The following is a 57060-nucleotide window of genomic DNA, read 5'->3' on the forward strand; positions in this document are numbered from 1 at the left end:
AAAAGCGGCCAAATTCGCCCTTTAGTCGATTTCCAGCTCGTCGAATAATTGTAAGTCCACGTCCAGCAACTCCACCGCATTGCTGCGTCGAATGCCAACGTTATTTTCAATCAACATTTCAAGCAGGCGATCGCCGTCAATCAGCGTGATAGGGGCGGCCCCCGGAAACAGCGCTGCTTCCGCGCATTTGGCTGCAAACTTGCCGGTGGTGATCAGCGTGCCGCGAATGGCTTTATGGTAGGGCAGTGCGCCGCGCAGCTGATCGATATACGGGCGGGTAATGGTGTTCTGCATCCGTTTTACCTGCACCACTTCGGTAATGGTGGTGATGCCCACCTGCACCTTACCAATCACGTCCACGCCTTTATCGCCAGAGGCTTTGGTGACCTCGACCTCTTCATAGCCCATCGCTTCAAGAAGCTGCGCCACAAGATGCTCGAACTTGTAGGGGTTCATGGTAGAAAGCTGTTCGCGTAGTACCTCTTTTTGCTGCTCGTTGTAGCGTTTTACCGCATCGAGCAGCGCCTTACGCGGATCCGCCTTTTTCGTTGGCAGCGCTTGTGTCAGCCACTGGCGACCTGTGTCAGTAATGCGGTAGCTCATCCCTTCTCTGGTCGCCAGCTGGCGGTCAATCAGGTTATACAGGCGCGAGTAGAGCGTGCTTTTTGCCGAGCGGTCGGAGGCAAATTTAGAATGCTGATGCAAAAACGCCAGCCATTCTGGTAGCAGATCCCCACGACGCGACATTTCACGACCGGCAAGCAGTTCCAGCAGTTGTATCAGCCCTTCCTGGTCGTCCAGCCAGCGCAGCGTTTCGTCGTCGTCTTGCAGAAAACGTTCGCCGCGAGCGGTCGGTGCCCAGATGTCATCGGCGGTGCTTGCCATCAGATCAAACAGCGGGTAGTTGAGGAACAGGTAGCAGCCGTAGCTGTGGCGTGGGTTCAGAATATGATTGTCGGTTTGCCAGATACGTAGCGCAATTTCGGCATCTTCGCCGCTTAAGCGCTCGTTGATCCATAAATCTGGTTCTGACCAGTCGACCGGGTTTTGCGGGGTACCGGTTTGTTCAAAGATGGCGGTAATCATGCTGCGTACCGATTTCAGGGAATAGCCTGAAATGGCTTTCATCATCGCTTTAACCTGGGCGTAGGTCGGAAAAAGCGGGGTAATCACTTTGTAATTTTTCACGTTGATCCCTTAACGAGTGCAATGACAATAGCTTGCCATACCAGGTGAAAAATTCCATGGGGTGAATCATTTATCGGAATGAAAACGGCCAGTGCCGGATGGCGGCTGCACCTTTATCCGGCCTACAAGGAGCGGGATTTTCAGGCCCGGTCACATCACGTCACCGGGCAATTCAGCAGGGGATTACTTCTTCAATCCCGCAAACGCGGCTCGGATCTCATCTTCCGGCAGATTAATACCAATAAACACCAGCAGGCTGTGCGGCGTTTCGTCGCCCCACGGGCGGTCCCAGTCGGCGCTGTACAGGCGCTGGACGCCCTGGAACAGCAGGCGGTTTGGCTCGCCTTCAATCCACAGCATGCCTTTATAGCGCAGCAGCTTCTCGGCGGATTCCAGCAGCAGGTTTTCCATTACGCGCGACACGTCGCTGATGTTCACCGGGTAATCCAGTTCAACGACGATCGAAGAAATATCGTTTTGCTTGTCGGCGATAAAGTGGAAGCGCGGTTTGGCGCTGACCACGTTCTCTTCCAGCATAAAACCGTTGGTGTCGAACAGCAGGGAGAGGTCGATATCGCCATGCGTCACGGTGTAAATCGGGGCACGGGCGTTGATGCGCGCCAGGCGCTCACGCAGTTTCTCGCTTTCACCTGCAACGTCGGTTTTGGTCAGCAGGATGCGGTCAGCATAGCCGACCTGCGACTGGGCGATGGTAAACTGGTTCATCTGCTCGTCGGCATGCACCGCGTCAACCAGCGCAATTACGCCGTCCAGCAGGTAGCGTTCGCAAATCACTTCATGGGAGAAAAAGGTCTGGATAATCGGGCCGGGGTCAGCCATGCCGGTACACTCGATCACCAGACGGTCAAAATTGATGGTGCCTTTGTCGAGGTTGTCGAGCAGGTCTAACAAGGCATCTTCCAGTTCATTAGAACGGGTACAGCAAATGCAGCCGTTGGTCAGGGTTTTGATCTGCGTGGCGCGGTCGCCAATCAGTTGATCGTCCACCGAAACTTCGCCGAATTCGTTTTCGATAACGGCAATCTTGTAACCGTGCTGCTCGTTGAGAATATGGCGTAGCAGGGTGGTTTTACCCGCGCCAAGAAAACCGGTGAGTAGGGTAACTGCAATCGGGGTCATTCACTTCTCCTTCTAACAGCAACTGCTTCCGCCGCTACCGTAGCGGGCTTCCTGGCGCTCGCGGAAGAATTCTTCGTAGGTCATGTACGGCTTATCGGGATGGTTGGTCTTCATGTGCTCGACGTAGTTGTCGTAGTCCGGAATGCCAATCAGCATCTTCGCCGCCTGACCGAGATACTTTTTTGCCTGACCTAAAGTACCAAACATAAAACGCCCCGGATATATGTTGAGCTCGTAGATGCAGGCTATTTCACTTGCCACTTTGACCGCGGGCAGTGCTCGCAATCCTCACGTACTGCGTGTACGCTCCGGTTGCTGCGCGCTGTCCGCAGTCAAACTGACTGCGCCAATTACGCCTGCGGCACTAAGTGATCCCGGCCGGGAGCGCAGTGCGCCACCCGGCTTCAGTTTAGTGGTGTGACGAGGTCTTCACGCCGCCTTCCGGCACCGGTACATACGGCGTCTCTTTATCGGAGCGACCGTTGATGGCGCGGGCTTTCTGCCAGGTACGGAACCCGTAGAAAATGATGCTGTACACCACCACCAGGAACAGAATACTCAGACCTGCGTTGGTGTAGTTGTTGACGACGATATGGTTCATATTGGCAATCTGCTGAGCGGTCAGTTCGCCGCCGTTAGCAATCTTCTCTTTGTACTGATTCGCCATAAAGAAGAAGCCTTCCATCTGCGGGTTGGTGCTGAACAGTTTCAGACCCAGCGCCCAGGTGGTGCAGATCAGCAGCCATACTGCCGGAACCACGGTAACCCAGATGTATTTGGTGCGCTGCATTTTAACCAGCACCACGGTGCCGAGAACCAGCGCCACGGCAGCCAGCATCTGGTTAGAGATACCGAACAGCGGCCACAGGCTCTTAACGCCGCCCAGCGGGTCAACAACGCCTTGATACAGCAGGTAACCCCACAGGCCTACGCAGCCTGCAGTACCGATGACACCCGCCACCAGAGAGTCGGTTTTCTTCAGGAACGGGACGAAGTTACCCAGTAAATCCTGCAGCATAAAGCGGCCAGAACGGGTACCGGCATCCAGTGCGGTCAGGATGAACAGTGCTTCAAACAGAATACCAAAGTGGTACCAGAAGCCCATATCAGCCATCGGCAGCACTTTGTGGAACACGTGAGCGATACCCACAGCCAGCGTCGGCGCGCCACCTGCGCGGTTCAGAACGGACGGTTCACCGATGTCTTTCGCGGTCTGCAGGATCTGCTCAGGCGAAATCACGAAGCCCCAGGAACTGACGGTCGCCGCCGCATGTGCGGTGACATCTTTCAACTGCGCCATAATCAGCGGCGCGTTCTCTCCGCTCATTTCATGCAGGTTCGGCATGGTGATGCCAAGGCCCGCAGGCGGGGTGTTCATCGCGAAGTACAGACCCGGTTCGATGATGGAGGCGGCAACCAGCGCCATAATCGCCACGAAGGATTCCATCAGCATTGCGCCATAGCCAATGAAACGCGCGTCGGTTTCACAAGCCAGCAGCTTCGGCGTGGTACCGGAAGCAATCAGCGCGTGGAATCCAGATACCGCACCACAGGCGATGGTGATGAACAGGAACGGGAACAGTGCGCCTTTCCACAGCGGGCCAGTACCATCAACGTACTGCGTCATCGCCGGCATTTTCAGTTCCGGGTTGAGGATAACAATCCCCACCGCCAGGCCGACGATAACGCCGATTTTCAGGAAGGTCGCCAGATAGTCGCGCGGGGCGAGGATCAGCCATACCGGCAGCAGCGCAGAGATAAACGCGTAACCGATCAGGGTAAAGGTGATGGTGGTGTCTTTAAAGGTCAGCGCCGGGCCCCAGAACGGATCGTGCGCAATCACGCCGCCGAAGTAGATTGAAGCTACCAGCAGCACAATACCAATTACCGACACTTCGCCCACACGGCCTGGGCGCAGGAATCGCATGTAGATCCCCATAAACAGCGCAATCGGTACGGTTGAGCAGACGGTGAAGACACCCCACGGGCTTTCCGCCAGCGCTTTCACCACGATCAGCGCCAGTACCGCCAGGATGATGATCATGATTAAGAAGCAGCCGAACAGAGCAATGGTTCCCGGGATCGGGCCCATCTCTTCTTTGATCATCTCGCCCAGAGATGCGCCGTTACGGCGGGAAGAGATAAACAGCACCATGAAGTCCTGTACCGCACCGGCCAGCACCACGCCTGCCAGCAGCCATAGCGTACCGGGCAGGTAGCCCATCTGCGCGGCCAGTACCGGTCCGACCAGCGGACCTGCACCGGCGATAGCGGCAAAGTGGTGCCCAAACAATACGTTACGGTTAGTAGGAACGTAGTTCAGACCATCATTGTTGATGACCGCTGGCGTAGCGCGCGTCGGGTCAAGTTTCATCACTTTCTGGGCGATGTACAGACTGTAGTAACGATAGGCCACCAGATAAACAGAAACTGAGGCCACCACGATCCACAGGGCACTAATGTGCTCACCCCGACGTAATGCCACTACCGAGAGGCAGAATGCACCGATGATTCCGAGAATCACCCAGGGTATGTGCTTGAATATCTTTTTCGTATCCATAGTAAAACCTGGTATCTAATTAATAATTGGCCGAAGCCGCGTGGGTTTGATCTTGTGTTTGAGGAGGTAAATTGACTGCTATGTTGGAGGGATCTTGCCAGAGAATTACGCGCGTAAAGTAAGGTAAATAAGTGAGCGGTTGTATGTCAGCTTAAGCGGTCTCAAATGCCAGTGAGCGGTTAGCAATGAGGGTGAATGGGGGAGTTTATGTGATTGAGATCACGGCACTATAGTGTTCGCTTGCCTAAATGCCGTGTTTCCCCACTGACACAGTATCTGACTGAGATACTTAGATGACGATATAACAGTAAGGCGTTTGTTCGATGTCTCTTAACAACACATGTTTCTTACGTGATTTAGTCAGGTAATATTTTTCATCCAGATAGTGGTCAATAAGTTCATCGAGGCGCTCTTTGTCTATGCGGGGTGTTACCCCGAGCGTCCAGAAGCTACGCAGCTCTAATTCTGAACGTTTGATTTTGGCGCTTTTAACCAAATCAGCAATCATATTTCTGACGCAACTTGTCGGATCCTGGTTCTGCTTGAGTTCAAGTGCAATGTAGCTGTCTTGAGTCCAGCCTTTTTTCCGCAACAAGAAATCTGCACGTACAGACAAACGCTGTGGATTTTTCCGCAGATCGCAGGCGAGAGTTTGTTCACGCCACCATTCATGACCCGTCGAAGCCAAAAGATTGGCAAATTCTATTTGCATCCAGACTTCCCAACCGGAGATGTTGTACTGATCGATGATATTAAGTTTTTGGCGAATATCTTCACGTTCAAAAAAGTGGTGCGCGAGGGTGGATAGGTGATCAAAATCGCGATTCAACATACAAGCATCCTTTCCTTAAAAACGGGAATCCTACACCTAAGACGCAATGGAACGAGTAATTTTTTGCGTAATTTGTCATAGGGAACGAAATTTAATGCGGAAACGATAATTATGTGGCAATTGCTGGCACCATAAAGTTTTCTCTTTCCAGGCCGAAAACCAGAGTATCTGTCTAGCGGAAAGAGAAAACATGTTAAAACGAATGAAGATTGTTACCAGCTTACTGCTGGTATTGGCGCTATTTGGCCTTTTACAGCTCGCCTCAGGCGGCTTGTTTTTTAACTCACTGAAGAATGACAAAGAGAACTTTACCGTTCTGCAAACCATTCGCCAGCAGCAGTCTGCGCTGAACGCTACCTGGGTTGAGCTACTGCAAACGCGTAATACCCTGAACCGGGCGGGAATTCGCTACATGATGGATCAGAGCAACATCGGCAGCGGCGCGACCGTTGCAGAACTGATGCAGGTGGCGAGCAATGCCCTGAAGCTGACCGAAAAAAACTGGGCGATTTACGAGTCGCTTCCGCGCGATCCGCGTCAAAGCGAAGCCGCGTTCCAGGAGATCAACCGCACCTATGACATCTATCACGGCGCGCTGGCGGAGCTGATCCAGTTACTGGGTGAAGGCAAGATCAACGCGTTTTTTGATCAACCGACTCAGAGCTATCAGGACGGTTTTGAGAAGCAGTACATGAGTTACATGCAGCAGAACGATCGCCTGTATGACATCGCGGTTGAGGACAATAACGCTTCCTATAGCCAGGCGATGTGGGTGCTGGTGTGTGTACTGATTACCGTGCTGGCCGCTATCGTTGCGGTGTGGTTTGGTATCAAACTGACGCTGATCTCTCCGATGAACCGCCTGATTGAAAGCATTCGTCATATCGCCAGCGGCGATTTGGTGAAGCGTATTGAGGTGGAAGGTTCCAACGAGATTGGACAACTGGCGGAAAGCCTGCGCCACATGCAGGGTGAACTGATGAACACCGTGGGTGACGTGCGTAACGGCGCTAACGCGATTTACAGCGGCGCCAGCGAGATTGCGATGGGCAACAACGATCTCTCCTCACGTACCGAGCAGCAGGCAGCTTCTCTGGAAGAAACGGCGGCCAGCATGGAACAGCTGACGGCGACCGTGAAGCAGAACGCCGAAAACGCGCGTCAGGCCAGCCATCTGGCGCTGAGCGCTTCGGAAACCGCGCAGAAAGGCGGTAAAGTGGTCGATAACGTGGTGCAAACTATGCGCGATATCGCTTCCAGTTCGCAGAAAATCGCCGATATTATCAGCGTTATTGATGGCATTGCCTTCCAGACCAATATTCTGGCGCTCAACGCCGCGGTAGAAGCCGCACGTGCGGGCGAGCAGGGGCGTGGTTTTGCGGTGGTTGCGGGTGAAGTGCGTAACCTGGCACAGCGTAGTGCGCAGGCCGCGCGCGAGATCAAGAGCCTGATTGAAGACTCGGTCAGCCGTGTGGATGTGGGGTCAACGCTGGTGGAAAGCGCCGGTGAAACCATGGATGAGATCGTCAATGCGGTAACCCGCGTGACCGATATCATGGGTGAAATTGCCTCCGCCTCTGATGAGCAGAGCCGCGGTATCGACCAGGTGGGTCTGGCCGTTGCAGAGATGGATCGCGTGACGCAGCAGAACGCCTCGCTGGTGGAAGAATCCGCCGCTGCCGCTGCGGCGCTGGAAGAGCAGGCCAGCCGTCTGACCCAGGCCGTAGCCGTGTTCCGTATTCAGCATGACCAGCAGCGCGCGCGCGACGTTGCCGCCGCTAAACCGGTTTCAACGGTCCAGCCGCGTAAAGCAGCGGTAACTGATGCCGGGGATAACTGGGAAACGTTCTAAGCCTGTGATGCCCGATAAGGCGTAGCCGCCATCGGGCAATCAGCGCAGCATCAGGCGCATGGCGCAGCGTCGTTCGTACGTCTGCCCGTGCGCCACCTCTTCAGCTCTTTTTTCGCGCAATTCCGGCGAAAGCGTCTCGTCAGCCAGCATTTCAAAACCCAGTCGCGCATACAATGGCGCATTCCACGGCACATCGCGGAAAGTGGTCAGCGTCAATGACGTATAACCTTTCTCGCGAGCCTGTTCGGCAACATAGCCAATCAACCTGCGGCCAATTCCTTTTCCCTGCCACTCCAGATGCAGCGACAGTTCAGCAATAAACAGCGATGACCCCAGCGTTTCGGCTACCAAAAAACCGACCGGACGCTCATCGACCTGCGCCAGCCAGCTCATGCCGGCGGCGGCAAATGCCCGATGCTGAGCAGCCGATATAATCTGGTCGTCAGCAATCCACGCCAGGTCGGGGATGAGTAAAAAACGTTGCCCCGCAGATCGTTCGATGGCGGGAAGAGCGGCAGTTTCTGCCAGAGTCGTGGCGCGCAAGATAATGTTCATACGTGGAGCATAACATGCCCGATAAGCGCGGTGTTATCGGGCATCTGGAGGATTAATCTTTACGCGGATCGCTAATGGGCTGGCGTACCAGGATGATGTAGGCGAGGGCGCCCACCATGGTGACGCAACCGCAGATAATCAGCGCCAGGCGGAAAGAGTTAGTGGTATCCACAATAAAGCCGGTAACGATCGGCGCGAAGGACGCGCAGATAAAACTGGCAAAGTTCTGGATACTGCCTACGGAGGCGGTCATACGTGAAGCGACGGCGACGTGGATCAAGCCCCAGCAGGAGGTTCCGGCGAAGTGGATACAGAACAGCGCCATACCGATCAGTAACACCGCGGCCATTGACGTTGTCGCCTGCGGTACCACGAAGGTGAAGGCTGCAGAGCAGAACATCCCGGCGATAATACAAATCTTCCGGCTCTTAATCGGTGCCATACCGCCTTTCACCAGCCAGTCGGTGACAAAACCGTTAATCAGCATGCCAGCTGCGCCAAACAGGAACGGAATGGCCGCCATTAAGCCGGTGCTTTTTAAATCCAGGTTGTAGGAGGTCTGCAGGTAGCCCGGCAGCCAGGCCAGGTATAACCATGCGGTGTAGTTGATGCCGCTAAAGCCCAGCATCATGCCCCACATGGTACGGTTGCGGAACAGGCTGCGCCATTCGGCAAAGCTCAGCGGATCGCGGCGGGCATTGACGCTGCCGGCGTTCAGGTAAGCCTGTTCTGTGGCGCTCAGATCAATCTGCTCGCGGTTGCGATACAACATGTACCAGCCGATGGCGAGGAAAATGCCCAGCACGCCGATGGTAATAAACATCCAGCGCCAGCCCATAACCAGCATCATTGCAGCCAGAATCGGTGGACTAATGGCGACGCCGATGGTGGAGGCGGCGTTAAATAAACCCATGGGGCGGCCGCGCTCTTTGATGTTAAACCAGTCGTTGATGACTTTTACGCCGCACGGGTTCATGGGCGCTTCGCCGATCCCCATGCCAATACGCACCAGCACAAACTGAGTGAAGCTGTGTACCATCCCGGACAGCGCCTGAAACAGCGACCAGAAGAACATCCCGAGTCCTAACATAATGCGCGGACCCTTGCGATCCAGCAGCGGGCCGCAGGGCAGTTGTGCAATACCGTAAGCGAGAGAGAAGACCGACAGCAGGACACCGATTTGCGTGGCGCTCAGCCCCAGTTCTTCCCGAATTGTTAAGTTGGCGACTGATAATGAACTACGGTCGAGGTAATTAATCACCGCAGCAAAAAATAATAAAATCATTGCTGTGGTCTGAATACGTTTAATTCGGCTACTGCGTTGTACCATGCCCTCAGGCGGAACATTAATATCCGCTGATGACGACGTGTCAAACGAAGAACTCGGGTCGAGGGTAATATTATTTTTTTCCACGCCGGACTCCTGAACCTCAATAATTTATTTTCACACAGCAGTGGGCTGTGCAGTATTGAAAAAATACCAGTGATGAATCAATTTACTCATCACCGCTCACAAAAGTTTTTAATGCAGTCGACTTAGCGTGAGCATAGGCAAGAGGTATTTTTCAGGGGTTTATATTTTTATAAAATCGTGCTCCCGGTAATGGTTTGCTGTTTTTTATCGGTACTTAATGCGCAGCAGCGCTACTTTGATTAATGGAGCGGATCATCGATTGTTTGGCTGTATTCAAATGGTTACATAGCGCCAGGGTGGCATCCAGGTCGCTGCGGCAGATCAGCGCGCTGAGGATGGTCATATGCTCATCGATGGCAATGATATTGCGCTGTTTAAGATCGCTTTCATCCCACTGATAGTGGAAGTGGAAAATCACGGAGATGATTTCAAGTGATTGATTAAAAAATATATTGTCGGCAGCAGAGAGCAGTAAAGCATGAAACTCACGGTCTAACTGCGAGAACATACGAAAGCTGCTGCCGATGCTGTCGCGCAGGATGCGATGGCGCTCCAACAGCGTTTTGGCCTGCAGCCAGCGCGGGTCATCATCGGGCAGATTGAGGAAATGCTGCAAAGAATGGGTCTCAAGCATTTCTCTGAGTTCAAACAGCTGTTCCGCATAGGCCTGATCGAACTGCTTCATGCTCCACTGACCGCGTTTTTCGTTTTTAATCAGGTTGTAACGTTCGAATTTTAAAAGATATTCCCGCACAACTACCGGACTGACACCTGCGGCTCTGGCAAGCTGCAGTTCGGAGAAACTCTCGCCTGCGCGCAACTGGCGCTGGTTGATCATGGTGAAAAAAGCCTGCTCGAAGATCCGGTTTTGCTCGGTCATGGAGGCGGTGGTGCAGGCAAAACCGTCGTCATGGTCAGGTTTACGCACGATGACATAGTGGCTGCCGACCTGTGTCAGTACGCCGCATTCGCTTAAATGGCTCAGCATATGGCGCACGGTGGTGCGACTGATGTTGTACATCTCGGCCAGCGCGCTTTGCGACGGAAGTGGGGAAGGGATATGACCACGCGCCATATCATCGATTATTTGGTTAATCACATTGTGGCGTAAGTTCTGTGAACGGCTCATGGTGTCTCCTTTTTCGCTATTAAAACCCGATTTAAAACATTTTTATGCGCTGAGATTCACAGATTACGTTTCCGCTTTCTCCGGTTTTTTTATTTTCGTCGATATCTGAGGCAACAAAAAAACAGGAGAGCAGAATCATGTCTACGATGAATACGTTGATTTGCCAGGAACCTAAAAAATTAGTCTGGAAAGAGCGTGAAATACCTGTTCCGGGTGAAGGTGAGGCATTAATAAAAATTAAGTCGGTGGGGATTTGTGGCACCGATATTCATGCCTGGGGCGGCAATCAACCTTTTTTCAGCTATCCACGTGTATTAGGCCATGAAATATGTGGGGAAATTGTCGGGCTGGGTAAAAATATACAAAATCTGAAAAATGGCCAGCAGGTGGCGGTTATTCCTTACGTGGCCTGTCAGCAGTGTCCGGCATGCCAGAGCGGGCGCACCAACTGCTGCGAGAATATTTCAGTGATTGGCGTGCACCAGGATGGCGGCTTCAGCGAATACTTGTCCGTGCCGGTGACCAACCTGCTGGATGCGCAGGGCATTGACCCGCAGGCGGCGGCGTTGATTGAGCCTTATGCCATCAGCGCACATGCGGTACGTCGGGCGGCGGTAGCGCCGGGTGAGCAGGTGCTGGTGGTCGGTGCCGGTCCGATTGGTCTGGGCGCGGCGGCGATTGCCAAAGCCGATGGCGCGCAAGTGGTGGTGGCGGATACCAGCGCCGCGCGCCGGGAGCATGTGGTTTCCCGACTGGATCTTCCGGTTATCGATCCGTCTGCTGAAGATTTTGATGCGCAATTGCGCGCTCAGTTTGGCGGCTCGCTGGCGCAAAAGGTCATTGATGCCACGGGGAATCAGCATGCGATGAACAACACGGTGAATTTGATTCGCCATGGGGGCAGCATCGTTTTCGTTGGGCTGTTTAAAGGCGATTTACAGTTCTCCGATCCTGAGTTCCACAAGAAAGAGACCACCATGATGGGCAGTCGCAACGCGACCCCGGAAGATTTTGCCAAGGTTGGCCGCCTGATGTCGGCAGGCAAACTGACCGCCGACATGATGCTCACGCACCGTTACGCGTTTGCCCAACTTGCAGAGATCTACGAGCGGGACGTGATTAACAACCGGGAACTGATTAAAGGCGTGATCACGTTCTGAGAGGATAAGTGTGATGAAAACATTGAATCGACGTGATTTTCCGGGTGTCAGCTACCCTACGCGCGTGATCCAGTTTGGTGAAGGTAATTTTCTGCGGGCGTTTGTCGACTGGCAACTGGATATCCTTAATGAGAAAACGGATCTCAATGCTGGCGTGACCATCGTTCGCCCGATTAATACCGATTTTCCGCCGTCGCTGAATGCTCAGGATGGGTTATATACCACGCTTATTCGTGGGTTGAACGAGCAGGGCGAGGCGGTAAGCGAGGCGCGGCTGATTCGTTCGGTAAATAACGAAATCAACCCGTACAAGGATTTCGCGGCGTATCTGACGCTGGCGCACAATGCGGACATCCGCTTTGTGTTTTCGAACACCACTGAAGCCGGGATTAGCTATCACGCGGCGGACCGTGTGGATGATGCCCCGCCGGTGAGTTTTCCGGCCAAACTGACGCGACTGCTGCTGGAGCGCTTTAACCATTTTGCGGGGGCGGTGGATAAGGGCTGGGTGATTATTCCTTGCGAACTGATCGACTATAACGGCGATGCGCTTAAAACGCTGGTGCTGCAGTATGCGCAGGACTGGCAGCTTCCTGCGGCGTTTGCCGATTGGGTGGAAACGGCGAATACCTTCTGTTCCACGCTGGTTGACCGCATTGTTACCGGCTACCCGCGCGAAGAAGCCGCCGCGCTGGAAGCTACGCTTGGCTATCACGATGCATTTCTCGATACCGCGGAACACTTTTATCTGTTCGTGATTCAGGGACCTGCATGGCTGGCTGAAGAGTTAAAGCTGGCGCAATGCCCTCTGAATATCCGAGTAGTAAACGATATTAAGCCGTACAAGGAACGTAAGGTCGCGATTCTGAACGGCGCGCATACGGCGCTGGTGCCGGTTGCCTGGCTGTGCGGGCTGGATACCGTTGGCGAAGCGATGCAGGATGCCGATGTCCGCCGTTTTGTCGAGCGGGCGGTTAGCGAGGAAATTATACCGGTATTGGATCTCGACGCCGATGAACTGCGAGAATTTGCCGGTGCGGTGAGCGGGCGTTTTCAGAACCCCTACATTCGCCATCAGTTACTTTCCATCGCGCTTAACGGCATGACCAAATTCCGCACCCGTATATTGCCGCAACTGCTGGCGGGCCAGCAAAATGGATGTTGGCCTGTGCGCTTAACCTTCGCTCTGGCCGCGCTGTTGGCGTTTTATCGCGGTGAACGGGCCGGGGAAGGCTATCCATTGCAGGATGACGAGCAGTGGATAAATCTGTATGCCAGCCTGTGGCCGCAAGTTGGCAATGATTTAACGCTGCGGGAACTGGTGAATGCAGTGCTCGGCGAGGCCGCGCACTGGGGTGAAGATTTAACGTTATTGCCAGGTCTTGCTGAGCAGGTGACAGCCAATCTGGAAATGATTCTGGTACAAGGTATGCGTCAGGCGGTGAACAGTCTGGAATAAGGTTGCCATGCAGCGCCCGGAGTGGTGTTGGGCGCTGTTTTTTTTAACCCTGAGCTGCCACCACTTTGATTTCAACCATTCCGATCCCCAGCTTCCGCGGCGAGTGGCCGAGAATATTGCCCTCGTTGGTGGCAACCGGATCGGGTGGGATAATCACCAGCGTATTGGCATCTGCCGGGTTTTCAAAATGTAAGGTAGTGGTGCTGATATCATGGCTTAACACCAGCGTCTGTTCTTCATTGCCAACGCGCACGGGTATCGGGCGATTGGCGTTATCGCCATAGGCTTTGGCGGTGATGACCAGATCGAATTTTTTCGGCAATGGCGCTTTGTATTCGATTTTTACCTCTTCACTGAGCTGCGCATTGGACCAGCGTCCCCAGGATTCGGGGCGTGAAATACCACTAAATTGTTTCACCTCTTCCGGCGCGCCCGCCACGTTAAAGACGAAGCTGTCGGCTTTGTAGCGAATATCGTTATCGACAATTTTCAGCGTATCGACGTTTCCTTTGTAGCGCTCCATGTCGATCACCGTGTCTTTAAAGACGGTTTTGCTTTTCCATTTGGCTTTGTCAACGTGCTGCACAATTTGTTGCCCGCCCAGTTGCCCCTGAGAGACGCACCAGTCGGTGGAAAGCGCCAACTCCGGCGCCCACAGCTGCGCCATTTTGTAGCAGCGATCGACCCAGACAAAGTTATCGCGCGGCGCGAAATCCGCCAACTGGAAGCGCAACGGCGCCGAGTATTCGCTTTCTGGTAGTGGTTCGACGCGTTTATCCGATACGCGCAGCAGCAGTGGCAGGCGGAAATGGCTACCGGAGAACGCGATCATGTTCTTGTCCTGGTCAATGGTGAACTCTTTCATCTCTTTCGGGAAATTCCACAGGCGGATGATATCGGGCTTCCACGCCAGCATTTTTTCTTTGATGTTGAGGAATACTTCCGACACGGATTCGCCCGACAAACTGCTGCGGCCAAGGCCGATAAAGTTATCGCCGCCCAGAATATCCAGCACCGTTGCGCCGTTATCCATCGTGTTACGTTTCACCGCCAGCGTATCCTGTTGCGGCTGGTCGCCGCGTAGCACGAAGAACAGGTTGTTGCGGTCCTGCTTGTTCAGATACTTCCAGGCGGTGTTGTTCATTGCCAGATGATCGGACGAAACCACGATCACGGTATCTTTAAACCACGGGGATGCTTTGATTTTATTAATAAATTCAGCGATGTTTTCCTGACTGCAGCTCACCGCGCTGAAAGATTGATTGGCCTTACCGTCGATGTCATAACGTTTACGGTTACAGCTACGAGAGATAAAACCATCCGGATGATGGGTATCCACGGTCAGGGTAAACAGTGAAAAACGTTGTCCTGAACGCGATAGTTCTTCAAATTTTTTCCATGCTTCGTCCAGCACGGTGTCATCGTAAAAGCCCCAGTCGTTACGATATGCGGGATCCGCCACCACGCTTTTTAACTCTTCTGCGCCGTACAGATGATCAAACCCGTGAGATTTCAGGAACACATCCTTCCCGGCAAAGCGCAGGTTGGCCCCCTGCACAAAGTAGTTTTGGTAGCCGGAGTTTTTCAGGATATCGCCGAGACAGATATTGTTGGGGAAAAAGCTGGAAACCGATGCCGAGGCGTTGCCTTCAAATGGCGCAAATAACGGGATGCCACATTGCGAAGCGACCATGCCAGCGATGGTGTAATCCGTCCCTGGTAGCTGCATGGTGTTGCTGAAATCCATGCCTTCGTTTTTCAACGCGCCGAGCTCCGGGGTCAGATCCGGGAACGCCTCGTTATTAAAGTAGGTGCGTTCGAGACTTTCGCCGTAGATATAAACCAGGTTCAGCTTCGGATGAGGGATGGTTTTCGACGGCTCTTTATAATAGGTCAGGAAATCCGGATCGCCATCGCGCGACTGAGATTTCACCAGTTCAGTTATCTGGTGAAACGCCGGGCTGGCGTCAACGGAGGCCAGCGCCAGCAGCAGGGCCAGTAGGCTGTAACCCACGTGATGCGGGTGATGGCGACGGCGGCGAAGGATCCAGCCGAGGGCGACGAAGACGGTCGTCAGCGCCAGCGCAATGCCGACGCCAGGCAGAATATATTTCCCGATACCTGCGCCGGTCAGGCTGTTGGTCAGAGTATAAAGCACCGCGTCGTTGATTCCGTCGCCGGTAAAATAGTCACTGGCATACAGTGTGATATTTAAGACAATAAAAATCCCCAGCACCGTTAACGTGGCGGCAAACCACCAGGTATTGCGACCCGCTTTCCAGGCATAAATCAGCACTGAAGCGAGAAACAGAGTGATGGAGATTAATTCTGACACGGTCGATCCTCAGTAAACCGGGCACATGCCTGGCAGGCTAATCATTTAGTGAGAGAACAATGTAATAGCGTTGTTATATTGCTGCAATTGTAGTGACATTAAATTACGTTGTTATTCAGAATTGGTTTAGATATGCGCGTTTTTTTGCGGGTAATTACGGCTTTCGTGATGGCGGTCTGTATCGGCAGGAATAGGGGGATGCCGCGCAGGGGATACGCGGCATTTAATGCCTCAGGAAATGAAGTTCATACCCTGTTTTAACACCAGATCGCAGGCCTTGGTTTTTACCTGCTTCGCCAGCGAGCTATTACCAATCGTGTTCAGGTCCAGCTGTTGGCCATCTTTGGCGTTGAGCAGGCCCTGAATGCCGTCCATGTAGTTGGTGTCTTGTTTCTGCTCTGGGGCACTGAGGCCGAGTTTATCCAGCACCTGGTTTTTGACGTTTTGCGCGTCGGTGACCGAGGCCAGTTTCTGTTTGGCGCAATATTCCAGGATCCCGGCGGCGTTATTCATGCTGCTTGAGGTCAGTGACTGATTGCTGCCATTCAGCAGACTGGTCAGGGAGGAGAGCGACGAGCTGCCCTGCGAGCCGGAGCTTTGTTTGCTCAGTTCACTGGCCGCGCTGGAGAGCGAGTCCTGCCAGGAGGCGGCAAAAACGCTGGTGGAGATGAGCGTACTGGCGGCAAGCGCACAGCACAGCAGACGTTTGGTTGTTTTCATCATTATATGCAACTCGTGTTATGCCTTTTCAGCGCAGTATAGCGCTGGCAGCTTTAGGAGTGGTCCTAATACGTTAATACTCTTTTCCTGTTACCCGGCTACGGTAGCTGTCCCAGTTAAAAATCACCCACAGGCTGTTACCGAGACGCATGCGATCCATCACGCGCTCACCCAGCAGTTTGTTCATTTCATCCATATTGCTGTTGGTTAACATACCGGTCGGGCGTTTTGAGGACGATCGGCGATCGACGATCTGATTGATGATCACTTTTTCATAGCGGGATTCGGTCTGCATGCCGATCTCATCGATCACCAGCAGATCTACATTGCTAAGATCGTTGAGCAACTGTTCTTCGCTGGTTTCACGGTTACTGAAGGTTTCTTTCATCGCCGACATGATATCAGCCACGGTAATGATCAGTACCGACTTACCGCGGAGCAGCAGTTCGTTGCAGATAGCTGCCGCCAGATGGTTTTTGCCGGTGCCGGGTTTGCCCGAGAAAATAAAGCTGGCGATGTTGCCGTCAAACTCATCAACGTACTGGCGGGCTTTGCTCAGGGCGTTCATCTGACCTTCGCATTCCACCCGATAGTTATCGAATGAACAGTTTTGGTGCAGCGGACGGATACCGGAGCGGTTGAATGTGCGCTGCATTTTCATGGCCCGGTTTTCGCGGGCCAGCGCTGCGGCACGAATTTCACCTTGCTCTTTTTGCCATGCCAGTAGCTCTTCGCCCGTTTTAAAGGCAGGCTCGACATTGGGCGGCATCATTTTTTGCAGACGTTTCATCAGATCGCCAACGTTTTTCATCGTTATCCTCTAAAACCTGGTGGAATATGGCTGTCAGGTTCGCTGACACTGTTCACATCGCGCTTTGGCATTCCGCCATTGCTGGCCCGGCCAATCTGGACGCTACGCGCCAGTTTTTGCTGCCACTGAATATGGTGAAAGACTTTGCCTTCGGCCTGCCAGTAGGCGACGAATGAGGCCAGTTCCTCGGCGGTGACCGGTTCTCTTAACGCCACGCCCCACAGAGCGGCCTGGCGCTGAAAGTCGGCATCGGGTTGCCAGTCAGCGTACATCGCAAATTTCCCCATTGGCACGGCCACGGGCGCAGCTTGCGGCTCTTCATAAAATTGCGCATCCAACGTCACATCGCTTCCTGGACGTGACAGCTTCTCTTCAAGCGCCAACAACTGAGCCAGTCGCGCAGGCGTCAGCGCGTAAAACGCTGGCGCATTGTTGGCGAATACCGCTACGGCACCACCCGCAGACTTTGCCAGTACCGCGTGGTGATCGTGTAGTAAGGCGTCAATGCTGATGACGTCCGGCGTCAAAATTTTGCAGGGCATAATGTTTCTCAAAACTGAACAACAACCGAGAAGGGACTGCTTTTATAGTAACACAGAGAACCAGGAGAGCAGCAGATGAGGGGGAGATTCCCCCTCTGCGAGGTGCTAAGAAATTACCGCGCTAGACGCGTGGGCGTTTGCGATACAGCCATAAGCCTGGTACGGATAAGCCGATAGAGAGCGCGCCGACAATCGATGAAGCTTTCAGGAAATTGGTCAATAGGGTGATCATCAGCGCTTCGCTATAGCCGAAATGGCCAATTTTTACCGCGGAGATCATGGCGGTGTAGGCGGAGATCCCAGGAAACATCGGGATCACAGCCGCAACGGTGAAGACCTTAGGATGCGCCAGATACCAGCGCGACCACTGGATCCCAATGCAGCCAATCAGCAGCGACGCCATGAAGGTTGACCATTCAATATTAAACCCTGCGCTCATCATCACCATTCGTGAACCGTGGCCCAGCGCGCCGAGTAACGCACACCAGGGAAGCGCGCGGTGCGGGACGTTAAACACCATGGCAAAGCCCAGAGCCGGGATCGCCGACAGGATCATGTCCTGTATCAGCGCCAGAATGAAATCGATCACGCCCATCCGCGCAGCCCCCATAAGGTCATCGACATAACCACCCCAATGCAGGTTGCCAACGTCAGGAGACTGGCAATGGCCCAGCGAGCCAGCCCGGTATTAATGTGCCCCTTAAACATATCCGCGACAGAGTTGATCAACGGAAAACCCGGAACCAGCAGCAGCACGCTGGCAGCCATGGCGATGGTTGGGGTGTGATTAAAGGTCGGCAGCGTCAGCAACAGGCCGGATATTGTGGTCGCCACAAAGGCGGTGATACAAAAGTTGATTTGCGGGTGCAAATGCCGTGACGCCAGAATCTGGCGGATATACATCGCCACCATGCTGGCGAAAAAGGTGATCACCGCGCCGTCCCATCCGCCGTTATTGAGTTTGCAAAAGCAGGCGCAGGACAAACCGACCATCAATGCGACCAGCCATCTTGGATAGCGTAGCGGCTTAATCTGGCTGAAGCGCTTCTCAACGCCTTTTATATCCAGTAGTTTGTGTTCCGCTAAAATAACGATGTGCTGCACTTCCGTCACGACGTGCATGTTAATGCCGCGATCATGATTTTTTCGGGTCGACGTCAGGCATTGTCCATCTTTAATGGTAGTCAGGACAATCGCATTGGAGGAGATGGCGCTTTCTACGCTATCCATGCCAAGCGCCAGGCCGAGGCGAGTGGATAGCTCGTCAACCAGCGCGCTTTCTGCACCATGCTGGAGTAAAAAAAGCCCACATTGTATACATAACCGTGTAACCGTTCGCTGTGACGACTGCTCTGTTTGCATGGTTCGCTCTGACTGAAAAGGATCTCATTGAATAGTGAATGTCTTCTTTTTATCATGAAGCATGAGCCAGTTGGCTCTGGCAAGATCAATCTTTGTGTTGAAAAAAGACGCAGGTCGTACTCGCTTACATGCCTTACCTGCTAATCAATAAAAACAGTATCACATGATAAGATAGTTTTATTTATCAGGATGGCAAATACGTAAGCAATTCTAACGTTCTATTTTAGTTCTTTTAATTGTACATAGAATGTATTTATGCGTAATTTTGTAATAACGGTTCAATAGTTTGACGCTATTGGGATTATAGCGCCATTATTTTAATGTTTGAATGAAATCCAAGGATAAACAATTCACCTCGTCTATTGTTTAGGGTTTTCCTGTTAATTAATACGTTTAATTTATCAGGGATCTTCTAATAAATGCGAATACGGACTGGTGAATGTGGAGGGGATATGTTGCCAGGACGCTGCAAAAACGCAATTATTATTAGCAAATTACCGATCGTACAAACTGGGCTTAAAGGTGTAATGCAAGAACAGTTTGCTGATTACGAATTGACTTACTGTCGTTCTGTTGAAGAACTAACATTGTTGCAGTTGCGGTGCGCTGATTTGGTGATTGCTGATTTATCAGCAGACTGCAATCATCCTCGCTCAGTTTGCGAACAATTTTATTCTTTATTATCTCAATACCGTGATATTCATTGGGTGTTTCTTGTATCTCGTGTTTTTTACCCTCTCGCCATCGAACTGCTGATGTGCCCGATCAGTTCGCTGTTATCTGATGCTGAGCCGATTGAAAGTTTAGTGAATGTAATTCACGCGGGAAATACCCGAGCTGAGAGGATAAGTAAATCTCTGATTTCCCCTCCCGTAATACCAGAGTTGGCTGACAATAGCGCCCGCTCAATTGCACTTACTCTCTCGGAGAGGAAAGTGCTGAGACTCCTGGGAAAAGGTTGGGGAATTAACCAGATTGCATCGTTACTTAAGAAAAGTAATAAAACAATCAGCGCCCAAAAGAACAGCGCCATGCGTCGCTTATCAATACATAGCAATGCAGAAATGTACGCATGGATAAATAGTTCTCAAGGATCGCGAGAACTGAATTTACCTTCAGTATATGGGGAGACCACGGAATGGAAAGCAGAAGCATTAAAAGAAACGTCGCACTTGTAGAAAAATGTGCGATGAGTCGCGTGGGTATTGAGAGTTTATTTAATACCATGCCGGATGACCAATACGCACTTCATCTCTTTTCGAACCAGCCTGCCTTTAGTCAGGCGATGTTAAAAATGTCATTTTCGGCAGTAATTTTTTCTCTTTCTGCTATCAGAACCGATCGCAGAGCAGGACTCGCCTATCTGACGGAGATGGCGATAAATTTCCCTCGCATCAGGCGTGTGGTGATTGCCGATGACGATGCTGAGGCACGTTTAATTGGCTCTCTGTCACCATTGCCGCTGGATGGGGTCGTTAGCAAAGCCTCTTCGTTAACTGTGCTGCAGGAAGCTTTGTTTACGTCGTTGAATTGCCCTACCCGGACAACCGAAAGCGCGAAAAACCATTGGTTTATCAATCAAAGCCGTGTGCTTAGCCCCACAGAACGAGAAATACTGCGTTTTATGTCAAATGGCTATTCGATGCCGCAGATTGCCGTTCAGCTTGAACGGAATATTAAAACCATTCGGGCGCATAAATTTAACGTAATGTCCAAGCTGGGCGTGAGCTCAGATGCGGGTTTACTGGATGCTGCCGATATCCTGCTGTATCTGCGTGCAGGCGAACCGACACCCATTCTTCAAGCGGCGTCGTGACGGTCAACGTAGACGTATTTTGTGTCGGGTTCAGTCACCGACCCGGGGCGTGAAACATCATTGGCACACATCAACCCAGGTGGCTGACGTTAGCTCAGCCATCCTTTCCGGCGTGATGCGAACCGCGCTGTGAATGGCTCCTGCCGCAGGCAGCACTTCAGCATAGTGCTTCAGAGAGACATCGCAATAAACCGATATCGGTGTTTCCAGCCCGAAAGGACAAACGCCGCCAACGGGGTGACCCGTCGCATTCACGACCTCATCACTACTCAACATACGGGCTTTGGCGCCGAATGTGCTCTTTAGCTTTTTATTATCCAGCCGGGCATCGCCTTTGGCGACGACCAGAATGATGTCGTTCTTCACTTTTAGCGAAAGTGTTTTCGCGATCTGACCAGGTTCGACGTTATGAGCTTTTGCTGCCAGCTCGACGGTTGCCGTGCTCTGATCTAATTCGATGATCTCAATATCTGGGGCGTGTTGCGCCAAAAATTGGCGTACTGATTGCAAACTCATTCTTCTCTCCAAATCGCCTACGGGCAGCTCATACAGCAGAAAACCGCATGGCGTAATTTGTCATAGGGGCAAGCTCGCTGTAAATATTTTATTGTAACAACATGGCAACATTGGCAGTTTTTCGATCATCTTCACAATCAAAGAAACCGGTTACAGTAACCGGTTGCAGAATGTTGAAATGACGATTAATACTGAAGTTGTCACTTCCTCTGTATCACATAATAAGAGCCATCTATGAAACTTAACTCAAAATGCAGTAGCGCTGGTGTTCTTCCCGGCACGGTTGCGAAAAAGTGTAATGAGCTTTGCGTGGTGGTGTTGATGCCTGCATGGCCGCAAGGTTTTGCGCAACGGGAGAGCGGCTATGTTTACTAATCATGCTGTGTTTAATGTGATTTTCCGCTTTGTTGAAAACTACGTCAGCCCTGTCGCCGGACGAATCTCTTCACAACGTCATGTGATGGCAATCCGTGATGGGTTTATTTCGGCTATGCCCTTTATGATCGTCGGTTCATTTCTGCTGGTTTTCGCCTACCCGCCATTTTCTCCTGATACCACATGGGGATTTGCCCGTGCATGGCTGGATATGGCAAAACAGTTTGAAGGCCAGATCCTCACACCGTTTGATATGACGATGGGGATCATGTCGGTCTACATCTGTGCGGCTATCGCTTATAACCTGGGTAAGCACTATGTGAAGTCGCATCAGTTAGATCCGTTTATGTGCGCAATGCTGTCCATCATGGCTTTTTTGCTGATTGCCGCGCCGAAAACCAAAGGCGCGATGCCCGTCGATAGCCTGGGTGGGACGGGGATTTTCACTGCTATCCTCGTGGCGATTTACTGTGTGGAAATGATGCGTTTCCTGAAGGCGTACAACATCGGCATCCGTTTACCCGATCAGGTGCCGCCAATGATCAAAAACTCCTTCGATCTGCTGATCCCGGTGCTGGTGGTGGTGCTAACGCTGTACCCTCTGAGCCTGGTGATACAGTCGCAGTTTGACATGCTAATTCCGCAGGCCATTATGGCCATCTTTAAACCACTGGTATCCGCTGCTGATTCTCTCCCGGCGATACTACTGGCCGTGCTGATTGGTCATCTACTGTGGTTTGCTGGGATCCATGGTGCGGCGATTGTGTCGGGGATGCTGCAAATGTTCTGGCTAACCAATCTCGGAATGAATCAGTCGGCGCTGGCACAGGGCGCGCCTTTGCCACATATCTTTATGGAAGCATTCTGGACGTTTTTCATCGTGGTTGGTGGGTCCGGCGCGACGATGGGGTTAGTGATTTGCTATCTGCGCAGCCGTTCGGCTCATTTACGCTCGATTGGGCGTTTGAGTGTGGTCCCCAGCATTTTTAATATTAACGAACCGGTGATTTTCGGTACGCCGATTGTCATGAATCCGGTGTTCTTTATCCCGTTTCTGCTGGCCCCGATGGTGAATGCGGTGCTGGCCTGGGCGGCGATGAAGCTGGATTTAATTGGACGGGTGATTTCCGTCGTTCCCTGGACGGCCCCGGCACCGGTTGGCGCGGCATGGGCGTTAGGCTGGGATTATCGCGCGGCCATCCTGGTCGTCCTGCTGGCGTTGGTGTCGGCGATCATCTATTTCCCATTCTTTAAGGTCTATGAAAAGCAGCTATTGGCGCAGGAAAAAGAAGAAGCACAGCGTATAGAAGAGGAAAACCAGCAGGTTGCATAAATTGTTGACGAGGGGCTACGGCTCCTCGCTTACTTCAGCGTACAGTCACCGCATTGCTGAACGTCGGGCAGGCGGTAACGCTGGCAGCAGGTTCTGCGCACCAGTAATCCTTCGCGTGGAACAACGGTACGCCACAACGGATTATCCTGACCGCAGGAGAGTTGTTTCTCAAAAAAGCAGGTTTGCCGCAGTGAGTTCAGCAGCTCTTCACCTAACAATGGCTTCATTTCCGTTAAATACCAGTGAATTAAATATCCGGTATTGCTCCAGATAAGCCTGGCGTTGATCTCGCCTGTTGCTTCCAGCGCCTGCACAACCGGCGTTAGTGCCGAGAGAATCAGCGTTTCCATGCGTTGTTGAGGCGACAGGGCTGTAGTCTGGTGATCCTGGTGGACGTCAATCCAGAAGCAGGCTGCACGGCCCGTTTCGTGAAACTCAACGCGCATGTGTTCAGGTGAGACGTCAATGGCCTCTTTTTGCGTTAGCAGGGCTACCATGAGTGGGGGCATCATCAGCCCGATATACCATTGCGCCCAGAGAGAAATCAGCGGCTTATTTTCGCGTGTCAGCGTGGGCTGGTTTCGATAGATATGGTCTGAATAAACGGCCAACAGCGAACTGAGCGTCGCTGGTTGCGTCCATTCATGTAGCGTCATCGCGCCCGGTACGGGGATTTCGTCAAGACGAATAAAGTCCAGCAGGTGCTCACGAGTTTGGGCTATCGTTTCGCGTACAGCAGCAGCCAGCGAGGGCATCTTTGCTGGAAGGTGGCTACGCCAGATGACATCTTCAACGATCGGTGCGGAACGATAAGCCATGGCAATATAAGGATGTTAATCGAAATGATAATGATTGCTAATCCTATAGTTGACGATGAACGATGGCAAGATCTTTGTCGCGATGACGGATGCCACCGCACAGATAGCTCAGAGTGAAGGGCGGTTTACCCTCAGCTCATCGCTGACCAGCGTGTTGTTACGCCCAAGATTTTTCGCCTCGTACAGGGCTTTATCCGCTCTGGCGATAGCGGCCTCAATATCCTGCTCTACCAGCGGCGCAATGCCGATACTGACGGTCACGTTGGTTGCCACGTTTTCGTTAAACATGTGGGGGATTTTAAGGTCGTACACTTTCTGACGAATACGCTCGGCGGCGGCCTGTGCCTGCTGCGGATCGATCGCGGTCAGCAAAACCATGAATTCTTCGCCGCCGAATCGCGCCACCACATCCCGGGATCGTACGGAATCACGAATGGCGGCTGAGACGCGGATCAGCGCCTGGTCGCCCATCATATGCCCGTAATGATCGTTATAGGCTTTGAAGTGGTCGATATCCAATAACAGCACGTAGTGTTTCGAGTTGCTCAGCGCCAACAGCGTATCGAGTCTGTGTTGCAGTCCCCGGCGGTTATACAAACCGGTAAGCGGGTCAAGCATGCTGAGTCCGTTGAGCGTTTCCCGTTCCTCAAGCAGTTTGTACATCAACTGCTGGGCGAAACCATCGTAGCGCTTTTGTATCACATGTTGGATGGCGATCCCGGCCATCGGTAACGCCATAAAATAGAAAATTCGTAAACTATGCTCGTTGCCGCTAAGCCATAAACAGACGGCGACGGAGGGGAGAGAATGAAGCGTAAACGCGATGATATTATTGGCGAAAGCAATAGATCCAATAAACAGCACGCTGAGCAGTGCGATTAACAGAAAATAATAGTCATTATGACCGAGTGTGGAATATTTCTGAAAAATATGGAATGCCCATAACAAGCCAAAGATTATTGAAATAAAAGGGAGATTAATTTTTTTATCCGTGTATTTCCCATGCCATATAAGCAGCAGCGTACTGGTGATCAGTATCAGCAGAGCCGGTACAGATAAGGCTTTGACGGCAAAAAGTGGGAAAAAAAGCGTAAACAGCGCGGAGACTGCGTTGAGAAGCAGAAACAAACGCAAAGAGAGTTGATATTTTTTAGTGCGCAGAGTTCGCCAGGATTGTACTGTCATAGTAAATATTGTTAGTTATCTGTAATATACGAAGATGTGTTGGTAAATAAAACAAATAACGAACGGGGTATCATTCGCTGAGGTCTTTATTTTTAGTTGAAGCGTTAACCGGCGAGCAATTTATCACCTTAGATTATTCATGTCATCAATCGTTAAGTAAAACTCATATAATTGATAGTGCCTCCCAGCTGACAAATGAGAAAATATATCATATGATATTGGTTATCATTATCAATGTCGTAGGTGGAACCATGTTGCAACGTACGCTGGGAAGTGGATGGGGAGTTCTGCTGCCGGGGATACTCATTGCCGGGATGGCATTTACCGACCTGTCGGTCAATGTATGGAAGGTAATGATTGTATTAGGATTACTATTGACTTCGCTCATGCTATACCACAAGCGCTTACGGCATTTTATTCTGTTACCTTCATGTGCAGCGCTGATTGGCGGCATTGTGCTGGTAATGATGAACTGGAATCAGGGATAAGCAAAACAGGGGAAAAAGAGAAGGAAATAAGATAATTGGTGCGAGGGGGGGGACTCGAACCCCCACATCCTAAGGACACTAACACCTGAAGCTAGCGCGTCTACCAATTCCGCCACCTTCGCACAGTCATCTTATTTTTTTGATATCGCCTCGTTGGTGCGAGGGGGGGGACTTGAACCCCCACGTCCGAAAGGACACTAACACCTGAAGCTAGCGCGTCTACCAATTCCGCCACCTTCGCCCAGTGCGAGCAATATCAACGTGGATTATGGTGCGAGGGGGGGGACTTGAACCCCCACGTCCGAAAGGACACTAACACCTGAAGCTAGCGCGTCTACCAATTCCGCCACCTTCGCATACCATCGACACTCAAAAAGTATCGTTACCACGGAGGCGAATTCTAGAGATTTTATGCAGGGCGTCAACAGTTAATTATCGAACTTAACGTGATTGCCGAAAAAAAAGGCGTTTCTACGGTTTTTGGCGTTTTATCCAGGCCGGATAAGCGATAGCGCTATCCGGCGTTGCTCAGTGTCACGTCTGGTGGCAGCGTAAATGCCTGATCCAGCCTTGATCAGTTAGGCTTTTTTCGCCTGACGCGTCATGATGGTGCGATAGACCTTGAAGCGTCCGGTCTGTGCGATAACTTCATGGAATCCGAATACCTCATCCAGCACCTTCGGATAGGGCAGGAAGGCGTTCGCCACGATACGCAGTTCACCGCCGCTGTTGAGATGACGCACCGCGCCGCGAATCAGCGTTTGCGCGGCATCGAGGCTGGTCTGCATCCCATCATGGAACGGTGGGTTGGAGATGATCATATCAAAGCGGCCCGTCACGTCAGAAAAAACGTTGCTGGCGATCACATCACCTTCAATACCGTTGGCGGCAAGCGTGGCGCGGCTGGCTTCAACAGCGGCCGCACTTACATCACACAGGGTTAAGCGGACTTTGGGCGAATGGCTGGCTAAAGCGACGGAGAGTACGCCCGCGCCACAACCGACATCCAGAACTTTACCTTTGGTATGCGGCGTCAGTGTGGAGAGCAGCAATTGGCTGCCAACATCCAGGCCGTCACGGCTGAATACGCCCGGCAGCGTTTTGATGGTCAGATTATCAACCTGATATTCATCCCAGTATTTTTCTGCATCAAAGACCGGCTGTTTTTCCAGACGACCGTGGTACAGGCCACAGCGACGCGCGCTGTCGACTTTATTCAGCGGTGCGTATTCGGCCAGCATCTGCTCTGCGCTACGTACGCCGCTGCGGTTCTCACCCACAACAAAAACATCGCTGCCCACCGGTAACAGCGACAAAATGTTCATCAGCTGGAACTGCGCTTCCGGCTTATTCTTCGGCCAGTAGTAGATTAGCGTATCGCTATCGGCAACGTCATCGGCCTTAGCGACGAGGCTGAAACGGACGTTGTCACCCATCTGGCGGTTCAGCACCTGCCAGTGGTGAAGTTGTTGAGTGTGCGCACGGCTGGCGGCGCTTTCGAAGTGGGCAGGCAGATCATCCTGCAAATCACCGGCAAACAGAATACGGCTTTGTTCGAAATCATCACTGTGGCGCAGCAAGACTTCACTTGCCGGGGTAAAAGCAGACATGGAGTGCTCCTTAAATTGTACAGCCGGGGATTATAGTTGTTTGATGGCACGGATTCGACAAATTTGCTATATTTGCGCCCCTGATAGACAGGAGTGTTTCGCTATGACATCCCGACGAGACTGGCAGTTACAGCAACTGGGCATTACGCAGTGGTCGCTGCGTCGTCCTGGCGCACTGCAGGGCGAAATCGCGATCTCCATTCCTGCGCATATCCGTTTAGTGATGGTTGCTGCACAGCTACCCGCGCTAACCGAACCGTTAATGAGCGATATTTTACGCGCAATAACCGTCAGCCCGGATCAGGTTTTACAATTGACGCCTGACCGTGTCGCCATGCTGCCGCAGGGCAGTCGCTGTAATAGTTGGCGGCTGGGAACCGAAGAGCCACTACTGCTGGAAGGCGCTCAGGTCGAGAGTCCTGCGTTTAATGAATTACGGGAAAACCCAGCGGCCCGCGCCGCGTTATGGCAACAAATCTGCGCATATGAACACGATTTCTTCCCTCGAACCGACTGATTTACCTGCAGCATTTCAGATTGAAAAACGCGCCCACGCTTTTCCGTGGAGTGAAAAAACATTTGCCAGCAACCTGGGCGATCGCTACCTCAATTTTCAGTTGAGGGTTGACGACGTGATGGCCGCCTTTGCGATTACGCAGGTGGTGCTGGATGAAGCTACGCTGTTCAATATCGCCGTCGATCCTGACTTTCAGCGCCAGGGCCTGGGGCGCGAGCTACTAGAGCACCTGATCGATGAGCTGGAAAAGCGCGGCATTTTGACGCTGTGGCTGGAAGTGCGCGCCTCAAATGCTGCCGCTATCGCGCTGTATGAAAGCCTGGGCTTTAACGAGGCGACGATCAGGCGCAATTATTATCCGACGGCCGATGGTCATGAAGACGCCATTATCATGGCATTGCCAATCAGCATGTAAGACAAGGTGTAATGATGAAAAAGTGGGACTGGATTTTCTTTGATGCCGACGAAACGCTGTTTACGTTTGACTCGTTTACCGGCTTACAGCGGATGTTTCTCGACTATAGCATTACCTTTACCGCTGAAGATTTTCAGGACTACCAGGCCGTGAATAAACCGCTATGGGTGGATTATCAAAACGGCGCGATTACGTCATTACAATTGCAGCATGCCCGTTTCCAGAGCTGGGCTGAACGCCTGAAGGTCGAACCAGGCCAGCTTAATGACGCATTTATCAATGCGATGGCTGAGATCTGCTCGCCGTTGCCAGGGGCGGTCTCTCTGCTCAATGCGATTCGTGATAAAACGAAAATTGGCATCATTACTAACGGCTTTACGGCGTTGCAGCAAATCCGCCTTGAGCGGACGGGGCTGCGCGACTATTTCGATCTGCTGGTGATTTCTGAGCAGGTTGGGGTGGCAAAACCCGATCCCCGTATTTTTGACCATGCGCTGGAGCAGGCGGGCAATCCTGACCGTTCCCGCGTGCTGATGGTGGGCGATACCGCAGAGTCCGATATTCTTGGCGGCATTAACGCCGGGCTATCCACCTGCTGGCTAAATACGCACCATCGCGAGCAGCCAGCAGGCATTCAGCCGACCTGGACGGTCGCGTCATTAAGCGAACTGGAGCAGCTCCTGTGTAAACACTGATTGCCTCCCCCCCATTGATGGGTAAAATAGCCGCAATTTTTCGTATTCAACTTGCACGGCCCGTTGCCGTGCTTACCTAAGAAGATTTGACTATGACGTTGTCTCCTTATTTGCAAGAGGTGGCCAAACGCCGCACTTTTGCCATTATTTCTCACCCGGATGCCGGTAAAACGACCATTACTGAAAAGGTGCTGTTATTCGGACAGGCGATTCAGACCGCCGGTACGGTAAAAGGCCGTGGCTCCAGCCAGCATGCGAAATCTGACTGGATGGAGATGGAAAAGCAGCGTGGTATCTCCATTACCACCTCTGTGATGCAATTTCCGTATCACGACTGCCTGGTGAATCTGCTGGACACCCCGGGGCACGAAGACTTCTCCGAAGATACTTACCGTACCCTGACGGCGGTGGACTGCTGTCTGATGGTTATCGACGCCGCGAAAGGCGTTGAGGATCGTACCCGCAAGCTGATGGAAGTTACCCGTCTGCGCGATACGCCGATCCTGACCTTTATGAACAAACTCGACCGTGATATCCGTGACCCGATGGAGCTGCTGGATGAAGTCGAGAACGAGCTGAAAATCGGCTGTGCGCCGATCACCTGGCCGATTGGCTGCGGGAAGCTGTTCAAGGGCGTTTATCACCTTTATAAAGACGAAACTTACCTGTACCAGACGGGTAAAGGCCACACCATTCAGGAAGTGCGCATTGTTAAGGGGCTGAATAACCCGGAACTCGATGCCGCCGTGGGCGAAGATCTGGCGCAGCAGTTGCGCGACGAGCTGGAGCTGGTGCAGGGCGCGTCTAACGAGTTCGACCATGATCTGTTCCTCGCGGGCGAAATCACCCCGGTCTTCTTCGGTACCGCGCTGGGTAACTTCGGCGTTGACCATATGCTGGACGGCTTAGTGGAGTGGGCGCCTGCGCCGATGCCGCGTAAAACTGATACCCGCACCGTGGAAGCCTCAGAAGAGAAGTTCACTGGCTTTGTGTTTAAAATCCAGGCCAACATGGATCCGAAACACCGTGACCGCGTGGCGTTCATGCGCGTGGTTTCCGGTAAGTACGAGAAAGGCATGAAAATGCGTCAGGTGCGCATTGGTAAAGACGTGGTGATCTCCGATGCGCTGACCTTCATGGCGGGTGACCGTTCTCATGTGGAAGAAGCGTATCCGGGCGATATTCTCGGTTTGCACAACCATGGCACTATTCAGATCGGCGATACCTTCACCCAGGGTGAAATGATGAAGTTCACTGGTATTCCGAACTTCGCGCCGGAGCTGTTCCGTCGTATTCGCCTGAAAGATCCTTTGAAGCAGAAACAGCTGCTGAAAGGGCTGGTTCAGCTGTCGGAAGAGGGGGCGGTGCAGGTCTTCCGTCCAATTGCTAATAACGATCTGATCGTGGGCGCTGTTGGTGTGCTGCAGTTCGACGTGGTGGTTTCGCGTCTGAAGAGCGAGTACAACGTTGAAGCGATTTATGAGTCGGTCAACGTGGCGACCGCGCGCTGGGTAGAATGTTCTGACGTGAAAAAATTCGAAGAATTTAAGCGTAAAAACGAAGTTCAGTTGGCGCTGGATGGCGGCGATAACCTCACCTATATCGCACCGACCATGGTTAACCTGAATCTCACCCAGGAACGTTACCCTGACGTTCAGTTCCGCAAAACGCGCGAACACTAATCGCCTTCCAGGGCACGGTATTCGCCGTGCCCTGCAACTTTCCCTGTCTTTTAAATCCCTTGCGGAATGTTCTTAAAACCTCTCGTTTTTCTGTTGTTTGCCTGTTTTTTAGTCAATCCGGACTGCGATCACGAAATCCTGAACTATATTTAACAATGTGATGACATAAATATCGGCGTTAAATGCTTTTTAGGCTGCCTGTTGCAGCTTCTATTGCTGATATTTATTCCACTTACAAGATTAGTTGCTGGTTAACGCCGTTTACGGCAGACCATCGCTTTTAGCAAAACATACAGGAATACATCGATGACAATGACAGGACTTAAGATTTCTAAAACGCTGCTGGCCGTGATGCTGACCTCCGCTGTTGCAACGGGTTCTGCTTTTGCAGAAAACGCCACGACGGATAAAGCGCAATCTGGTGTCGAAAGTGCGGGGCAGAAAGTCGATAGCTCTATGAACAAAGTCGGTAATTTCATGGATGACAGCACTATCACAGCAAAAGTAAAAGCTGCGCTGGTGGATCACGAAAGCATCAAGAGCACCGATATTTCTGTGAAAACAGACCAGAAAGTGGTGACGTTAAGCGGGTTTGTTGAAAGCCAGGCACAGGCTGAAGAAGCCGTGAAAGTGGCCAAAGGCGTTGAGGGCGTAACCTCAGTGAGCGACAAACTACACGTACGCGACAGCAAAAGCACATCCGTAAAAGGCTATGCGGGCGACACGGCAACCACCAGCGAAGTTAAAGCAAAACTGCTGGCTGATGACATTGTCCCTTCCCGTAAAGTGAAAGTAGAGACCACTGATGGAGTGGTTCAACTTTCCGGCACCGTTGACTCAAAAGCACAAAGCGATCGTGCTGAGAGCATCGCCAAAGCCGTTGATGGCGTGAAAAGCGTCAAAAACGACCTTAAAACTCAGTAATTCGACTTAATTCGTCCTCCTGACGTTTGTCGGGAGGCGTGTTGTGCACCACACTAAAAATATCGCCGATGAGCAGCCTGAGCGCTCATAACAAGCGGTGACATTAACTATGGTAAAGGAGAAGCGCATGTTTCGATGGGGCATCATATTTCTGGTTATCGCGTTAATTGCCGCCGCACTGGGTTTTGGTGGACTGGCTGGTACCGCTGCAGGCGCCGCGAAAATTGTTTTCGTGGTGGGGATCATTCTGTTTCTGGTCAGCCTGTTTACAGGGCGTAAACGACCCTAGTCAGTAAACCGTAAAGATAACTTGCTACCAAGCCAGTCCAGTGGACTGGCTTTTACGGTTTTAGCGTCAGGCAATTTGCGTTACTTTGTTGTTCCAGTACAAAAAAAACAGGAAGGCAGAGGTGGGGCAGAGAATACCCGTCACGCTCGGTAATATTGCGCCGTTATCGTTACGTCCGTTTCAACCAGGCAGTATGGCGCTGGTGTGTGAGGGTGGGGGACAAAGAGGAATCTTTACCGCTGGCGTACTGGATGAGTTCATGCGTGCGCAGTTCAATCCCTTTGACCTTTACTACGGGACGTCCGCCGGGGCGCAAAACCTTTCAGCCTATCTGTGTAACCAGCCCGGTTACGGTCGTAAAGTCATTATGCGTTACACCACCCGCCGTGAGTTTTTTGACCCAGTGCGCTTTGTGCGCGGGGGAAACTTAATCGATCTCGACTGGCTGGTGGATTCGACCTCATCCCAGATGCCGCTGGCGATGGATAACGCCGAGCGCCTGTTTGCCTCAGGGAAAGCGTTTTATATGTGCGCCTGCCGGGGTGATGATTATACGCCTGGTTATTTTTCGCCAAACCGGCAAAACTGGCTCGATCTCATTCGCGCCTCCAGCGCTATTCCGGGATTCTACCGCACTGGCGTTGCGTTGGACGGTGTGAACTATCTGGACGGGGGAGTCAGCGATGCCATACCCGTACAGGAAGCGGCGAAGCATGGCGCAAAAACGCTGGTGGTGATCCGCACTGTGCCTTCGCAAATGTACTACACCCCGCAGTGGTTCAAACGTATGGAGCGCTGGCTGGGCGAAAGCAGTCTGCAACCGTTGCTGAATTTGGTCCAGCACCATGAAGCCAGCTATCGCGCGATCCAGAGTTTTATTGAAAAGCCGCCGGGTAAGCTGCGAATCTTTGAGATCTATCCGCCTAAACCGCTCCACAGCATGGCGCTGGGCAGCCGTATTCCGGCGCTGCGAGAAGACTATAAGACCGGGCGTTTGTGTGGTCGTTACTTCCTGGCCACCGTCGGCAAGTTGTTGGCGAAAAACGCGCCATTGCCTCGTCAGACGCCGAAGATTGTCGTGCCGGGACCGGTGGTGGTTCCTCCCGCACCGGTGGCCAACGATGCCCACGCGCCCGTGGTGACCAATGCGCCTCAGGCTAACGATACAACGTTTGATAGCGAGGATCTGGCGTGAGTTTTCGTTTCATTGATACACATTGTCACTTTGATTTCCCGCCGTTTACCGATGATGAGCCCGCCAGCATTCAACGTGCCTCGGCGGTCGGTGTGAATTGCATCATTGTTCCGGCGACGCAGGCGGCAAACTTTTCCCGCGTACTGGCGTTAGCGGAAAAGTATCCGCCGTTGTTTGCTGCTTTGGGTCTGCATCCCATTGTTATTGAACAACACGGCGATGACAGTCTGGACCAACTGCAGCAGGCGCTGGATACGCGCCCGCAAAAGCTGGTAGCCGTAGGTGAGATTGGACTGGATCTTTATCGGGACGATCCGCAATTTGATAAACAAGAACGGGTGCTGGACGCGCAGCTTAAACTGGCGAAGCGTTACGAACTGCCGGTGATCCTGCATTCGCGACGGACTCATGACAAGCTGGCGATGCATCTGAAACGCCATGCTCTGCCACGAACCGGCGTGGTGCATGGTTTTTCCGGGAGTCTGCAGCAGGCGCAACGCTTTGTGCAACTGGGGTACAAAATTGGCGTTGGCGGCACCATTACCTATCCACGCGCCAGTAAAACCCGTGAGGTGATGGCGCAATTGCCGCTGGAATCACTCCTGCTGGAAACCGATGCGCCGGACATGCCGCTCAATGGTTTTCAGGGGCAGCCCAATCGCCCCGAGCAGGCCCTCAGAGTCTTTGAGACATTATGCGAACTGCGTCAAGAGCCTGCGGACGTGATAGCAGATGCGCTGTATCGCAATACGACCGCGTTGTTTAATGTGTGATTGTTGGGCCTGGATGGCGGCTGTGCCTTATCCGGCCTACCTATGATGTCGTCGCATCCGGTAATCACAGATACAGCGCCGGGAAAATCAGGTTATCTACCCCACGCTCGCGCAATCCTGCCGCCAGTTGCTCCACTTCCTCTGGCGTTGCGCTCGGCCAGTCTTTTGCTTCGCCATACACCCCATGCGCATGAAAGGCATTCAGTCGCACCGGTACCTCGCCTGACTGCTTAATGAACGCCGCCAGCGCATCAATATGCTGCAAATAATCCACCTGACCGGGGATCACCAACAGGCGTAGCTCAGCAAGCTTTCCCTGCCTTGACAGAAAGATAATGCTTTGTTTAATCAGCGTATTATCTCGACCGGTAAGCTGGCGATGGCACAGGCTATCCCAGGCTTTTAAATCGAGCATTACCCCGTCGCACACCGGCAATAGTTTTTGCCAGCCGGTTTCGCTCAGCATGCCGTTGCTGTCGACCATGCAGGTCAGATGTTGCAGCAGAGGATCGCTTTTGAGCGCGGTAAACAGCGCCACAATAAACGGCAACTGGGTAGTAGCTTCACCACCGCTGACCGTAATTCCCTCAATAAACAGGGCTGCCTTGCGAATATGCTGCAGCACCTGATCAACGCTCATGGTTTGCGCCATCGGCGTCGCCTGCTGCGGGCACAGGCGCAGGCAGGTGTCGCACTGCTGACACACATCGGACTGCCACCATACTTTTCCTGCACTCAGGCTTAGCGCTTCATGCGGGCAATGCAGCACACATTCTCCGCAGTCGTTGCAGCGCCCCATCGTCCATGGATTGTGGCAGTTCTTACAGCGCAGATTACACCCTTGCAGGAACAGAGCCAGGCGGCTGCCCGGCCCGTCGACGCAGGAGAAAGGGATCAGTTTACTTACTGAAGCGCATCTGCTGTTCATGGCTTATCACACGAGGTTGTCGTTCCAGAATGCGCGTATTGCGTGCGGCCTCTTCACCAAGCCAGGTGGTGTTAATGCGAGATCCTTCGGCACGATATTTTTCCAGATCCGACAGGCGCACCATATAGCCCGTGACGCGGACCAGATCGTTGCCGCTCACGTTGGCGGTGAATTCACGCATTCCGGCTTTAAACGCGCCGAGGCACAGTTGCACCAGCGCCTGTGGATTACGCTTGATGGTTTCATCCAGCGTCAGGATATCGCTGATCCCGGCGTGATAATATGCGTGATGCGGCGCGACGGTTTGCAGATGGGTGATGGGGTCAGGTTCATCACCATAAGGCAGACGCGCGCCGGGCGTGGTGCCGATGTCAGAACTGATCCCCGACTGTGCATGCAGCATCGCGCGCTGCTGCCAGCCATACTTCACCGGCGTGCGTTCGACAAACTCCGCCAGTTGGGCGCTAATGCGATACCCGAGCTGATTGGCGAACGCATCTTTCCCGTAGCGGGCGCTTTGTCCTGCCTTTTCGCACAGCAGGTTTACCGCTTCCGCCAGACCATACATCCCGAACATCGGCACAAAACGTTCGGGATCAATCAACCCTTCCTGCACGAGGAAGCTATTCTCAAAGAAATGTGATTTCGTGTAGAGGAATTCACATCGTGAATCAATGATGGCGATTTGCTGCTGGCAGTAGTGCGGTAGGGTGCGTGTAAAGAAGTCATCGACAGAGGTGCTGCGCTCTGCGATGGCTTTCAGATTGAGCCTGACCAGCGTGCTGCCGCCCCCGGCGAGCGGTAAAGAGTTGTAACAACTCACGACGCCATACTGACCTTTTGTGAAAATTTTATCATTTACGGGGCCGTTGGATATGTGCGGCTTACTGCACTCGCAGATATTTTGCGCCACGTTGAGCAGCAGATCATCAGGGGTAATTTGCGGATCATAAATGAATGTCAGATTCGGTGAAACCTGCTTTAACTCTGCATCTGCACGTAAAATTGCGCGGGTGACTGGCGTATCGGCAGGGCCGATATTGGCATGCATAAACGCGTCTGGCAGGGTTCTGTCGAGATAACGCCAGAAACGTTTTATTCGAATATCGATCTCTTCTTGTGTTAGAATTCTAACATACGGTTGCAACAGAGCGTCGAGCTGACCGAGGTAGACCGGCATCGAGGTCACTGACGGAACGTGGTGGTACAGGATGGTGAGCAAGGACAGCGCATCATCAAGGTCGCTGGCGCCTTCAAGCTCCAGCCATGAGGAACCGTTGGCCAAAAAACGCGCGTAATCAGGCAGCACATAGCGCGGTTTGAACGGGGCATGACCTTCGTACATATCGCAGATCACCCCGTCATCCAGCGCCTGGCGGGCCTCAGCGGACAGTGGCGGATAAGGCAGCGCGTTTTCAGCCTCCAGCGCCAAAAAGTGGCGTTTCTGCTCAGGGCTGAGCGTCGGGCTGGTCACGATTTGTTGGCACCGCTGTTGCAGCGCGAATTCGCTTGAAGTGGGCATCGTTGGTTCCTTTATGTGCCGAAGGTATAGCGCCATTGTAGAAAGCTATGCCGCCGCAACCTTTGATCCGGATGCGTCTGATGCCACCGCACCTGCTGTGTAAAGGTGAATTATTTGAAGCAGATCTCATTAGAGTAATGCAAATCTGTATGTGGTTTTCATTAACTGTGATGTATATCGAAGTGTAATCGCGAGCGGATGTTAGAATACTAACAAACTCGCAAGGTGAAATTTTATACGGCGATGCCGTTGGAGAATGTTATGACCGATTTAACAGCAAGCAGCCTGCGTGCACTGAAACTGATGGATCTGACCACCCTGAATGACGACGACACCAATGAAAAAGTGATCGCGCTGTGTCATCAGGCGAAGACCCCGGTTGGCAACACGGCAGCAATTTGCATCTATCCACGTTTCATTCCTGTTGCGCGTAAGACCCTGAAAGAGCAGGGCACACCGGATATCCGTATTGCCACCGTCACCAACTTCCCGCACGGCAATGACGACATTGAGATCGCGCTGGCTGAAACCCGCGCGGCGATTGCCTACGGTGCTGACGAAGTTGATGTGGTGTTCCCGTATCGTGCGCTGATCGCGGGTAATGAGCAGATTGGTTTTGATCTGGTTAAAGCCTGTAAAGATGCATGTGCGGCAGCAAATGTGCTGCTGAAAGTGATCATCGAAACTGGTGAGCTGAAAGAAGAAGCCCTGATTCGCAAAGCGTCTGAAATTTCTATCAAAGCGGGTGCTGATTTCATCAAAACGTCTACCGGTAAAGTACCGGTCAATGCGACGCCGGAAAGCGCACGCATCATGATGGAAGTGATCCGTGATATGGGCGTTTCTAAAACCGTTGGATTCAAACCCGCTGGCGGCGTACGTACTGCAGAAGATGCACAGCAGTTCCTGGCGATTGCCGACGAACTGTTTGGCGCTGACTGGGCAGATTCCCGCCATTACCGTTTTGGCGCATCCAGCCTGCTGGCGAGCCTGCTCAAAGCGCTGGGTCACGGCGACGGTAAGAGCGCAAGCAGCTACTAAGTTTGAATTGCCCATCGTAGGCCGGATAAGGCGTAAGCCGCCATCCGGCATCAATACGACTAGCCGGGGAGCGCACTGCTTACCCGGCCCATAATCGGGAGGTTACCGTGTTTCTCGCACAAGAAATTATTCGTAAAAAACGTGATGGTCATGCGCTGAGCGATGAAGAAATTCGTTTCTTTATCAATGGGATTCGCGACAACACCATCTCTGAGGGGCAAATCGCCGCCCTGGCGATGACCATTTTCTTCCACGATATGACAATGCCTGAGCGAGTTTCGCTGACCATGGCAATGCGTGATTCAGGAACCGTGCTGGACTGGAAAAGCCTGCAACTGAACGGCCCGATTGTGGATAAACACTCTACCGGCGGCGTGGGCGACGTAACGTCGCTGATGTTAGGCCCGATGGTGGCTGCCTGTGGCGGCTATATTCCGATGATTTCCGGGCGCGGCCTGGGTCATACCGGCGGTACGCTCGATAAACTGGAAGCGATTCCTGGATTTGATATCTTCCCGGACGACGCGCGTTTCCGTGAAATTATTAAAGACGTGGGTGTGGCGATTATTGGGCAAACCAGCTCGCTCGCACCGGCGGATAAACGTTTTTATGCCACCCGCGATATTACCGCGACGGTGGATTCCATCCCGCTGATTACCGGCTCTATCCTGGCGAAAAAGCTGGCGGAAGGGCTGGATGCGTTGGTGATGGATGTGAAAGTAGGCAGCGGCGCGTTTATGCCGACCTATGAACTTTCTGAAGCCCTTGCCGAAGCAATTGTCGGCGTGGCGAACGGGGCGGGGGTACGTACCACCGCGCTGTTAACTGATATGAACCAGGTGCTGGCTTCCAGCGCAGGTAACGCGGTAGAAGTCCGCGAGGCTGTCCAGTTCCTGACAGGTGAATACCGTAATCCACGTCTGTTAGATGTCACCATGGCGCTGTGCGTGGAAATGCTGATCTCCGGCAATCTGGCGAAAGATGACGCCGAAGCCCGCGCGAAATTGCAGGCGGTGCTGGACAACGGTAAAGCGGCGGAAATTTTTGGCCGTATGGTTGCGGCGCAGAAAGGCCCGACCGACTTCGTCGAAAACTATGCGAAGTATCTGCCGACGGCAATGCTCAGCAAAGCGGTATATGCTGATACTGAGGGCTTTGTCAGCGCGATGGATACCCGCGCGTTGGGTATGGCAGTCGTTTCCATGGGCGGTGGACGCCGTCAGGCATCGGATACCATCGATTACAGCGTCGGCTTTAGCGACATGGTCCGTTTGGGCGACAGCGTAGACGGACAGCGTCCGCTGGCAGTGATCCACGCGAAAGATGAAGCCAGTTGGCAGGAAGCGGCGAAAGCGGTCAAAGCGGCAATCAGCCTTGACAATAAAGCGCCAGAAATTACACCGACAGTCTATCGTCGTATAACCGAATAACTGTATACTGATCTGATCGCTTTTTTGCGGCGCAGATGTATGGAGAACAAGATGAAACGTGCATTTATTATGGTGCTGGACTCCTTTGGTATTGGTGCGACTGAAGATGCGGATCGCTTTGGCGACGTAGGCTCAGACACTATGGGACACATTGCAGAAGCCTGTGCGAAAGGTGAGGCTGACAATGGTCGCAAAGGCCCACTGAATCTGCCTAACCTGACCCGTCTGGGCCTGGTGAAAGCTCACGAAGGTTCTACCGGTAAAATTGCTGCTGGTATGGACGGTAATGCGGAAGTCATCGGCGCATACGCATGGGCGCATGAACTCTCTTCCGGGAAAGATACGCCGTCCGGCCACTGGGAAATCGCCGGAGTGCCGGTTCTGTTTGACTGGGGTTACTTCAGCGACCACGAAAACAGCTTCCCGCAGGAACTGCTGGATAAGCTGGTAAAACGTGCCAACCTGCCGGGTTACCTCGGTAACTGCCACTCTTCCGGTACCGTGATTCTGGATCAACTGGGCGAAGAACATATGAAAACCGGGAAGCCGATTTTCTATACCTCCGCTGACTCCGTGTTCCAGATTGCCTGTCATGAAGAGACCTTTGGCCTGGATAAACTCTACGAGCTGTGCGAAATCGCGCGTGAAGAGCTGACCGAGGGCGGTTACAACATCGGTCGTGTTATCGCGCGTCCGTTTATCGGTGATAAAGCCGGTAACTTCCAGCGTACCGGTAACCGTCATGACCTGGCCGTTGAGCCGCCAGCGCCGACCGTGCTGCAGAAACTGGTTGACGAGAAAAAAGGTCATGTTGTGTCTGTCGGTAAGATCGCGGATATTTACGCCAACTGCGGTATCACCAAAAAAGTGAAAGCGACCGGCCTGGATGCGCTGTTCGACGCCACGATTAAAGAGATGAAAGAAGCGGGTGACGAGACCATTGTCTTCACTAACTTCGTGGACTTCGACTCTTCCTGGGGTCACCGCCGCGACATCGCGGGCTATGCCGCTGGTCTGGAACTGTTTGACCGCCGTCTGCCGGAGCTGATGGAGCTGGTGGGTGAAGATGACATTCTGATCCTCACCGCCGACCACGGCTGCGACCCGAGCTGGACCGGTACCGACCATACCCGTGAGCACATTCCGGTGCTGATCTACGGTCCGAAAGTGAAACCGGGCTCTTTAGGTCACCGTGAAACCTTCGCGGATATCGGACAGACGCTGGCGAGCTACTTCGGTACGTCGCCAATGGACTACGGTAAAAACATGCTGTAATGCCCGTTGCCGGATGGCGCTACGCTTATCCGGCCTACCAGGAATCGTTTGTAGGCCGGATAAGGCGCAGCCGCCATCCGGCAAAAACAACAATGTAAAAGGAACTGAAGATGGCAACTCCACATATTAATGCAGAAATGGGTGATTTCGCTGACGTCGTATTGATGCCGGGCGACCCGCTGCGTGCGAAGCACATTGCTGAAACTTTCCTCGAAGATGTTCGTGAAGTGAACAACGTTCGCGGCATGTTAGGTTTCACCGGTACTTACAAAGGCCGTAAGATTTCTGTTATGGGCCACGGTATGGGTATCCCATCCTGCTCCATCTACACCAAAGAGCTGATCACCGATTTCGGCGTGAAGAAAATCATTCGCGTCGGCTCCTGCGGCGCTGTGCGTATGGACGTCAAACTGCGCGACGTGGTGATCGGTATGGGCGCCTGCACCGACTCCAAAGTGAACCGTATCCGTTTTAAAGATCATGACTTTGCGGCTATCGCTGACTTTGACATGGTACGTAACGCGGTTGATGCGGCAAAAGCGCTGGGCGTTGACGCGCGCGTAGGCAACCTGTTCTCCGCTGACCTGTTCTACTCTCCGGACGGCGAAATGTTCGACGTGATGGAAAAATACGGCGTACTGGGCGTGGAAATGGAAGCGGCGGGCATCTACGGCGTTGCTGCTGAGTTTGGTGCGAAAGCGCTGACCATCTGCACCGTGTCCGACCATATTCGTACCCACGAGCAGACCACGGCCGCTGAGCGTCAGACGACCTTCAACGACATGATCAAAATCGCGCTGGAATCTGTTTTGCTGGGCGATAAAGAGTAAGACTGTGTGATGCCCGGTGGCGCTGCGCTTACCGGGCCTCGCGATCGTAGGCCGGATAAGGCGTAGCCGCCATCCGGCTTTTTTTATTAACGCACCGCTCCGGCAATCCACGCCGACAGTTCTCGTAGTTCTTTTTCTTGCTCCGGGAAATCAACCAGTAGCGCCTCGCACTCCTGTTGCAGCATATCCGCGCGATACAAACACCCTTGCAACCGCCCCGCCAGCGCTTCCAGTGGCGCGGGATTGAGGCTGTCGGTAAAGACCTGTGCACGGGTGATATGACCTTTTTCGACGTCGAAGTGTAGCTCGACGCCGCCCCAGGTGAAACGCTCGTCCAGCAGATGGCTGAACGCTGGCGCCTGGCCGAAATTCCACTCCCAACTACTCTGGCGTGCAAAGGTTTCGGCAAAATTCGGCAGATCCGGCGTTTTATCCGGGGATATTCCTTCTGCTTCGACGCGCTCGCCGTAATGGGCGAAAAAGGCGTCCGTGACCGCCTGGCAGACCTGTTCATGGGTGATGCCCGGTAATAGCTCGGTAAGATTGGCCACGCGGGAGCGAACGGAGGTAATCCCTTTCGCCGCGAGTTTCTTTTTATCCGGATTCAGATAGTTCGCCAGGCGGCTGAGGTCTGCATTCAGCAGCAGCGTACCGTGATGGAAGCCGCGATCTTTGGTTTCGCGATAGGCTGAACCAGAGACTTTGCGATCGCCGTCCGGCGTTTTCACCACCAGATCGTTGCGTCCCGAAGCATCGGCCATAACGCCCAATGAATTCAATGCATTGAGTACGATAGCGGTAGAGATAGTTTTGTCGTATTCCGGTTTGCCGGCCATAAAGGTAAAGCAGGTATTGCCTAAATCATGGAACACCGCGCCGCCGCCGCTGCTGCGACGGGCGAGCCGCACGTTATCCTCTTCCATACGACGGGTATTACACTCTTTCCATGGGTTTTGCGCCCGGCCAATCACCACCGTATCGGCGTTACGCCATAAGAACAGAACGCGTTGCGTAGCGGGCATCTGGCGAAATATGCACTCTTCAACCGCCAGGTTAAACCACGGATCGTAAGAGTCTGAGATAAGCAGGCGCAGGGTAGTCATAGCGATTTCCTTTTCTTAATCATCTTTATCTTCTTCCTGCACCGGTTTGTTGGCGGTAAGCAGGAACGGCGATTGTTGCCAGCGGGTGCGCTTACCTTGCAGTAAGGTGCGGGTCAGCACCACGCCAATCGCCAGTGACAGGAGCAGCATAAGGCGTAGAATGTTGGTGGTGTTATCCACCTGTTTGGCCTCGGTGGCGAGCGTGTGGGTATCCAGCGTCAGGCGCAGATAGCCCAGTGGACCATTTTTGCCTTGAATGGGTTCGACAATCTGCTGGTTAAAATAGCCCCCGGCTTTTTTACCGTCCAGCGCCAGTCGATCACGAACGTTAACGCTCTCACCGGTACGAGTAATCAGGTCTCCCTGTTCATCGTATACGCCCGCATCCAGAATACGGCTGCTTTCCGTCAGTTGCGTGAGCACTGCTTTAATGCGCTTTTCATCCGGCGTTTCGGTATGCATCAGCGGCGCGACGTTTAATGCGACCTGACGTGCCAACGTACGGGCCAGCTCTTCCAGTTGCGGATTACGTTGTTGCTGGTGGCTTTGACTAAACCAGGATGCGCCCTGCATCAGGGCGACGAGCAGCGCCAGGCAGGACAATACAATCACTGCACGATGTAGTCGGAATTTCAGTTTTGTGCGAGCCATATTCCACCTGCTGAAAATTTGAGACTTAATGTTGCCAGAAGCGCTGGTTACAGGGTAGCCTCATGCGTTATTTTCCCCTGGATGATTCCGACCCGAACGATTTTACAGGAGCTTTAATGCCTAACATTACCTGGTGCGATCTACCTGAAGATGTCTCTCTGTGGCCAGGTCTGCCCCTCTCTTTAAGTGGCGATGAAGTCATGCCGCTGGATTACCACGCGGGCCGTAGTGGCTGGCTGCTGTATGGTCGCGGGCTGGATAAACAACGTCTCACGCAATACCAGAGCAAACTGGGCGCGGCGATGGTGATCGTGGCCGCCTGGTGCGTTGAGGATTATCAGGTGATTCGCCTGGCGGGTTCGTTAACGCCGCGTGCGGCAAAACTGGCGCATGATGCCAAACTGGATGTTGCGCCACTCGGCAAGATTCCACATCTGCGTACGCCGGGTTTGCTGGTGATGGATATGGATTCAACGGCGATCCAGATCGAGTGCATTGATGAAATCGCGAAGCTGGCCGGCACCGGCGAGATGGTTGCCGAAGTCACTGAACGTGCGATGCGCGGTGAACTGGACTTTACCGCCAGCCTGCGCAGCCGTGTGGCAACGCTGAAAGGCGCGGATGCCAATATTTTGCATCAGGTACGCGAAAATTTACCGCTGATGCCTGGTCTGACTCAACTGGTGTTGAAGCTGGAAACGCTGGGTTGGAAAGTGGCTATCGCCTCCGGCGGGTTTACCTTCTTTGCGGATTATCTGCGTAATAAGTTACGTCTGACGGCGGCTGTAGCAAACGAGCTGGAGATCATGGACGGGAAATTTACCGGCAATGTGATTGGCGATATCGTCGATGCGCAGTACAAAGCCAATACGCTGACCCGTCTGGCGCAAGAGTATGAGATCCCGATGGCGCAGACGGTGGCGATCGGCGACGGCGCGAACGATCTGCCGATGATCAAAACCGCAGGGTTGGGCATTGCGTATCATGCCAAACCAAAAGTGAATGAAAAGACAGAGATTACTATCCGTCACGCCGATCTGATGGGGGTATTCTGCATTCTCTCCGGCAGTATGAACCAGAAATAGTGTTGATGCCGAATAAGCGTCAGCGCCATCCGGCAAAAGCGTTAACGAAAGAGGTAAAACGTGGCAAAAGCTCCAAAACGCGCCTTTGTTTGTAATGAATGCGGGGCCGATTACCCGCGCTGGCAGGGGCAATGCAGCGCCTGCCAGGCCTGGAACACCATTACCGAGGTGCGCCTTGCCGCGTCGCCGACGGTGGCGCGTAACGAGCGGCTCAGCGGCTATGCCGGGAATGCGGGTGTCGCAAAAGTGCAGAAGCTGTCTGACATCAGCCTTGAGGAATTGCCGCGTTTTTCCACCGGATTTAAAGAGTTTGACCGCGTGCTGGGCGGTGGGGTGGTACCTGGCAGCGCTATTCTGATTGGCGGTAACCCTGGCGCGGGCAAATCGACGTTGCTGCTGCAAACGCTGTGCAAGCTCGCCGAGCAGATGAAAACGCTGTACGTCACCGGCGAAGAGTCGCTACAGCAGGTGGCGATGCGCGCGCATCGGCTTGGCCTGCCGACGGCGAATCTGAACATGCTGTCGGAAACCAGCATCGAACAAATTTGCCTGATTGCCGAAGAAGAACAGCCGAAGCTGATGGTGATCGACTCCATTCAGGTGATGCACATGGCGGATATTCAGTCTTCGCCGGGCAGCGTGGCGCAGGTGCGCGAAACGGCCGCTTACCTGACGCGCTTTGCCAAAACGCGCGGCGTGGCGATTGTGATGGTAGGTCATGTGACGAAAGACGGATCGCTGGCCGGGCCAAAAGTGCTGGAGCACTGTATCGACTGCTCGGTGCTGCTCGACGGCGATGCCGACTCCCGTTTCCGTACCCTGCGTAGCCATAAAAACCGCTTTGGCGCGGTGAATGAGCTGGGCGTCTTTGCCATGACCGAGCAGGGCCTGCGTGAAGTCAGCAACCCTTCCGCTATCTTCTTAAGCCGTGGCGATGAGGTCACTTCCGGTAGTTCGGTGATGGTGGTCTGGGAAGGTACGCGTCCGCTGCTGGTAGAGATTCAGGCGCTGGTCGATCACTCAATGATGGCGAACCCGCGTCGCGTGGCGGTCGGTCTGGAACAGAACCGTCTGGCGATTCTGCTGGCGGTGCTGCATCGTCACGGCGGCTTGCAGATGGCGGATCAGGATGTGTTCGTCAACGTGGTCGGTGGTGTCAAAGTCACCGAAACCAGCGCCGATCTGGCGCTGCTGCTGGCAATGGTCTCCAGCTTACGTGACAGACCGCTACCGCAGGATTTAGTGGTCTTTGGCGAAGTGGGACTGGCGGGCGAGATTCGCCCGGTGCCGAGCGGCCAGGAACGTATTTCTGAAGCGGCGAAGCATGGCTTCCGTCGGGCGATTGTGCCTGCCGCCAACGTCCCGAAAAAAGTGCCGGAAGGGATGCAGGTTTTTGGCGTTAAAAAGCTTGCAGATGCGTTAAGCGTGTTTGACGACTTATAATCCTCTGTATGCAGTGATGTTGTATAATTTGCCGGATGGCGACGCAATGCGTCTTATCCGGCCTACGGATTGATGTTGTAGGCCTGATAAGCGAAGCGCCATCAGGCAGTGTTACGCGATTTTTCCAGCAGGAGGCTCTTGTGTCATCGTTCGACTATCTCAAAACCGCCATAAAGCAAAAGGGCTGTACCCTGCAACAGGTGGCGGATGCCAGTGGCATGACCAAGGGATATTTAAGCCAACTGCTGAATGCCAAAATCAAAAGCCCCAGCGCGCAAAAGCTGGAGGCGCTGCACCGTTTTCTCGGGCTGGAGTTTCCGCGCCAGCAGAAAAATATCGGTGTGGTATTCGGTAAGTTTTATCCGCTGCACACCGGCCACATCTATCTCATCCAGCGTGCCTGTAGTCAGGTCGATGAGCTGCATATCATCATGGGTTATGACGATACGCGCGATCGCAGCCTGTTTGAAGACAGCGCCATGTCGCAACAGCCGACGGTGCCCGATCGTTTACGTTGGCTGCTGCAAACATTTAAATATCAGAAAAATATCCGAATTCATGCCTTCAACGAAGAGGGCATGGAGCCGTATCCGCACGGTTGGGACGTGTGGAGCAACGGCATCAAAACGTTTATGCAGGAGAAAGGGATCCAGCCAAACTGGATCTACACCTCTGAAGAGTCAGATGCCCCGCAGTATCTGAAACATCTGGGGATCGAAACGGTGCTGGTGGATCCGAAACGGACGTTTATGAGCATCAGTGGCGGGCAAATCCGCGAAAACCCGTTTCGCTATTGGGAGTATATTCCCACCGAAGTGAAGCCGTTTTTCGTGCGCACCGTGGCGATCCTTGGCGGGGAGTCGAGCGGAAAATCCACACTGGTGAACAAGCTCGCCAATATCTTTAACACCACCAGTGCGTGGGAATACGGGCGTGATTACGTCTTCTCCCATTTGGGCGGCGACGAGATGGCGTTGCAATATTCCGACTACGATAAGATTGCCCTCGGACAAGCGCAATACATTGATTTTGCTGTTAAGTATGCCAATAAAGTGGCGTTTATCGATACCGATTTCGTGACCACTCAGGCATTCTGTAAAAAGTACGAAGGGCGTGAACACCCGTTTGTGCAGGCGCTGATTGATGAGTACCGTTTTGACCTGGTGATCCTGCTGGAAAACAACACCCCATGGGTGGCGGATGGTTTGCGTAGCCTTGGCAGCTCGGTTGACCGAAAAGCGTTTCAGTCGCTGCTGGTCGAGATGCTGCAGGAAAACAATATCGATTTCGTGCACGTTCAGGAACCTGACTACGATGGTCGATTCCTGCGCTGCGTGGAGCTGGTGAAAGAGTTGATGGGCGAGCAGAGATAGGTTAAATGCCGGATAGCGCCGCGCTTATCCGGCCTGGAAGTTGCATTAACCTCGTAGACCGGATACGGCGCTTAACGGTAATTACTTAGAAATACGCTTGTACTTGATACGCTTCGGCTCCAGAGCATCGGCGCCCAGCGTGCGTTTCTTATACTCTTCGTATTCGGTAAAGTTACCTTCGAAGAACTCAACCTTACCTTCATCCTGGTAGTCCAGAATGTGGGTGGCGATACGGTCGAGGAACCAACGGTCGTGCGAGATAACCATCGCGCAGCCCGGGAACTCCAGCAGGGCGTTTTCCAGCGCGCGCAGGGTTTCGATATCCAGGTCGTTGGTCGGTTCATCGAGCAGCAGCATGTTGCCGCCAACCTGCAGTAGCTTCGCCAGGTGCAGACGACCGCGCTCACCGCCGGACAGTTCGCCCACGCGTTTACCCTGATCCACGCCTTTGAAGTTAAAGCGGCCTACGTAGGCGCGGCTTGGCATTTCGGTGTTGCCGATCTTCATGATATCCAGCCCGCCGGAAACTTCTTCCCACACGGTTTTGCTGTTATCCATTGCGTCACGGAACTGGTCAACGGAGGCCAGCTTCACGGTTTCGCCCAGCGTGATGGTGCCGCTGTCAGGCTGTTCCTGGCCGGACATCATGCGGAACAGCGTCGATTTACCCGCGCCGTTCGGACCGATGATGCCGACGATAGCGCCTTTCGGTACCGAGAAGCTCAGGTCGTCGATCAGCACGCGATCGCCGTAGGATTTACGCAGATTGCTGACCTCAACGACTTTATCGCCCAGACGAGGTCCAGGTGGAATAAACAGTTCGTTGGTTTCGTTACGCTTCTGGTATTCGGTGTTATTCAGCTCTTCAAAGCGCGCCAGACGGGCTTTGCCCTTAGACTGGCGGCCTTTCGCGCCCTGACGCACCCACTCCAGCTCTTTCTCGATAGATTTACGACGAGCGGCTTCCTGAGAAGCTTCCTGCGCCAGACGCTGATCTTTCTGCTCCAGCCAGGAGGAGTAGTTGCCTTCCCATGGAATACCTTCGCCGCGGTCCAGCTCCAGAATCCAACCCGCAACATTGTCGAGGAAGTAACGGTCGTGGGTAATCGCCACGACGGTACCCTCGAAGTCGTGCAGGAAGCGTTCCAGCCAGGCAACGGATTCGGCATCCAGGTGGTTGGTTGGTTCGTCGAGCAGCAGCATGTCTGGTTTTTCCAGCAGCAGGCGGCACAGCGCGACGCGGCGGCGTTCACCACCGGAAAGGTTCTCGATTTTGGCATCCCAGTCCGGCAGACGCAGGGCGTCAGCGGCACGCTCGAGCTGCACGTTCAGGTTATGGCCGTCGTGCGCCTGAATAATCTCTTCAAACTTGCCCTGCTGCGCGGCCAGTTTATCGAAGTCGGCGTCCGGTTCTGCGTACTTGGCATACACTTCATCCAGGGCTTTCAGGGCGTTAACGACTTCGGCCACCGCTTCTTCAACAGACTCACGGACGGTGTGTTCCGGGTTCAGTTTTGGTTCCTGCGGCAGGTAACCGATTTTAATGCCCGGCTGTGGGCGAGCTTCGCCTTCGATTTCGGTATCAATGCCGGCCATGATGCGCAGCAGGGTAGATTTACCCGCGCCGTTCAGACCGAGTACACCGATTTTGGCGCCAGGGAAGAAGCTCAGTGAGATGTTTTTAAGAATATGACGTTTCGGCGGAACGACTTTGCCGACACGATGCATGGTATAAACGAATTGAGCCACGTGGACTTCGCCTCTTTTATAGTGATGAATAGAGTTATCAAAAGCGAAGTGTAGCCTTTTTCATTGCCCAATCCCAGCCAGCAGATCTCACTCGCAACAAAAGTAAAAAAGTGTCCGTGACGTGGCGCATTCTGCAATGTCTGGTTAGCATGAATGAATTAAGCGGCATGATGCTGCACAGACGTAACATGACAAGAGGAAGAGCTTGTGGACAAAGCCAAACAATTTACCTGGCGCCTGCTGGCGGCCAGCGTATGTCTGCTGACGGTCAGTCAAGTGGCGCGAGCCGATTCCCTGGATGAGCAGCGCAATCGCTATGCGCAAATTAAGCAGGCCTGGGATAACCGACAGATGGATGTCGTGGAGCAGATGATGCCCGGCCTGAAGAACTATCCTCTGTATCCCTATCTGGAATATCGTCAGATTACTGACGATCTGATGAATCAGCCGACCATTACCGTCACCAATTTTGTGCGCGCCAACCCGACGCTGCCCCCGGCGCGTACTCTGCAATCGCGTTTTGTGAATGAACTGGCGCGACGGGAAGACTGGCGTGGACTGCTGGCGTTTAGCCCGGAAAAACCGGGTACCACGGAAGCGCAATGTAACTATTACTTCGCGAAATGGAGTACCGGACAAACCGAAGAGGCATGGCGGGGCGCGAAAGAGCTGTGGCTGACCGGGAAAAGTCAGCCGAACGCCTGTGACAAATTATTCGGCGTGTGGCGCGCCTCAGGCACTCAGGATCCGCTGGCTTATCTGGAGCGTATTCGTCTGGCGATGAAAGCGGGCAATACGGGGCTGGTCACCGCGCTGGCCGGGCAAATGCCTGGGGAATATCAGACGATTGCGTCGGCAATCATTGCGCTGGCTAACGATCCAAACACCGTAATGACCTTTGTGCGCACCACTGGCGCAACGGATTTCACCCGGCAGATGGCGGCGGTGGCTTTTGCCAGCGTGGCGCGTCAGGATGTCGAAAACGCCCGCCTGATGATCCCCTCTTTGGTGCAGGCGCAGCAGTTAAATGACGAGCAGACTCAGGAGCTGCGCGACATCGTCGCCTGGCGTCTGATGGGCAATGACGTCACCGACGAACAGGCGAAATGGCGTGATGATGCGATTATGCGCTCAAATTCCACCTCGCTTGTGGAGCGTCGCGTGCGGATGGCGCTGGGAACTGGCGATCGTCGTGGCCTGAATACCTGGCTGGCGCGTCTGCCGATGGATGCAAAAGAAAAAGACGAGTGGCGCTACTGGCAAGCGGATCTGCTGCTGGAGCGCGGACGCGAGGCAGAAGCGAAAGAGATCCTGCATCAACTCATGCAGCAGCGCGGTTTCTACCCGATGGTGGCGGCGCAACGCCTCGGTGAAGAGTACGAGCTGAAGGTGGATAAAGCGCCAGCGAACGTTGACTCTGCGCTGACTCAGGGACCGGAAATGGCGCGCGTACGCGAGCTGATGTACTGGAATCTGGATAATACCGCGCGCAGTGAATGGGCAAATCTGGTCACCAGCCGCACTAAGTCCGAGCAGGCGCAGCTGGCGCGCTACGCGTTTAACAATCATTGGTGGGATCTGAGCGTACAGGCGACGATCGCCGGTAAACTGTGGGATCATCTGGAAGAGCGCTTCCCGCTGGCCTATAAAGATCTGTTTACCCGCTATACCAGCGGGAAAGATATTCCGCCAAGTTATGCGATGGCGATCGCGCGTCAGGAAAGCGCCTGGAACCCGAAAGTGAAATCGCCGGTTGGTGCCAGTGGGCTGATGCAGATTATGCCGGGCACCGCGACGCACACGGTGAAAATGTTCTCGATTCCGGGTTACAGTAGTCCGAGTCAACTGCTGGATCCTGATACCAACATCAACATTGGCACCAGCTATTTGCAGTATGTTTATCAGCAATTTGGCAATAACCGCATCTTTGCATCGGCGGCCTATAACGCCGGACCGGGGCGCGTGCGCACCTGGCTGGGTAATAGCGCAGGTCGGATCGATGCCGTGGCGTTTGTCGAAAGCATTCCGTTCTCAGAGACGCGTGGTTATGTGAAGAACGTGCTGGCTTACGATGCGTACTATCGTTATTTCCTTGGCGATAAACCGGAGCTGATGAGCGACGCAGAATGGCAACGTCGTTACTGATCGTATCGGTTGTGTTATGCTATCGTACTCGTTAAAGAGTACAAAAGGGGGAGGCAAGCACGCTTCCCCCACAACGATGGCGATATCTTATGACTCAGCAATCACCCTATTCAGCAGAGATGGCAGAACAGCGTCACCAGGAGTGGTTACGTTTTGTCGACTTACTTAAACACGCCTATGAGCAAGATTTACATTTGCCGCTACTCAATTTGATGTTGACGCCGGATGAGCGCGAAGCGTTGGGCACGCGCGTGCGTATCATTGAAGAGCTGTTGCGCGGCGAGATGAGCCAGCGCGAGCTGAAAAATGAGCTTGGGGCGGGCATCGCCACCATTACGCGCGGTTCAAACAGCCTGAAATCCGCGCCGGTGGATCTGCGCCAGTGGCTGGAGCAGGTACTGCTCGGGAAAAATTGATCCGCCGGATGCGGCTTTGCCTTATCCGGCCTACGATTGAACATCCGGCACAATGCTATAAATACACCGCGTTATGAAACGGACTAAGCGCCAGAATGACCGCCTGATGGTAAACGCTTGAGCGCGTCAGCTTACCCGCGGTAAATACGCCAATCGCGCCCTCTTTACGACCAATCTCATCAATGCCTGTGTACTGCGACATCACCGGGCCAAGCGCTTCTCCCTGGCGGACTCTGTCGAGAATAACGGCGGGCAGCGGCAGCGTGGCCGATCGCGCTTCACCGCGCTGAACGCCGTTATCAATCACCACCCAACTGAAGGTGGCGTCATCGTCAATTCCAGCTTCGATGGCTACCCAGAAATCAGCTTGTGGATACAGGCGTCGCGCATTATCCACGCGATTTCGTGCGCCAGTGCGCGTTTCCTGGCTTCCAAAAGGCTGTTCCGGTACGCCGCTCTCGACGGCGACGGGTTCGATATGGCAGGATCCTTCCCCGAAAATCTCTTCAAATGCCCGGAGAATTGCCTGAATTTTGGCAGGATTGGTGGTAGCAGAGATAACCTTGTGCATAATAAAGCTCAGTTTGAAAATTCATCGCATCGCAGTATAACGGAAAAAAAGCATGTTACAGGTATACCTTGTTCGCCATGGTGAAACGCAGTGGAACGCCGAGCGACGTATTCAAGGCCAGTCTGACAGCCCACTGACCGCTAAAGGTGAGCAGCAGGCCATGCAGGTTGGTGAACGCGCCCGCTCGTTGGGTATTACGCATGTCATCAGTAGTGATTTAGGTCGTACACGACGCACAGCAGAAATCATCGCTCAGGCTTGTGGTTGTGATATCACTTATGACTCCCGGCTGCGTGAACTGAATATGGGCGTGCTGGAAAAACGTCATATCGACACGCTGACGGCTGAAGAAGAGGGCTGGCGTCGTCAGTTGGTGAACGGTACGGTTGATGGGCGTATTCCGGAAGGGGAATCGATGCAGGAGCTGAGCGATCGCGTCAACGCGGCGCTGGCAGCCTGCCTGGACCTTCCGCAGGGGAGCCGCCCACTGTTGGTGAGCCACGGGATCGCGCTGGGTTGCCTGGTGAGTACGATTCTGGGGTTGCCGGCATGGGCCGAACGTCGCCTGCGTCTGCGCAATTGCTCTATTTCCCGCGTTGATTACCAGGAAAGTTTATGGCTTGCGCCGGGATGGGTGGTTGAAACGGCAGGGGACATCTCACATCTGGACGCCCCTGCGTTGGATGAGCTGCAGCGTTAGCGGCGAATCGGTATCAGGAATTCGCAGCGCAGGTTGATCGGGCGATCTCCCGCTTTGGCATCTTCTGCCGGGTAGTATCGCTCGATATCCTGCCCTTTACGGCGGGTCAGGTTTAGCATCGGCATGCAGGTGCCGTACACCGTCAGGATAAACTCCTGTACGCCGGTCCCCAGCCCTTCATAGGTAAACATCACGTATTCGCCGCCCTGCAGCAGGATAGGCTGCGCCGCCGGTACATAGCCATTGGCTTGTTCCGGCGTCAGTGCCGTGGTGTAAAACACTTCCTGTTCGTCGTCCTTTTCAATGCTCGGACGCGTTTCGTTCAGCCCGTACAGCACCGGCGGGATTGAAGGCGCATGGCCAAGGAAGTCGCGCCAGAACTGAATACGCATTTCATGACGGAAATCTGAAATCTGTTCCAGCGAGCAGGAATAGCTTTGCGTGGTGCCCAGCAGTTGCGTATCTTCCAGCGTCACAAACTCGTGCGCAGGCATGGCAAATTCACCGAGTCGCATTGGCGGGCGAATACCAAAAGCGCTCCATTCCGGCGAGCGGCGATACAGCGCTGGCGTCTGAGAAAACTGTTTCTTGAACGCGCGGGTAAAGGTTTGTTGAGAGTCGAAGCGGTATTGCAGGGCAATATCCAAAATAGGGCGCGCAGTCAGGCGAAGCGCCACTGCGGATTTCGATAAACGACGGGCGCGGATATAGGCGCCAATAGCATGGCCCGTCACGTCCTTAAACATTCTCTGCAGGTGCCACTTGGAATAGCCTGCTTTTGCCGCCACATTGTCAAGCGACAAAGGCTGATCCAGATGACCTTCCAGCCAGATTAATAGGTCGCGAATAATGCCAGCCTGATCCATAAAATATCCTCATCCTTTCAACAACGAGTACCTGACGTCAGGTATGAGGATAATAGCATTTTTTGTTGTTTTAGCATTCAGTGTTTTTTTTGCTCATAAATGCTTTTTTTGGACATTCGAAAGCGTGATTATTGTAATCCTGTGATCTGTATACGTTTTATCTTAGAATGTCGAATAATTACCCAGAGTAACTTTTAAGAATGGTAACAATATGAAATATAAGAGCTTAGCCATTTCCTCAATTTTGCTGATGTTGGCGCAAGTCGCCCATGCGGAGCAGATTGGATCTGTCGATACGGTGTTCAAAATGTTTGGACCGGACCATAAAATTGTGGTCGAGGCGTTTGACGATCCGGATGTGACCAATGTGACCTGCTACGTGAGTCGTGCCAAGACCGGCGGCATCAAAGGTGGGTTGGGGCTGGCTGAAGATACCTCTGATGCCGCCATCTCCTGCCAGCAGGTAGGACCGGTGGAACTGAGCGACAGAATCAAGAACGGTAAAGCACAAGGCGAAGTGGTGTTTAAAAAACGGACCTCGCTGGTGTTTAAGTCCTTACAGGTCGTACGTTTTTATGACGCAAAACGTAATGCGCTGGCCTATCTGGCCTATTCAGATAAAGTGGTTGATGGATCGCCCAAAAATGCCATCAGCGCTGTGCCCATTATGCCGTGGCGGCAATAACAAGGAAGCAAAATGCAACAGCCGTTGATCTGGTTGGTTGAGGATGAGCAGGGCATCGCGGATACGCTTATTTACATGCTGCAGCAGGAAGGCTTTCGCGTAGAAGCGTTTGAGCGCGGGCTGCCGGTGCTGGAAAATGCGCGCCAGAGATGCCCCGATGCGATAATTCTGGACGTCGGCCTGCCGGATATCAGTGGTTTTGAGCTGTGTCGACGCCTGCTGGAACGTCATCCGGCGCTGCCGATCCTTTTTCTCACCGCGCGCAGCGATGAAGTGGACCGCCTGCTGGGGCTGGAGATCGGCGCGGATGATTATGTTGCCAAACCCTTCTCGCCGCGTGAGGTGTGCGCCCGCGTACGTACACTGCTGCGGCGGGTGCAAAAATTCGCCTCTCCTTCCACAACGACGCGCTGCGGGGATTTTGAGCTTAATGAGCTGGCCGCGCAGATTACCTGGTTCGGTATACCGTTAACTCTGACGCGCTATGAATTCCTGTTGCTGAAAACACTGCTGATGTCGCCGGGGCGCATTTACTCTCGCCAGCAATTGATGGATTTAGTCTGGGCCGATGCGCAGGACACCTTCGACAGAACGGTCGATACCCACATCAAAACGCTGCGAGCCAAACTACGGGCGATCAACCCTGATATCTCGCCCATTAATACGCATCGCGGTATGGGATACAGCCTGAGGAGCGTCTGATGCGCATTGGTATGCGTTTGCTGCTCGGCTATTTCCTGATTGTCGCCGTTGCCGCCTGGTTCGTGTTGTCGATCTTTGTGCAGGAAATTAAGCCTGGCGTCCGCCGGGCGACTGAAGGCACATTGATTGATACCGCCACGTTGCTGGCTGCGCTGGCGCGTGATGATTTACTCTCTGACGCTCCCGCCAACGGTAAGCTGGCGCAAGCATTTTCCCAACTGCATAACCGCCCATTCCGTGCCAATATCAGCGGCATTAACAAAGTGCGTAATGAATACCATGTCTATATGACGGACGCGCAGGGTAAGGTGCTGTTTGATTCCGCTAACAAAGCGCTCGGCCAGGACTATTCCCGTTGGAATGACGTGTGGTTAACGTTGCGTGGGCAGTATGGCGCCCGCAGTACGTTGCAAAATCCGAACGATCCGGAAAGTTCGGTAATGTACGTTGCCGCGCCGATCGTTGACGGCGGGCGTATTATCGGGGTGCTTAGCGTTGGCAAACCCAATGCAGCGATGGCGCCGGTGATTAAACGCAGTGAACGGCGGATGCTGTGGGCCAGCGCGGTATTGCTGGGGATCGCCTTAGTGATTGGCGCGGGGATGGTATGGTGGATCAACCGTTCTATTGCCCGACTGGCGCGCTATGCCGATTCCGTTACTGAGAATCGCCCCGTCCCACTACCTGATTTAGGCAGCAGTGAGCTACGTAAACTGGCGCAGGCGCTGGAAAGTATGCGTCTGAAGCTGGAGGGCAAGAATTATATTGAGCAGTACGTTTATGCGTTAACGCATGAACTCAAAAGTCCTCTGGCGGCCATTCGCGGCGCGGCGGAAATTTTGCGCGAAGGCCCGCCGCCGAACGTGGTGGCGCGTTTTACCGATAATATTCTGGTACAAAATGCGCGCATGCAGGCGCTGGTTGAAACCTTGTTACGCCAGGCGCGCCTGGAGAATCGCCAGGACATTACGTTGACGCCGGTGGCGGTAGATGCGCTGTTTGCCCAGCTCAAAGAGGCCCGGAGCGTGCAACTGGCGGCAAAAAACATCACGCTGACTATTATGCCTTCATCGCTTAGCGTTGATGCCGATCCCGCGCTGCTGGAGCAGGCATTGGGGAATTTGCTCGACAATGCTATCGACTTTACGCCACAGGACGGGACGATTGTGCTCAGTGCGCATCAGCACGAGGATCAGGTCACGTTGCAGGTTACCGACAGCGGCAGCGGGATCCCTGACTTTGCGTTGCCGCGTATTTTCGAACGCTTCTACTCGCTGCCCCGTGAAAATGGGCTTAAGAGCAGCGGATTGGGACTGGCGTTTGTCAGTGAGGTTGCGCGACTGCATGCAGGCTCGGTGACCTTACGCAATCGACCGGAAGGTGGGGCACAGGCTTCGTTTACGCTTCACCGTCACTTCACATAACTTCAAATTCCCCGCACATAGCTGTTCTACCTTGCTGGTATTGCAAAGGAGAACGCTATGTTGAAATCACCCCTGTTCTGGAAAATCGTCACCTTAGGCGGCGCTATGCTGCTGTTGTTAATTCCCCTCACAATGGTCAGGCAGATAATCGTTGAGCGATCGGATTATCGCCATGATGTTGAAGATGCAATCCGCCAGAGCACCAGCGGACCGCAAAAGATGGTTGGCCCGTTGATTGCCGTTCCGGTGACGGAACTTTATACCGAGCTGGAAGAGGGTAAAGAGGTCCAACGTAAGCGCAGCTATATCCATTTCTGGTTACCGGAATCGTTGGTCGTCGAGGGAAGCCAAAACGTTGAAGCGCGTAAAATTGGTATTTATGAAGGCCAGGTCTGGCATAACGATTTGGCGGTGAAAGCCGAGTTTAACGCTGAACGTTTGAGTGATTTAAACCATCCTAATGTCAGTATCGGCAAACCGTTCATAGTGGTGGGCGTGGGGGATGCGCGTGGGATCGGCGTGGTTAAATCCCCCATGGTTAACGGCACGTCGCTGGCCGTGGAGCCAGGAACGGGTCTGGCGGGTCGTGCTCAGGGGATCCATATTCCGCTACCCAACGCGAGCTGGGCAGCGCAAAATCTCAGCGTGGCGCTGTCGCTTAATTTGAGCGGAACCGGCGACTTCTCCGTCGTTCCGGTTGGCCGTAACAGTGAAATGATCTTAACCAGCAATTGGCCGCATCCCAACTTTCTTGGGGATTTTCTTCCGGCTAAGCGCGAAATCAGTGAGTCTGGATTCAATGCCCAGTGGCAAAGCAGTTGGTTTGCTAATAACCTCGGCGAACGCTTTGATGGCGAAAAGATTGGCTGGGAGGGAATGCCTGCATTTAGCGTTGCTGTCGCCACCCCTGCGGATCAGTATCAATTGACGGACAGGGCGACAAAATATGCCATTTTGCTGATTGTGCTGACCTTTATGTCTTTCTTTGTGCTTGAAAGCATGACCAGCCTTCGACTGCACCCGATGCAGTACCTGCTGGTGGGGTTATCGCTGGTGATGTTTTATCTGTTGCTGCTGGCGTTGTCAGAACACATTGGTTTTACCGCCGCGTGGATTACGGCAAGCCTTGTGGGCGCATTGATGAACGGTGTATATCTGCAGGCGATATTACAGGGTTGGCGCAAGAGTATTTTGTTCACCGTAGCGCTGCTGGGGCTGGATGGCGTGATGTGGGTGTTGCTCCGTTCGCAGGACAGTTCTTTACTGCTTGGCACCAGCGTGCTGTTATTCGCGCTGTGTGGCGTGATGTTCCTGACGCGTCATCTTGACTGGCACTCGCTGGCGCAGCCAAAACCAACGTCGAAAGCGCTTCCTGAGCCACAACCCGTTGAGAGTGATGAATTACGTATATGGAAATAGCGGAGCGGTGAA

The 57060-nt window shown here is 53.3% G+C and carries 55 protein-coding genes and 3 tRNA genes; 30 read left to right on the plus strand and 28 right to left on the minus strand.

Annotation, left to right across the window (positions count from 1 at the left end; genetic code table 11):
- Positions 1-21: 21 nt before the first annotated feature.
- The 5 genes from FOB24_RS05075 to FOB24_RS05095 all read right to left on the minus strand — a co-directional run bounded on the left by FOB24_RS05075 (position 22) and on the right by FOB24_RS05095 (position 5720).
- Positions 22-1188: a restriction endonuclease gene (locus tag FOB24_RS05075; RefSeq protein ID WP_087857419.1), complete on the minus strand. Its 1167-nt coding sequence runs from the start codon at positions 1186-1188 to the stop codon at positions 22-24.
- A 183-nt stretch (positions 1189-1371) separates the two neighbouring features.
- Positions 1372-2328 carry a GTPase gene (yjiA, locus tag FOB24_RS05080; RefSeq protein WP_042312574.1) on the minus strand — a complete coding sequence of 319 codons (957 nt, stop codon included), beginning with the start codon at positions 2326-2328 and terminating at the stop codon, positions 1372-1374.
- A 12-nt stretch (positions 2329-2340) separates the two neighbouring features.
- Complete coding sequence (locus FOB24_RS05085; protein WP_003830038.1) at positions 2341-2535, minus strand: YbdD/YjiX family protein; 195 nt, start codon at positions 2533-2535, stop codon at positions 2341-2343.
- Between the two features lie 202 nt (positions 2536-2737).
- Positions 2738-4888 (minus strand): pyruvate/proton symporter BtsT, encoded by a 2151-nt coding sequence (btsT, locus tag FOB24_RS05090; protein WP_038636946.1) that lies wholly within the window; start codon positions 4886-4888, stop codon positions 2738-2740.
- A 289-nt stretch (positions 4889-5177) separates the two neighbouring features.
- The gene (locus FOB24_RS05095) at positions 5178-5720 is read right to left on the minus strand and encodes a hypothetical protein (protein ID WP_069324113.1); all 543 of its coding nucleotides are present in this window, start codon (positions 5718-5720) and stop codon (positions 5178-5180) included.
- A gap of 190 nt (positions 5721-5910) precedes the next feature.
- Between FOB24_RS05095 and tsr the strand changes: the two genes are divergently transcribed.
- On the plus strand, positions 5911-7572 hold the full coding sequence (gene tsr / locus FOB24_RS05100; protein WP_038636951.1) for a methyl-accepting chemotaxis protein: 1662 nt from the start codon (positions 5911-5913) through the stop codon (positions 7570-7572).
- Positions 7573-7611: 39 nt separating this feature from the next.
- On the opposite strand, the gene FOB24_RS05105 is transcribed toward tsr, so the two are convergent.
- From FOB24_RS05105 to FOB24_RS05115, 3 genes are all read right to left on the minus strand, one after another.
- Entirely contained in the window at positions 7612-8127 is a 516-nt protein-coding gene (locus FOB24_RS05105) for a GNAT family N-acetyltransferase (protein WP_042312563.1), read from the minus strand.
- Positions 8128-8179: 52 nt separating this feature from the next.
- On the minus strand, positions 8180-9541 hold the full coding sequence (locus tag FOB24_RS05110) for an MFS transporter (RefSeq protein WP_087857417.1): 1362 nt from the start codon (positions 9539-9541) through the stop codon (positions 8180-8182).
- Positions 9542-9755: 214 nt separating this feature from the next.
- The gene (locus tag FOB24_RS05115; protein ID WP_038636960.1) at positions 9756-10670 is read right to left on the minus strand and encodes a GntR family transcriptional regulator; all 915 of its coding nucleotides are present in this window, start codon (positions 10668-10670) and stop codon (positions 9756-9758) included.
- A 137-nt stretch (positions 10671-10807) separates the two neighbouring features.
- Here FOB24_RS05115 and FOB24_RS05120 point away from each other — a divergent pair, with 137 nt between their 5' ends.
- Positions 10808-11830: a zinc-binding alcohol dehydrogenase family protein gene (locus FOB24_RS05120; RefSeq protein ID WP_087857415.1), complete on the plus strand. Its 1023-nt coding sequence runs from the start codon at positions 10808-10810 to the stop codon at positions 11828-11830.
- A 13-nt stretch (positions 11831-11843) separates the two neighbouring features.
- The gene (locus FOB24_RS05125) at positions 11844-13289 is read left to right on the plus strand and encodes a tagaturonate reductase (protein WP_150344624.1); all 1446 of its coding nucleotides are present in this window, start codon (positions 11844-11846) and stop codon (positions 13287-13289) included.
- A 43-nt stretch (positions 13290-13332) separates the two neighbouring features.
- On the opposite strand, the gene opgB is transcribed toward FOB24_RS05125, so the two are convergent.
- From opgB to FOB24_RS05155, 6 genes are all read right to left on the minus strand, one after another.
- Complete coding sequence (opgB, locus tag FOB24_RS05130; protein ID WP_085048364.1) at positions 13333-15624, minus strand: phosphatidylglycerol--membrane-oligosaccharide glycerophosphotransferase; 2292 nt, start codon at positions 15622-15624, stop codon at positions 13333-13335.
- 231 nt (positions 15625-15855) lie between these two features.
- The gene (locus tag FOB24_RS05135; protein WP_048215003.1) at positions 15856-16347 is read right to left on the minus strand and encodes a DUF2501 domain-containing protein; all 492 of its coding nucleotides are present in this window, start codon (positions 16345-16347) and stop codon (positions 15856-15858) included.
- A 70-nt stretch (positions 16348-16417) separates the two neighbouring features.
- Entirely contained in the window at positions 16418-17155 is a 738-nt protein-coding gene (gene dnaC / locus FOB24_RS05140; protein WP_038636979.1) for a DNA replication protein DnaC, read from the minus strand.
- A 2-nt stretch (positions 17156-17157) separates the two neighbouring features.
- Complete coding sequence (dnaT, locus tag FOB24_RS05145) at positions 17158-17697, minus strand: primosomal protein DnaT (RefSeq protein WP_150344625.1); 540 nt, start codon at positions 17695-17697, stop codon at positions 17158-17160.
- Between the two features lie 121 nt (positions 17698-17818).
- A complete protein-coding gene (locus FOB24_RS05150; RefSeq protein ID WP_038636981.1) occupies positions 17819-18292 on the minus strand; it encodes a threonine/serine exporter in 474 nt (157 codons plus the stop codon).
- Entirely contained in the window at positions 18283-19059 is a 777-nt protein-coding gene (locus FOB24_RS05155) for a threonine/serine exporter family protein (RefSeq protein WP_085048363.1), read from the minus strand. The genes FOB24_RS05150 and FOB24_RS05155 overlap by 10 nt, the downstream gene beginning before the upstream one ends.
- A gap of 452 nt (positions 19060-19511) precedes the next feature.
- On the opposite strand from FOB24_RS05155, the gene FOB24_RS05160 reads away from it, so the two are divergent.
- Both FOB24_RS05160 and bglJ read left to right on the plus strand, forming a co-directional pair.
- On the plus strand, positions 19512-20237 hold the full coding sequence (locus FOB24_RS05160; RefSeq protein WP_150344626.1) for a helix-turn-helix transcriptional regulator: 726 nt from the start codon (positions 19512-19514) through the stop codon (positions 20235-20237).
- A complete protein-coding gene (bglJ, locus tag FOB24_RS05165; RefSeq protein ID WP_051594501.1) occupies positions 20198-20875 on the plus strand; it encodes a DNA-binding transcriptional activator BglJ in 678 nt (225 codons plus the stop codon). Before FOB24_RS05160 ends, bglJ begins: the two co-directional genes overlap by 40 nt.
- Before the next feature lie 57 nt (positions 20876-20932).
- On the opposite strand, the gene FOB24_RS05170 is transcribed toward bglJ, so the two are convergent.
- Positions 20933-21391, minus strand: a complete 459-nt coding sequence (locus tag FOB24_RS05170; RefSeq protein WP_038636987.1) for a YbaK/EbsC family protein — start codon at positions 21389-21391, stop codon at positions 20933-20935.
- 234 nt (positions 21392-21625) lie between these two features.
- Here FOB24_RS05170 and FOB24_RS24265 point away from each other — a divergent pair, with 234 nt between their 5' ends.
- Both FOB24_RS24265 and FOB24_RS05175 read left to right on the plus strand, forming a co-directional pair.
- Positions 21626-21766, plus strand: a complete 141-nt coding sequence (locus FOB24_RS24265; protein WP_170973693.1) for a hypothetical protein — start codon at positions 21626-21628, stop codon at positions 21764-21766.
- Entirely contained in the window at positions 21756-23099 is a 1344-nt protein-coding gene (locus tag FOB24_RS05175; protein ID WP_150344627.1) for a PTS sugar transporter subunit IIC, read from the plus strand. The genes FOB24_RS24265 and FOB24_RS05175 overlap by 11 nt, the downstream gene beginning before the upstream one ends.
- A 29-nt stretch (positions 23100-23128) precedes the next feature.
- On the opposite strand, the gene fhuF is transcribed toward FOB24_RS05175, so the two are convergent.
- Both fhuF and FOB24_RS05185 read right to left on the minus strand, forming a co-directional pair.
- Positions 23129-23917: a siderophore-iron reductase FhuF gene (gene fhuF / locus FOB24_RS05180; protein ID WP_038636988.1), complete on the minus strand. Its 789-nt coding sequence runs from the start codon at positions 23915-23917 to the stop codon at positions 23129-23131.
- Between the two features lie 108 nt (positions 23918-24025).
- Positions 24026-25102 carry a GGDEF domain-containing protein gene (locus FOB24_RS05185; RefSeq protein WP_038636989.1) on the minus strand — a complete coding sequence of 359 codons (1077 nt, stop codon included), beginning with the start codon at positions 25100-25102 and terminating at the stop codon, positions 24026-24028.
- Between the two features lie 251 nt (positions 25103-25353).
- On the opposite strand from FOB24_RS05185, the gene FOB24_RS05190 reads away from it, so the two are divergent.
- On the plus strand, positions 25354-25590 hold the full coding sequence (locus FOB24_RS05190; protein ID WP_074458506.1) for a DUF1435 domain-containing protein: 237 nt from the start codon (positions 25354-25356) through the stop codon (positions 25588-25590).
- A 36-nt stretch (positions 25591-25626) separates the two neighbouring features.
- Here FOB24_RS05190 and FOB24_RS05195 read toward each other — a convergent pair.
- The 4 genes from FOB24_RS05195 to rsmC all read right to left on the minus strand — a co-directional run bounded on the left by FOB24_RS05195 (position 25627) and on the right by rsmC (position 27200).
- A tRNA-Leu gene (locus tag FOB24_RS05195) sits at positions 25627-25712 on the minus strand.
- A gap of 32 nt (positions 25713-25744) precedes the next feature.
- Positions 25745-25831: transfer RNA gene (locus FOB24_RS05200), tRNA-Leu, on the minus strand.
- 28 nt (positions 25832-25859) lie between these two features.
- A tRNA-Leu gene (locus tag FOB24_RS05205) sits at positions 25860-25946 on the minus strand.
- 222 nt (positions 25947-26168) lie between these two features.
- On the minus strand, positions 26169-27200 hold the full coding sequence (rsmC, locus tag FOB24_RS05210) for a 16S rRNA (guanine(1207)-N(2))-methyltransferase RsmC (RefSeq protein WP_038636991.1): 1032 nt from the start codon (positions 27198-27200) through the stop codon (positions 26169-26171).
- A gap of 103 nt (positions 27201-27303) precedes the next feature.
- Between rsmC and holD the strand changes: the two genes are divergently transcribed.
- The 8 genes from holD to FOB24_RS05250 all read left to right on the plus strand — a co-directional run bounded on the left by holD (position 27304) and on the right by FOB24_RS05250 (position 33690).
- The gene (gene holD, locus FOB24_RS05215) at positions 27304-27717 is read left to right on the plus strand and encodes a DNA polymerase III subunit psi (RefSeq protein ID WP_038636992.1); all 414 of its coding nucleotides are present in this window, start codon (positions 27304-27306) and stop codon (positions 27715-27717) included.
- Entirely contained in the window at positions 27686-28132 is a 447-nt protein-coding gene (rimI, locus tag FOB24_RS05220; protein WP_150344628.1) for a ribosomal protein S18-alanine N-acetyltransferase, read from the plus strand. Before holD ends, rimI begins: the two co-directional genes overlap by 32 nt.
- A gap of 14 nt (positions 28133-28146) precedes the next feature.
- Complete coding sequence (gene yjjG, locus FOB24_RS05225; protein WP_008786125.1) at positions 28147-28827, plus strand: pyrimidine 5'-nucleotidase; 681 nt, start codon at positions 28147-28149, stop codon at positions 28825-28827.
- Positions 28828-28919: 92 nt separating this feature from the next.
- The gene (gene prfC / locus FOB24_RS05230) at positions 28920-30509 is read left to right on the plus strand and encodes a peptide chain release factor 3 (protein WP_006686587.1); all 1590 of its coding nucleotides are present in this window, start codon (positions 28920-28922) and stop codon (positions 30507-30509) included.
- A 306-nt stretch (positions 30510-30815) separates the two neighbouring features.
- Complete coding sequence (gene osmY, locus FOB24_RS05235; RefSeq protein ID WP_038636996.1) at positions 30816-31433, plus strand: molecular chaperone OsmY; 618 nt, start codon at positions 30816-30818, stop codon at positions 31431-31433.
- Between the two features lie 127 nt (positions 31434-31560).
- Positions 31561-31722: a DUF1328 domain-containing protein gene (locus tag FOB24_RS05240; RefSeq protein WP_003019081.1), complete on the plus strand. Its 162-nt coding sequence runs from the start codon at positions 31561-31563 to the stop codon at positions 31720-31722.
- Positions 31723-31843: 121 nt separating this feature from the next.
- Positions 31844-32917: a patatin-like phospholipase family protein gene (locus FOB24_RS05245; protein ID WP_150344629.1), complete on the plus strand. Its 1074-nt coding sequence runs from the start codon at positions 31844-31846 to the stop codon at positions 32915-32917.
- Positions 32914-33690, plus strand: coding sequence for a metal-dependent hydrolase (locus FOB24_RS05250; protein WP_150344630.1), 777 nt, complete (start codon positions 32914-32916; stop codon positions 33688-33690). The genes FOB24_RS05245 and FOB24_RS05250 overlap by 4 nt, the downstream gene beginning before the upstream one ends.
- A 64-nt stretch (positions 33691-33754) precedes the next feature.
- On the opposite strand, the gene FOB24_RS05255 is transcribed toward FOB24_RS05250, so the two are convergent.
- Positions 33755-34618, minus strand: coding sequence for a YjjW family glycine radical enzyme activase (locus FOB24_RS05255; RefSeq protein WP_150344631.1), 864 nt, complete (start codon positions 34616-34618; stop codon positions 33755-33757).
- Positions 34590-36140, minus strand: coding sequence for a YjjI family glycine radical enzyme (locus FOB24_RS05260; protein WP_150344632.1), 1551 nt, complete (start codon positions 36138-36140; stop codon positions 34590-34592). The genes FOB24_RS05255 and FOB24_RS05260 overlap by 29 nt, the downstream gene beginning before the upstream one ends.
- A gap of 261 nt (positions 36141-36401) precedes the next feature.
- Between FOB24_RS05260 and deoC the strand changes: the two genes are divergently transcribed.
- The 4 genes from deoC (at position 36402) to deoD (ending at position 40716) form a co-directional block, all read left to right on the plus strand.
- Positions 36402-37181, plus strand: a complete 780-nt coding sequence (gene deoC / locus FOB24_RS05265) for a deoxyribose-phosphate aldolase (RefSeq protein WP_165406788.1) — start codon at positions 36402-36404, stop codon at positions 37179-37181.
- Between the two features lie 107 nt (positions 37182-37288).
- Positions 37289-38611, plus strand: coding sequence for a thymidine phosphorylase (gene deoA, locus FOB24_RS05270; RefSeq protein WP_150344633.1), 1323 nt, complete (start codon positions 37289-37291; stop codon positions 38609-38611).
- A gap of 51 nt (positions 38612-38662) precedes the next feature.
- On the plus strand, positions 38663-39886 hold the full coding sequence (deoB, locus tag FOB24_RS05275) for a phosphopentomutase (RefSeq protein ID WP_042312511.1): 1224 nt from the start codon (positions 38663-38665) through the stop codon (positions 39884-39886).
- Between the two features lie 110 nt (positions 39887-39996).
- Positions 39997-40716 (plus strand): purine-nucleoside phosphorylase, encoded by a 720-nt coding sequence (gene deoD / locus FOB24_RS05280; RefSeq protein WP_000224864.1) that lies wholly within the window; start codon positions 39997-39999, stop codon positions 40714-40716.
- Positions 40717-40802: 86 nt separating this feature from the next.
- Here deoD and lplA read toward each other — a convergent pair whose 3' ends face one another.
- Both lplA and FOB24_RS05290 read right to left on the minus strand, forming a co-directional pair.
- Positions 40803-41819, minus strand: a complete 1017-nt coding sequence (lplA, locus tag FOB24_RS05285; RefSeq protein WP_148043756.1) for a lipoate--protein ligase LplA — start codon at positions 41817-41819, stop codon at positions 40803-40805.
- A gap of 15 nt (positions 41820-41834) precedes the next feature.
- Positions 41835-42470 carry a YtjB family periplasmic protein gene (locus tag FOB24_RS05290; RefSeq protein WP_038637011.1) on the minus strand — a complete coding sequence of 212 codons (636 nt, stop codon included), beginning with the start codon at positions 42468-42470 and terminating at the stop codon, positions 41835-41837.
- A gap of 116 nt (positions 42471-42586) precedes the next feature.
- On the opposite strand from FOB24_RS05290, the gene serB reads away from it, so the two are divergent.
- From serB to nadR, 3 genes are all read left to right on the plus strand, one after another.
- A complete protein-coding gene (serB, locus tag FOB24_RS05295; protein ID WP_038637014.1) occupies positions 42587-43555 on the plus strand; it encodes a phosphoserine phosphatase in 969 nt (322 codons plus the stop codon).
- A 60-nt stretch (positions 43556-43615) separates the two neighbouring features.
- Entirely contained in the window at positions 43616-44998 is a 1383-nt protein-coding gene (radA, locus tag FOB24_RS05300) for a DNA repair protein RadA (RefSeq protein ID WP_003829944.1), read from the plus strand.
- Positions 44999-45138: 140 nt separating this feature from the next.
- Positions 45139-46371: a multifunctional transcriptional regulator/nicotinamide-nucleotide adenylyltransferase/ribosylnicotinamide kinase NadR gene (nadR, locus tag FOB24_RS05305; RefSeq protein ID WP_038637017.1), complete on the plus strand. Its 1233-nt coding sequence runs from the start codon at positions 45139-45141 to the stop codon at positions 46369-46371.
- Positions 46372-46452: 81 nt separating this feature from the next.
- On the opposite strand, the gene ettA is transcribed toward nadR, so the two are convergent.
- Positions 46453-48120: an energy-dependent translational throttle protein EttA gene (gene ettA / locus FOB24_RS05310; RefSeq protein ID WP_150344634.1), complete on the minus strand. Its 1668-nt coding sequence runs from the start codon at positions 48118-48120 to the stop codon at positions 46453-46455.
- Positions 48121-48327: 207 nt separating this feature from the next.
- Here ettA and sltY point away from each other — a divergent pair, with 207 nt between their 5' ends.
- Both sltY and trpR read left to right on the plus strand, forming a co-directional pair.
- Positions 48328-50265, plus strand: a complete 1938-nt coding sequence (gene sltY, locus FOB24_RS05315) for a murein transglycosylase (RefSeq protein ID WP_150344635.1) — start codon at positions 48328-48330, stop codon at positions 50263-50265.
- A gap of 89 nt (positions 50266-50354) precedes the next feature.
- The gene (gene trpR / locus FOB24_RS05320; protein WP_003837292.1) at positions 50355-50681 is read left to right on the plus strand and encodes a trp operon repressor; all 327 of its coding nucleotides are present in this window, start codon (positions 50355-50357) and stop codon (positions 50679-50681) included.
- Positions 50682-50736: 55 nt separating this feature from the next.
- On the opposite strand, the gene yjjX is transcribed toward trpR, so the two are convergent.
- A complete protein-coding gene (gene yjjX, locus FOB24_RS05325) occupies positions 50737-51252 on the minus strand; it encodes an inosine/xanthosine triphosphatase (protein ID WP_137346815.1) in 516 nt (171 codons plus the stop codon).
- A 52-nt stretch (positions 51253-51304) separates the two neighbouring features.
- Here yjjX and gpmB point away from each other — a divergent pair, with 52 nt between their 5' ends.
- Complete coding sequence (gene gpmB / locus FOB24_RS05330; RefSeq protein WP_069324097.1) at positions 51305-51952, plus strand: 2,3-diphosphoglycerate-dependent phosphoglycerate mutase GpmB; 648 nt, start codon at positions 51305-51307, stop codon at positions 51950-51952.
- Here gpmB and robA read toward each other — a convergent pair.
- Positions 51949-52818, minus strand: a complete 870-nt coding sequence (robA, locus tag FOB24_RS05335; protein ID WP_061382877.1) for an MDR efflux pump AcrAB transcriptional activator RobA — start codon at positions 52816-52818, stop codon at positions 51949-51951. The two genes, gpmB and robA, sit on opposite strands and share 4 nt — an antisense overlap.
- A gap of 211 nt (positions 52819-53029) precedes the next feature.
- Here robA and creA point away from each other — a divergent pair, with 211 nt between their 5' ends.
- The 4 genes from creA to creD are packed head-to-tail and all read left to right on the plus strand — an operon-like array spanning position 53030 to position 57048.
- Positions 53030-53503 (plus strand): protein CreA, encoded by a 474-nt coding sequence (creA, locus tag FOB24_RS05340; protein WP_038637033.1) that lies wholly within the window; start codon positions 53030-53032, stop codon positions 53501-53503.
- Between the two features lie 12 nt (positions 53504-53515).
- Positions 53516-54205, plus strand: a complete 690-nt coding sequence (creB, locus tag FOB24_RS05345) for a two-component system response regulator CreB (RefSeq protein WP_085048350.1) — start codon at positions 53516-53518, stop codon at positions 54203-54205.
- Entirely contained in the window at positions 54205-55629 is a 1425-nt protein-coding gene (gene creC, locus FOB24_RS05350) for a two-component system sensor histidine kinase CreC (protein WP_150344636.1), read from the plus strand. Before creB ends, creC begins: the two co-directional genes overlap by 1 nt.
- A gap of 57 nt (positions 55630-55686) precedes the next feature.
- The gene (creD, locus tag FOB24_RS05355) at positions 55687-57048 is read left to right on the plus strand and encodes a cell envelope integrity protein CreD (protein WP_150344637.1); all 1362 of its coding nucleotides are present in this window, start codon (positions 55687-55689) and stop codon (positions 57046-57048) included.
- Positions 57049-57060 lie beyond the last annotated feature (12 nt).

Origin of the sequence: Citrobacter werkmanii (assembly GCF_008693645.1) — a bacterium.
Taxonomy (GTDB): Bacteria; Pseudomonadota; Gammaproteobacteria; order Enterobacterales; family Enterobacteriaceae; genus Citrobacter; species Citrobacter werkmanii.

Excerpts from the sequence above, each read along its gene's own strand:
- yjiA (WP_042312574.1), bottom strand. The coding sequence starts at position 2,328 with ATGACCCCGATTGCAGTTACCCTACTCACCGGTTTTCTTGGCGCGGGT.
- FOB24_RS05085 (WP_003830038.1), bottom strand. The coding sequence starts at position 2,535 with ATGTTTGGTACTTTAGGTCAGGCAAAAAAGTATCTCGGTCAGGCGGCG.
- btsT (WP_038636946.1), bottom strand. The coding sequence starts at position 4,888 with ATGGATACGAAAAAGATATTCAAGCACATACCCTGGGTGATTCTCGGA.
- FOB24_RS05095 (WP_069324113.1), bottom strand. The coding sequence starts at position 5,720 with ATGTTGAATCGCGATTTTGATCACCTATCCACCCTCGCGCACCACTTT.
- tsr (WP_038636951.1), top strand. The coding sequence starts at position 5,911 with ATGTTAAAACGAATGAAGATTGTTACCAGCTTACTGCTGGTATTGGCG.
- FOB24_RS05105 (WP_042312563.1), bottom strand. The coding sequence starts at position 8,127 with ATGAACATTATCTTGCGCGCCACGACTCTGGCAGAAACTGCCGCTCTT.
- FOB24_RS05115 (WP_038636960.1), bottom strand. The coding sequence starts at position 10,670 with ATGAGCCGTTCACAGAACTTACGCCACAATGTGATTAACCAAATAATC.
- FOB24_RS05120 (WP_087857415.1), top strand. The coding sequence starts at position 10,808 with ATGTCTACGATGAATACGTTGATTTGCCAGGAACCTAAAAAATTAGTC.
- FOB24_RS05125 (WP_150344624.1), top strand. The coding sequence starts at position 11,844 with ATGAAAACATTGAATCGACGTGATTTTCCGGGTGTCAGCTACCCTACG.
- FOB24_RS05135 (WP_048215003.1), bottom strand. The coding sequence starts at position 16,347 with ATGATGAAAACAACCAAACGTCTGCTGTGCTGTGCGCTTGCCGCCAGT.
- dnaC (WP_038636979.1), bottom strand. The coding sequence starts at position 17,155 with ATGAAAAACGTTGGCGATCTGATGAAACGTCTGCAAAAAATGATGCCG.
- dnaT (WP_150344625.1), bottom strand. The coding sequence starts at position 17,697 with ATGCCCTGCAAAATTTTGACGCCGGACGTCATCAGCATTGACGCCTTA.
- FOB24_RS05150 (WP_038636981.1), bottom strand. The coding sequence starts at position 18,292 with ATGGGCGTGATCGATTTCATTCTGGCGCTGATACAGGACATGATCCTG.
- FOB24_RS05155 (WP_085048363.1), bottom strand. The coding sequence starts at position 19,059 with ATGCAAACAGAGCAGTCGTCACAGCGAACGGTTACACGGTTATGTATA.
- FOB24_RS05160 (WP_150344626.1), top strand. The coding sequence starts at position 19,512 with ATGTTGCCAGGACGCTGCAAAAACGCAATTATTATTAGCAAATTACCG.
- bglJ (WP_051594501.1), top strand. The coding sequence starts at position 20,198 with ATGGAAAGCAGAAGCATTAAAAGAAACGTCGCACTTGTAGAAAAATGT.
- FOB24_RS05170 (WP_038636987.1), bottom strand. The coding sequence starts at position 21,391 with ATGAGTTTGCAATCAGTACGCCAATTTTTGGCGCAACACGCCCCAGAT.
- FOB24_RS24265 (WP_170973693.1), top strand. The coding sequence starts at position 21,626 with ATGAAACTTAACTCAAAATGCAGTAGCGCTGGTGTTCTTCCCGGCACG.
- FOB24_RS05175 (WP_150344627.1), top strand. The coding sequence starts at position 21,756 with ATGTTTACTAATCATGCTGTGTTTAATGTGATTTTCCGCTTTGTTGAA.
- fhuF (WP_038636988.1), bottom strand. The coding sequence starts at position 23,917 with ATGGCTTATCGTTCCGCACCGATCGTTGAAGATGTCATCTGGCGTAGC.
- FOB24_RS05185 (WP_038636989.1), bottom strand. The coding sequence starts at position 25,102 with ATGACAGTACAATCCTGGCGAACTCTGCGCACTAAAAAATATCAACTC.
- FOB24_RS05190 (WP_074458506.1), top strand. The coding sequence starts at position 25,354 with ATGTTGCAACGTACGCTGGGAAGTGGATGGGGAGTTCTGCTGCCGGGG.
- rsmC (WP_038636991.1), bottom strand. The coding sequence starts at position 27,200 with ATGTCTGCTTTTACCCCGGCAAGTGAAGTCTTGCTGCGCCACAGTGAT.
- holD (WP_038636992.1), top strand. The coding sequence starts at position 27,304 with ATGACATCCCGACGAGACTGGCAGTTACAGCAACTGGGCATTACGCAG.
- rimI (WP_150344628.1), top strand. The coding sequence starts at position 27,686 with ATGAACACGATTTCTTCCCTCGAACCGACTGATTTACCTGCAGCATTT.
- yjjG (WP_008786125.1), top strand. The coding sequence starts at position 28,147 with ATGAAAAAGTGGGACTGGATTTTCTTTGATGCCGACGAAACGCTGTTT.
- prfC (WP_006686587.1), top strand. The coding sequence starts at position 28,920 with ATGACGTTGTCTCCTTATTTGCAAGAGGTGGCCAAACGCCGCACTTTT.
- osmY (WP_038636996.1), top strand. The coding sequence starts at position 30,816 with ATGACAATGACAGGACTTAAGATTTCTAAAACGCTGCTGGCCGTGATG.
- FOB24_RS05240 (WP_003019081.1), top strand. The coding sequence starts at position 31,561 with ATGTTTCGATGGGGCATCATATTTCTGGTTATCGCGTTAATTGCCGCC.
- FOB24_RS05255 (WP_150344631.1), bottom strand. The coding sequence starts at position 34,618 with ATGAACAGCAGATGCGCTTCAGTAAGTAAACTGATCCCTTTCTCCTGC.
- FOB24_RS05260 (WP_150344632.1), bottom strand. The coding sequence starts at position 36,140 with ATGCCCACTTCAAGCGAATTCGCGCTGCAACAGCGGTGCCAACAAATC.
- deoC (WP_165406788.1), top strand. The coding sequence starts at position 36,402 with ATGACCGATTTAACAGCAAGCAGCCTGCGTGCACTGAAACTGATGGAT.
- deoB (WP_042312511.1), top strand. The coding sequence starts at position 38,663 with ATGAAACGTGCATTTATTATGGTGCTGGACTCCTTTGGTATTGGTGCG.
- deoD (WP_000224864.1), top strand. The coding sequence starts at position 39,997 with ATGGCAACTCCACATATTAATGCAGAAATGGGTGATTTCGCTGACGTC.
- lplA (WP_148043756.1), bottom strand. The coding sequence starts at position 41,819 with ATGACTACCCTGCGCCTGCTTATCTCAGACTCTTACGATCCGTGGTTT.
- FOB24_RS05290 (WP_038637011.1), bottom strand. The coding sequence starts at position 42,470 with ATGGCTCGCACAAAACTGAAATTCCGACTACATCGTGCAGTGATTGTA.
- serB (WP_038637014.1), top strand. The coding sequence starts at position 42,587 with ATGCCTAACATTACCTGGTGCGATCTACCTGAAGATGTCTCTCTGTGG.
- trpR (WP_003837292.1), top strand. The coding sequence starts at position 50,355 with ATGACTCAGCAATCACCCTATTCAGCAGAGATGGCAGAACAGCGTCAC.
- yjjX (WP_137346815.1), bottom strand. The coding sequence starts at position 51,252 with ATGCACAAGGTTATCTCTGCTACCACCAATCCTGCCAAAATTCAGGCA.
- gpmB (WP_069324097.1), top strand. The coding sequence starts at position 51,305 with ATGTTACAGGTATACCTTGTTCGCCATGGTGAAACGCAGTGGAACGCC.
- robA (WP_061382877.1), bottom strand. The coding sequence starts at position 52,818 with ATGGATCAGGCTGGCATTATTCGCGACCTATTAATCTGGCTGGAAGGT.
- creA (WP_038637033.1), top strand. The coding sequence starts at position 53,030 with ATGAAATATAAGAGCTTAGCCATTTCCTCAATTTTGCTGATGTTGGCG.
- creB (WP_085048350.1), top strand. The coding sequence starts at position 53,516 with ATGCAACAGCCGTTGATCTGGTTGGTTGAGGATGAGCAGGGCATCGCG.
- creC (WP_150344636.1), top strand. The coding sequence starts at position 54,205 with ATGCGCATTGGTATGCGTTTGCTGCTCGGCTATTTCCTGATTGTCGCC.
- creD (WP_150344637.1), top strand. The coding sequence starts at position 55,687 with ATGTTGAAATCACCCCTGTTCTGGAAAATCGTCACCTTAGGCGGCGCT.